Origin of the sequence: Mycobacterium sp. ST-F2, from assembly GCF_001905655.1 — a bacterium.
Lineage (GTDB): Bacteria > Actinomycetota > Actinomycetes > Mycobacteriales > Mycobacteriaceae > Mycobacterium.
In genome coordinates, this window is the sequence record NZ_JMHT01000016.1 from 1 (window position 1) to 57,474 (window position 57,474).

Consider the following 57,474-nt stretch of genomic DNA (forward strand, 5'->3'; position numbering starts at 1 on the left):
AAGGGTGGCGATGGCTTCGACACCATCACCGCGATCGGCATCGCGGGCAACGGCGGCGCCGGCGGTAACGGTGGCACCGGTGGCACTGATGGCAATGGCGGCAACGGCGGCGCCGGCGGTGCGGGCGGCAATGGCGCCGATGGCCTTGCGGCACTTGGTGAAAGCGGGCCCAACGGCGGCCATGGCGGCGCCGGTGGCACCGGTGGTGCCGGTGGCACCAACGCGGGCAACGGCGGTAACGGCGGTATCGGCGGCAATGCCGGTAACGGTGGTTCCGGCGGCTCGGGTGTCCTCGGCGGCGGAGCGCTCGGCGGCGGTGGAAACGGCGGCAACGGCGGTAATGGCGGCGCCGGAGGCAAGGGCGGCGCCGCTGCTCACGGCACCGTCGGCAACGGCGGCAAGGGCGGCAACGCCGGAAACGGCAGCAACGGCGGCAATGGCTCCGACGGCAGTTCGTCGTTGATCCCCAACGGCGGCAAGGGCGGTGACGGCGGCAACGCCGGCAGCGCCGGTACCGGAGGCTTCAACGGCAACGGCGCCAACCAAGCCGCCAGCGGCACGGGCGGTAACGGCGGCAACGGCGGTAAGGGTGGCGATGGCTTCGACACCATCACCGCGATCGGCATCGCGGGCAACGGCGGCGCCGGCGGTAACGGTGGCACCGGTGGCACTGATGGCAATGGCGGCAACGGCGGCGCCGGCGGTGCGGGCGGCAATGGCGCCGATGGCCTTGCGGCACTTGGCGAAAACGGTCCCAACGGCGGCCACGGCGGCGCCGGCGGCATCGGTGGTGCCGGTGGCACCAACGCCGGTAACGGCGGCTCCGGTGGTACCGGTGGCGCAGGCGGTAACGGCGGCAGCGGCGGCTCGGGCATCCTCGGCGGCAACACCGGTGGTTCCGGTGGCGCGGGCGGTAACGGCGGAGTCGGCGGCAAGGGCGGCAGCGCGGCCCACGGCACCGTCGGCAACGGCGGCAAGGGCGGCAAGGGCGGTAAGGCCGGCAACGGCGGCACCGGTGGTGCCGGTTCGGACGGCATCTCGTCGATCCAGCGCGACGGCGGCAAGGGCGGCACCGGCGGCAGCGCCGGTAACGCCGGCGCGGGCGGCTTCAACGGCAACGGCGCCAACCAAGCCGCCAGCGGCGCGGGCGGCTTCGGAGGGGACGGCGGTAAGGGCGGCAACGGCTTCGACGCCCTCACCATCCTCGGCACCGCGGGCCGCGGTGGCGACGGTGGCGCCGGCGGTTCGGGCGGCCTGACCGGCGACGGCGGTGCCGGTGGTGCCGGTGGAACGGGCGGCAACGGCGCCAACGGGACCATCGGGGCCTCGCTGGGGGCGACCGGCTTGTCCGGCAGCGCCGCGGGCGCCGGTGGTAATGGTGGCGTCGGCGGCGCCGGCGGCACCGTCTCGGGCGTCGGCGGCGCAGGCGGTGCCGGCGGCAAGGGTGGCACCGGCGGGAACGGCGGCGTCGGCGGGCTCCCTGCCTTCGGCTCCAACAACGCGGCCGGGATCAGCGGCGGTGGCGGCTTCGGTGGCACCGGCGGCGCAGGCGGCGCAGGCGGTAACGGTGGAGCGGGCGGGACATCCGTGAACGGCATCGACGGTGCCGGCGGCAAGGGTGGCACCGGCGGCAATGGTGGCGTCGGCGGCGACGGCCAGACCGGCGCGAACGGCACCCCGTTCATCAACGGCAACGCCGGGTCCACAGGCGGCGTCGGTGGCACCGGCGGCGCCGCGGGAGCCGGCGGTAAGGGCGGCAGCACCGGCGACAACGTCGGTGGCGTGGGCGGTGACGGTGGCGTCGGCGGCGCCGGTGGTACCGGCGGCGACGGCGGTAAGGGCTACAACGACAACGTCACCCAATGGGGCAACGGCGGCAACGGCGGTGCCGGCGGCACGGGTGGCGCCAGTGGCAACGGCGGTAGCGGCGGAACCGGTTCGATAACCGGCGCCGGTGGCAACGGTCCCGCCGGCGGCGCGGGAGGCGCCGGCGGTTCGGGCGGCGCCAACGGCGGCCACGGCACCCACGACGGCACCGACGGTGCCACGGGCAGCAGCGGCGCCAGTGGTTCCGGAGGCACCGGCAACCCGGCCGGTGGCAGCGGAATCCTGGTCTGACGGGTGCGGTGTGGCGCCGGCGGTCGGCGCCACACCGCATCACCCCCGCAGGTCCAACAGTTCCTCCTGAAAGCCGCCGAATCTCCGGCCGGGCTCGACGAGATGCACCTCCAGAATCCAATGGCATTGCCGCCCTTGCGAATCCACGCGCCGCATCGGCAGGTCCGAACCAGGCGCCACGTAGGAGTCGATCTCGTGGCCGGCGATCTTCTCGTGCGGAAACTCTCCCACCAGGTGTCCGGCGATGGTGCCACCGAATTCCCACCCGGCAGCCCGACTCAGCCCGACGACGTGGTCGAACAGCTGCGCGCCGGTGATATCCGGAGTCGACTCGAAGTGCGTCCGAGCCGCTTCCCATACCTTCGGTAAATCGTTGCGCAAGGCCAACTTTCGCGGATCGTCGCCGAGTACGAAGGTACGGCCGAAGTCGGCTTCTCACTCCTCGAAGAGCGGCCCCAGGTCGACGAACACGATGTCGTCGTCGGCAATCACCCTGTCGGGCGGGTTCTCCCGCGCGGTCGACAGCGTGTTCTCGCCGCCGCGGACGATCCGCTTGTGCCAGTGCCGGGTGACGCCGAGGATTTCGGCGGCCAGATCACGGATCTCGTCGGTCACCTGACGCTCGCCGGCACCCGGCCGGATCAGTCCACGTTCTTCGATGGCGACGAACAGTTCCGCCGCCTTGCGCTGGGCATCGAGAAGGTGTGCGACACGGGCCTGTTCATCGATCTTCTCCATGCCACCGATGCTAGGCGGGTCGCACGAACTCCCAGCCCGCCGCCTTCATCTCGGCGATCGCCGCCGCATATCCCGCGGCGGTACCCGAACCCGGGTGGTTCATGTGGGAGATGACGACGGAACCAGGTTGCGCACCAACCACATTCGCGCGCACCCGGGCGGCCGGCAGCGTCGCACCACAGTCGCCGTTGACACTGAACCCGAGTGGCTGCAGCCCGAGATCGCGCACGATCTGCACCGCCACGTCGTCGTAGTGGGCGGTGCCGGGGCGGAACCAGGTGGGTGCCTTCCCGGTCAGCGCGGTGAGCTTCATCTGATTGCCCCACACCTCGTCGACGACCTCGGCAGCCGACCGCGTGCCGCCGATGCCGTAAGCCACCCGGCCGGTCACCGACAGCGGCACGTGTCGGGTGCCGTGGTTGCCGATCTCGAACAGCGGGTTGGCGGCCAGCTGTGCGGCACGATCCGGGTGTTGATCGACCCACCGGGAGTTGAAGAAGAGCACCGCAGGCACGTTGTTGCGCTGCAGCGTGTCGAGCAGTGCATCGTCGACACCGCCACGGCACGCATCGAACGTCAGGGCGATCTGGCGTCCGCCGGCGGGGACCGAGGTGACGATCCCGGGCAATGCCATCCCCCACTGGGTTGGCACCCCGCGCGCGTACTGGCTCGCGACGGCGGCCGGATCCTGCGCCGCAGACGCCCGGGACGCCAATGCCAGCGAACCGGCAGCAGCAGCCCCAGCAGCAAGGAAGGCGCGTCTGGTTATCACGGCACGGACGCTAGGCCGCGACTCTGAACAGCGCGTGTCCAGAGCCTGTGAGTTCACCGCGAACCGGGTGAATGGTGGGCCACCCTATGAATTTCGTCGTCGAGTAGGACTGGCCCGACTCGTCCCAGGACACGCCGAGGAAAGTGCACCGCCCGAACCCGTTGCCCTAGACTGCCCTTCGACCAAGGAGGAGTCTTCGGGTGCGGGCTTATGCAGCGCCCAGCACCCAGGCTTTGCGGGGCTGGCAACGTCGGGCTTTGGTGCGGTATCTCACCGCCAAGCCGCGTGATTTTCTTGCTGTCGCGACCCCGGGTGCAGGCAAGACGACCTTCGCCCTGCGGATCGCCGGTGAGTTGCTGACAGAGCGCACCGTCGACCAGGTCGTGGTCGTCGTCCCGACCGAGCACCTCAAGACCCAGTGGGCGGAAGCCGCGGCGCGCGTCGGCATGGCGCTGGACCCCAAGTTCAGCAACTCGACGGGGCAGACGTCGTCGGACTACCACGGCATCGTCGTCACCTATGCCCAGGTCGCCAGCCACCCGACCCGACACCGGGTGCGCACCGAGAACCACAAGACGCTGGTGATCTTCGACGAGGTCCACCACGGCGGCGACGCGAAGAGCTGGGGCGAGGCCATCCGCGAGGCCTACGACGATGCGACGCGGCGCCTCTGCCTGACCGGGACCCCGTTCCGGTCCGACGACAGCCCCATCCCGTTCGTGCAGTACGAGCCCGACGGCAGCGGCCATCAGCAGTCGGTGGCCGACCACACCTACGGCTACTCCGACGCGCTCGCCGACGGCGTGGTGCGGCCGGTGGTCTTCATGGCGTACTCGGGCGAGGCCCGCTGGCGCGACAGTGCCGGCGAGGAGCACGCGGCCCGCCTCGGCGAACCACTCACCGCCGAGCAGACCGCCCGGGCCTGGCGTACCGCGCTGAACCCCGAAGGCGAATGGATGCCCGCGGTGATCGCGGCGGCCAACAAGCGGCTGGGGCAGTTGCGGCAGAGCATCCCGGACGCCGGCGGCATGATCATCGCCACCGACCAGACCACCGCCCGCGCCTACGCCAAGCTGCTGCACACCATCACGGGCGAGGAAGCGACGGTCATCCTGTCGGATGACCCGACGGCGTCGGCTCGCATCTCGCAGTTCTCCGAGGGCACCAGCCGCTGGCTCGTCGCGGTCCGCATGGTGTCCGAGGGTGTCGACGTGCCGCGGCTCGCGGTCGGCGTGTACGCGACGAGCGCGTCGACCCCCTTGTTCTTCGCGCAGGCCATCGGCCGGTTCGTGCGGCTGCGCCGCAAGGGCGAGACGGCCAGCATCTTCCTGCCGTCGGTGCCGAACCTGCTGGAGCTGGCCAGCGAGCTGGAGCGCGAGCGCAACCACGTGCTCGGCAAGCCCCACCGCGTGTCCGACGGCCTTGACGACGAACTGCTCGAGCAGGCGCAGAAGAAGGAAGACGAGAAGTCGGAGCTGGAGAACGGCTTCGAGATGCTCGGCTCGGACGCCGAGCTGGACCAGGTGATCTTCGACGGCTCGTCGTTCGGTACCGCGACCGAGGCCGGCAGCGACGAGGAAGCCGACTATCTCGGCATTCCCGGTCTGCTGGATCACACCCAGATGCGCGACCTGCTGAGCAGGCGCCAGGACGAGCAGTTGCAGAAGCGCAGCGCCAAGGCCGCTGCCACTGGCGCACCGCCCCCGCCCATGACCACCCACGGCCAGCTGCGCGAGCTGCGCAAGGAACTGAACCTGCTGGTGGCGGCGTTCCACCACCGCACCGGCAAGCCGCACGGCTGGATCCACAACGAGTTGCGCCGCCGGCACCCGGGTCCCCCGGTGGCGGCCGCGACCCGCGAGCAGCTGCAGGACCGCATCGCCGCGATCCGCAACATGCAGCGGGAGCTGACGGCCTGAGGCCCTCAGAGGCCCAGCAGCTCCGGCAGGTCGGCGACGGAGTCCAGCACGTAGTTCGGCTGCATCGCGAATTCGTCTGCGGCCCAACGGTCCAGCGTGTCCTGGCGGAATTTTCCGGTCCGCACGAGCACGCCCGTCATCCCGACGACCTGGGCCGCGAGGACGTCGTTGTTGAGGTCGTCGCCGACCATGTACATCTCTTCGGGTTCGACGCCGAGCCGCGCGGCCGCGGTGAAGAACCCGGCGGGTGCGGGCTTGCCGACGGCGGTGCCCTGATGACCGGTGGTCTGTTCCAGCCCCGCCAGATACAGCCCGGTGTCCACCCGTAGCCCGTCGGCGGTGTTCCACGCGTTGCTGCGGTGCATGGCGACGACGGGGACGCCGCGGGTCATCCAGTCATAGATCCAGCTGAGGGTCAGATGCGTGTATTCGGGCCCCGCGCCACCGAGCAGCACCACGTCTGGCGTGTCGGGCTGCTGCGGGCCAGCGAAGTCGGAGGCGTACACCAGATCGACGCCGGGCATGTCCGCACCGATCTGGCCGCTGTTCACCAGGAAACATCGGGCACCGGGGTAGCGGTCACGCACGTAGTCGGCGGTCAGCACCGCTGCGGTGACGACCTCGTCGGCGGCGACCTCGATGCCTGCCGCACAAAGCAATTCGGCGATCTGCTGACGGGTCTTGGTGGTGGTGTTGGTCAGGAACGACCGGGCGATCTGACGCTCCTCGAGCGCCCGCAAGGTCTCGGCCGCACCGTCGATCGGACGCCACGAGGTCACCAGGACACCATCGATGTCGAAGAGCACCCCGCCGATTGCCATGGTGCCGACAGTAAACGCCCGCCGCTCCCGCGCAACTCAGGCGGTTCGCTCGGTAGTGTCTTCGCGCATGAGCACACAAGCGAGTAGCGGAGCGAATCGCGCATGAGCCCCCAGTGGACGGCCAATGATGTGCCGGACCAGACCGGGCGGGTGGCGATCGTCACCGGCTCCAACACCGGGCTGGGATACGAGACGGCGCGGGTGTTGGCGGGCAAGGGCGCTCGCGTGGTGATGGCGGTGCGCGACACCGCCAAAGGCGACGACGCCGCCGCCCGGCTGCGGGCGAGCACCCCGAACGCCGACGTCGTCGTGCAGAAGCTGGACCTGGGTTCGCTGACCTCGGTCCGCGCGGCGGCCGACGACCTGCGGGCGGCCTATCCGCGGATCGACCTGCTGATCAACAACGCCGGCGTGATGTACCCGCCCAAGCAGATCACCGCCGACGGCTTCGAATTGCAGTTCGGCACCAATCACCTCGGCGCGTTCGCGCTCACCGGACTGCTCATCGAGAACCTGCTGTCCGTCCCGGGTTCGCGCGTGGTGACCCTCGGCAGCATCGCGCACCGCATCCTCGGGAAGATCGACTTCGCCGACCTGCAGTGGGAGAAGCGCCGCTACAACCGGGTCGCGGCGTACGGGCAGTCGAAGCTGGCGAACCTGATGTTCGCCTACGAGCTGCAACGCCGGCTCGTGGCCACGAACGCCGAAACCATCTCGGTCGCGGCCCATCCCGGCATCTCGAACACCGAGTTGATGCGCCACATCCCCGGCTCCGGCCTGCCCGGCTTCAACCAGATCAGCGGGCTGGTCGCCAACAGCCCCGAGGTCGGCGCGCTGGCCACCTTGCGGGCCGCCGTCGACCCTGATGCGCGCGGCGGCGAGTACTACGGGCCTTCCGGTCTCCTCCAGCTGGTCGGCCACCCGGTGCTGGTGCAGTCGACCGCCCAGTCGCACGACGCCGGCATCCAGCGGCGGTTGTGGGCGGTGTCCGAAGAGCTCACCGGCGTCACCTTCGCGATCTAGCCTCATGCGGACCGTCGAGGAACATCAGCACGTTGTCGCCGGACTGATCAGCGCCCGGCCCGCCGTCGCGGTGCCGCTGGCCGACGCGCTGGGGCTGGCCCTTGCCGAGGACGTGGTGGCGCCGCTGTCGCTGCCCGGTTTCGACAACTCGGCGATGGACGGTTACGCCGTCCTGGCCGCCGACGTGGCCACCGCCACCGCCGACAATCCAGTGAAACTGCCTGTCGCCGAGGACATTCCGGCCGGACGCACCGACCTGCTGACTCTGGCGCCCGGCACCGCGCACCGGATCATGACCGGCGCCATGCTGCCGGCGGGCGCCACCGCGGTGGTCCAGGTCGAGGCCACGGACGGGGCGACCGACGTCGTGTCGATCTACTCGGCGGTCCCCGAAGGCCGGAGCATTCGGCGGGCCGGCGAGGACGTCACCGCCGGGATGACGGTGCTGTCCGCCGGCGAGGTGCTCTCCCCCGCGGCCCTGGGTCTGGCTGCCGCCCTGGGCCTGGCCGAGCTGAAAGTTATTCCGCGGCAACGGGTCCTGGTGCTGTCCACCGGAACGGAGCTGGTCGCGCCGGGCACGCCGCTGCAACCGGGACAGATCTACGAGTCCAACGCCGTGATGCTGGCCGCCGCGCTACGTGAGGCCGGCGCCGACGTCACGACCGCACCGGCGACATCCGACGACGTGGCGCTGTTCCGGGAGACCCTGGCCGGCCATGCCCAGAACGTCGACCTGATCGTCACCACGGGCGGCGTCAGCGCCGGCGCGTACGAGGTGGTGAAAGACGCCCTTTCAGGCGATGTCGAGTTCGTGAAGGTCGCGATGCAGCCCGGCATGCCGCAGGGCGCCGGGACCGTCGGCGGCACGCCCATCGTCACGTTGCCGGGCAACCCCGTCTCGGCGCTGGTGTCGTTCGAGGTCTTCATCCGGCCACCGCTGCGCGCGGCGATGGGCCTGCCGTCGCAGCGACCGCGCCGCCCGGCGACGCTCACCGAGAAGCTGACCTCCCCCGCCGGGAAACGCCAGTTCCGCCGCGGCGTGCTCGGCACCGATGAGCAGGTGAGCAGCTACGGCCCGCCGGCGTCGCACCACCTCCGGTGGCTGGCGACGGCAAACTGCCTGCTGGACATCGGCGAGGACGTGGTCGAATTAGCGGCTGGATCGCCCGTGCCCGTCTGGGATCTCAGTTAGAGCCCCGCAAACCGTAGAATCGAGTCCCCATGGCCAGACCTGCGCGCCCCCCAGCTGACACTCCAGAGTCCGAACTGTCACGTTTCGTCGACCTGGTCCGTTCCACCGTTCCCCCGATGCACCCGGCCGGGCTGCCGTTCGTCGGCGGCGCCCTCGGTGTCGCCGCGATCGGCCACCGCAAGCGCTGGGTCCGGGCGGCCGGACTGGCCGCGGCCGCCGCGTGCGCCGGGTTCTTCCGGCATCCGCCGCGGACGCCACCGAGCCGGCCCGGCGTCGTCGTCGCGCCGGCCGACGGCCTGGTGACGCTCATCGACGAGGCCGTCCCGCCCGCCGAGCTGAACCTGTCCGACGAGCCGCTGCCGCGCGTCAGCATCTTCCTGTCGCTGTTCGACGCGCATGTGCAGCGCGCGCCGGTGGCCGGCGAGGTGATCACCGTCAAGCACAAGCCGGGCCAGTTCCTGTCCGCCGACAAGGCCGAGGCCAGCGAGGACAACGAGCGCAACAGCCTCTGGCTGCGCACCGCCGACGGCCACGACGTCGTCGCGGTGCAGCTCGCCGGTCTGCTGGCCCGCCGCATCGTGTGCAGCACCCACCCGGGTGCGCACCTGGCGCTGGGCGAGACGTACGGCCTCATCCGGTTCGGCTCCCGCCTGGACACCTACCTGCCCAAGGGCTCCGTGATCGGCGTCGAGATCGGGCAGCGCGCCATCGGCGGCGAGACGGTGCTGGCAGACCTGCCGAGCGGGTCGCCGGCATGAAACCCCGGATCAAGACTCCGCAGGTGAGCCTGCGGAAGCTGGTCCCCAGCGCCCTGACGGTCGCTGCGATCTGCCTGGGTCTGTCGGCGGTCAAGTACGCCCTCGACCACCGGCCCACCGAGGCCATGGCGCTGCTGGCGGGTGCCGCGATCCTCGACGCGCTCGACGGCCGCGCGGCCCGCATGCTGAACGCGACGTCCAAGATGGGCGCGGAGATCGACTCGCTGGCCGACGCCGTGAACTTCGGCGTGGCGCCGGCGTTCATCGTGTACGCCACGCTGCTGGAGCACAACAGCTCGCCGCTCGCCTGGATCGTGGTGCTGCTGTACGCGGTGTGCATCGTGCTGCGGCTGGCGCGCTTCAACGCCATGCTCGACGTGGAGGGCCCGGCGTTCGAGAAGGAGTTCTTCACCGGCATGCCGGCCCCGGCCGGCGCGATCGGCGCCATCGGCCCGCTGGCGGCCAAGATGCAGTTCCCCGGCCCCTGGTGGGATTCGCACTGGGGTCAGATCTTCATCTGCATCTGGCTGATCGGCGTCTCGCTGCTGGTGGTCAGCACCGTCCCGATGCGCAAGGTGCACACCTTCGCCATCCCGCCGAACATGGCCCTGCCGCTGCTGGCGCTGCTGGCCATCCTGGTGGCCGCCTCGGTGATGTACGGCTACATCGTCATCCTGGTGATCATCGTCGCCTACGTGATCCACATCCCGTTCGCGGTCCGGACCAAGGCCTGGCTGCGTGCACACCCCGAGGTCTGGGACGACAAACCCAAGGAACAGCGACAGGCCCGCCGCGCCATCCGCCGTGCGCAGCCGCGTCGCACCGACCGCGGGCAGCGCCGGTCCACGGCCCGGCTGCGGTTGCGTAGGCCGGGTCCTCGTCGATGACGCCCCCGCAGGCACAGGCCCTGCAGGGCGCATCCGACCCGTCCGGCGCGCAGCTCCAGCTCACCGCCCGGCTCAACACCTCAGCACTCGACGCCCGCCGCGGCGTGGTGCTGCTGCACCCGGAAGCGATAGCTGCCCTGGGTATCCGCGAGTGGGACGCGGTGTCGCTGACCGGCACGCGCACCACCTGCGCGGTGGTCGGGGTGGCCGCCACCGGGACTCCCCCGGGCACCGCGCTGCTCGACGATGTGACCCTGTCGAATGCCGGCATCCGGGCCGACGCGCCGGTGCTGGTGTCACCGGCGACGGTGTACGGCGCCCGCTCGGTGACCGTCAGCGGTTCGCGACTGGCCAGCAGCTCGATCTCCCCGGCGACGTTGCGAATGGCATTGCTGGGCAAGGTGATGACGGTCGGCGACACGGTGTCACTGCTGCCGCGCGATCTGGGTCCGGGCACCTCGACGTCCGCGGCCACCGCGGCGCTGGCCACGCAGGTCGGCATCACCTGGACCTCAGAGCTGCTCACCGTGACAGCCGTCGACCCGGCCGGACCGGTCAGCGTGCAACCGAATTCAGTGGTCAGCTGGGGTGATGCCACCGTCGTCACGGCAGCCGCGCAACCGGTGATCTCCCCCGCGAAAACGACTGACGCCCAAACCGTTTCGGTCGATGACCTCAAGGGCGTACACGCCCAGGTGACGCGACTGACCGAGTGGCTCAAGCTGGCCCTCGACGAACCCGAACTCCTCGAAACCCTGGGTGCCACCGCCAATCTGGGCGTCCTGGTGTCCGGGCCCGCGGGCGTCGGCAAGGCCGCCATGGTGCGCGCGGTGTGCACGTCACGCCGCCTCGTCGAGCTCGACGGGCCGGAGGTCGGGGCGCTGCGCGCCGAGGACCGACTGGCCGGGGTCGCCGCTGCCGTGAGCTCGGTGCGCGACGGCGGTGGTGTCCTGCTCATCACCGACATCGACGCGCTGTTGCCCGCGGTCGCCGAGCCCGTGGCCACGTTGATCCTGACCGAGCTCCGCAAGGCCGTCGCCAGCCGCGGTGTGGCGTTCATCGCGACGTCGGCCGTGCCCGACGGCGTGGACGCCCGCCTTCGCGCGCCTGATCTGTGCGACCGCGAACTGGGACTGACCCTGCCCGACGCCGCCACCCGCAAGGCCCTGCTGGAGGTGCTGCTGCGGTCGGTGCCCGCCAAGGACCTGGACCTGGACGAGATCGCCGGGCGCACACCGGGATTCGTCGTCGCCGATCTCGCCGCCCTGGTGCGCGAGGCCGCGCTGCGGGCGGCCGCCCGCGCCAGCGCCGACGGTGCCGAACCGGCTCTGACGCAGGATGATCTGGCCGGCGCACTGTCGGTGATCCGGCCGCTGTCGCGGTCGGCGACCGAGGAGGTCGCGGTCGGGTCGGTGACGCTCGACGACGTCGGCGACATGGTGGCGACGAAGCAGGCGCTGACCGAAGCGGTGCTGTGGCCACTGCAGCGCCCGGACACCTTCGAGCGTCTCGGCGTGGAACCGCCCCGGGGCGTGCTGTTGTACGGGCCGCCCGGCTGCGGCAAGACGTTCCTGGTGCGGGCCTTGGCCAGTTCCGGCCGGTTGTCGGTGCATGCTGTCAAGGGCGCCGAGTTGATGGACAAATGGGTCGGCTCGTCGGAGCGCGCCGTCCGCGAATTGTTCCAGCGCGCACGCGATTCCGCGCCATCGCTGGTGTTCCTCGACGAGATGGACGCGCTGGCGCCGCGCCGCGGGCAGAGCTTCGATTCCGGTGTCACCGACCGTGTGGTGGCCGCGCTGCTCACCGAACTCGACGGCATCAACCCGTTGCGCGACGTCGTGGTGGTCGGTGCGACCAACCGGCCGGATCTCATCGACCCCGCGCTGCTGCGGCCGGGCCGGCTGGAGAAGCTGGTGTTCGTCGAGCCGCCCGACGCCGAGGCCCGTCGCGAAATCCTGCGTACCGCAGGCAAATCCATTCCCCTGGCGCCCGACGTCGACCTCGGCGAGTTGGCCGGTGAACTCGACGGCTACAGCGCCGCGGACTGCGTCGCCCTGTTGCGCGAAGCGGCGCTGACCGCGATGCGCCGGTCCATCGACGCCGCCGATGTCACCGCGGCCGACGTCGCCAAGGCCCGCGAGACGGTGCGGCCGTCACTGGATCCCGTTCAGGTGCAATCACTTCGGGAGTTCGCCGAAGGGCGCTGAGTTTCGCAATCGAAACAAGCTACGCGAGCCTCAGTCAAAGTGCCGAGGCACATCCATCCGCTGATGGAGGATGCGCACGACGTCGATGATTTCCCCGGAGATGAGCCGGTAATACAGCACGTGCGATCCCACCGCATGTTTCCGGTAACCCGGGCGAACGTCGTCGCACGCTCGCCCGATCATCGGCGACTCCGCGATGCGTTCGATGGCATGTTGAATCTCCCGAACGTACGCCTGCGCCTGATCAGCGTTCCAGCGCTCACATGTGTAGTCCCAGACATCTTCCAAGTCGGCGCGCGCCGCGGGCGAAAGTACATAACGGCTCACTGACGATGGGAACCCTCGGCCCGTTTGCGCGATACGAACTCATCAAAGTCGAATTCTGTTGATTCACCGCTACGTTCACCATCCACAAGGGCCTGGCGCAACGCCCTCAGTCGAGTCTCCCGATCCTCGAGCAGTCGCAATGCGGATCGCACTACGTCACTGGCCGATCGATAACGACCGGACGCGACTTCAGTCTCGATGAACGCGCTGTAGTGCTCATCGAGACTGAATGAGGTGTTCCTGCCCACATCCCGAACAATACCAGTTTTTGGTAACCCTGGGCCGTCGCAGCGATGGCACGAGGGGCGCTAACCAGCCAAACCCACGACGGCCTGCACCGCGGACCGGACGCGCCGTTCCAGCTCACCGGAGTCGGTGCTGTCGAACTTGCCGTCCAGGAACAGGAACGCCAGTCCATGCACGAGCGCCCAGACGGCGTCGCTCAACGCATCGGCATCGGCATCCGGGAACACCCGCGCGATGTTCGCCTTGAGATAGGCCGAGATCGCCGCGACCGCGTCGACCCGCTCGGGACTCCCGGCATCGCACTGCTCACTGAACATGGCGCGGAACAGCGCGGGACGCCGCAGCGCGAACTGAACGTAGGCGATGGCGACGTCGGCGATCTCGTCGGCCGTCGACGGGGACGGGCTGACGGCCACCAGGTCCGCGGCCAGTTCGCGATAGCCGACGGCCGCGACGGCTGACATCAGCGCGTCCCGGTCCTGGTAGTGCCGGTAGGGCGCGGCGGCGGTGACCCCGGCGTGGCGGGCGACGGCGCGCATCGAGAGCGCCGCGGCGCCCTCCTCTTCCAGCAGCGCCAGCGCCGACTGCACCAGGGCGGTCCGCAGATCGCCGTGGTGGTACCCCGGCTTCGACACCGCTTTCGACGTCATCCCGAGTCCTGCCTCACAAATGTTGACACTGTTCACATTGCCCACTAGAAATGTGAGCAGCGTTTACATCATACCGACCCGAAGGCAGCCGATGTCTCCCACACTCTTCACCCCCTTCACCCTCGCATCCGGTCAGACGCTCCGAAACCGCATCGCCAAAGCCGCGATGGAGGAAGGTCTCGCCGGCCCCGGCCAGGCGCCCGACGATCGGCTCATCGCGCTGTACCACCGCTGGGGCGTCGGCGGCGCGGGCGTCCTGATCACCGGCAACGTCATGGTCCACGCCGAGGCTCTCACCGGACCGGGCGGCGTCGTCCTCGATGCGAACTCGCCGCTCGAGCCGTTCGTGAAGTGGGCCAAGGCCGGCAAAGCAGGCGGCACGAAGATGTGGATGCAGATCAGCCACCCCGGCCGCCAGGTCAACGCCAACATGCCGGGCGTGGTGTGGGGCCCGTCGGACGTCGCGGTGGATGTCGGCAAGCACAGCAAGCGGTTCGGCCGGCCGAGCGCCATGACGCCGCAGCAGATCGGCGCCACCATCCAGCGGTTCGTCACCACCGCGGCGCGCGCCGAGGAAGCCGGCTTCGACGGCGTCGAGGTACACGCCGCGCACGGCTACCTGCTGTCGCAGTTTCTGTCGCCGTTGGTCAACACCCGCACCGACGAGTGGGGTGGGTCGCTGGAGAACCGGGCCCGCCTGCTGCTGGAGATCGTCCGCCAGATCCGGCTGGCCGTCAGCCCGGAGTTCGCGGTCGCCGTCAAGCTGAACTCGGCGGACTTCCAGCGCGGCGGCTTCGACGCCGACGATGCCCTGCGCGTCATCGAGATGCTCGCGCCGCTCGGCGTCGACGTCGTCGAACTGTCCGGTGGCAGCTACGAGAGCCCGGCCATGACCGGGCGCGCTGCGGACAGTCGCACCGCGGCCCGCGAGGCGTACTTCCTGGAGCTGGCCGCAGAACTCGCCAAGACCAGCCCCATCCCGCTGATGCTCACCGGCGGCATCACCCGGCAGGACACCGCGAACACGGTGCTGGCCAACGGTATCGACATCGTCGGCATGGGTACCGCCATCGCCGTCACCCCGGATCTGCCCAACCGCTGGAGCCGCGGTGAGGAAGCCACCCGGCGCCTCAAGCCGGTGACGTGGTCGGACAAGACGCTGGCGTCGGCGGCGAGCATGGCATTGGTGCGCTACCAGATGCGGCAGATCACGCAAGGCCTCGAGCCGACGGCCCGCGCACATCCGCTGTACGCCCTCATCGTCGATCAACGGGTTCAGCGCAAAGCCCTTGCGCGCTAACGCAAATGGCTGCCCACGCAGCCGTCCGACCTGAAGTCTCCCATCGCACTCGAGGACCACCGATGAACCAGCCCGTCCCCCACAACCACGTCGCGATCGTGGTCACCGGCCCGGGTGCCCTTGCGGCGGCGGTTCGGCTGCACCAGGCCGGGATTGACGACGTCGTGCTGATCGATCACGACACCGACGATGTGACGGCGCTGCACTGGCAGGCGGACCGGCAGCGCTGGCTCGTCACGACCGCGAATGACGAACGGACGGCAACCCACATCGTCGTCGACACCGACGCGCTGGCCGACCGGCTGTTCGGCACCGAGGGCATGTCCATGGCCGAAAGCTGGGACGGCGAGCCCGTCGCCTATCTGGGGACGTCGGTCCACGGCTTCCCCAACTGCTATCTGGTGCACGGCCCGAACATCGGGCTGCGACACAACTCGGTCGAACAGATGCGGGAGTCCCAGGCGGACTACGTCGCGACCGCAGTGGCCTACGCCCGCGACTTCGGTTTCGCCGTGGTCGAACCGACACCGGCGGCCCAACAGAACTACGCCAGTTTCCGGCCGCGCGGCACTGCCGATTTCCGCCGTCGCACCAACAGTTTCACCCCGATGGATCATCTGGTCCAGCGGCCGGTGCGCACGTCGGCCGCCGTCAGCGCGGCGGGTCTCCCCGCCACCGGAAGCTGTTGACGTACTTGCCCATATCCGCGGCCAGCTCCAGGCTGGCCCCGGTCGGCGGGCCGGAACCGGGCCCGAATTCCTGAAACGGCCCCGCCGCCGCGGCGACGAGCGCCAGATCGTCCTGCACCGCCACCATGATCAGGATGCGGGTCCGCGAGGCGACGACGTTCTGTCCGTCCGGCCAGTCATCGGCAGCGACGCCGTAGCCCGGGTGATATCCAACCAGTGCGTTGGGGATCTCGTAGGCCACACGCGAATCCGGAAACGCGTCCAGCAGCAATGCGGTCGTGATGTCCTTGGCGTCCCGGCCCTGCGCCGGCTCCCCCCACAGCCGCATCACCCCGCCGGTGCCACCGGTGTACTGGGCCGTCACGCCGGTGTCGTTCATCGTCACCGAATATGCGGTACCCGGCGCCGGATAGGAGACGCTGAAAGCGCCGTCGGGCGCGGTGAACCTGGGGTTGATCACCACGGGCTTGCCCATCAGCGGGTGCCCGCAATTGGGCGGGCACTGATACCGCGCCGTCGGTTGGGTTGTGGCAGCGGAGATTCCGACCAACCCGAGGGCCAGCACCACGATCACCGCGGTCCACGTCGCGACCAGTCGCGGTGCGGACAGCACGCGTACGTCGCGTTCCGCGTCGTCGGCATCTTCGTTCCGCAGCGTCAATTGCAGGACCAGGCGGAGTAACAGCACCCCCAGCACAGCGAATCCGACGTGCCATGCCGTCTTCGCCCACTGCGAGATGCCGGCCGAATCCTCGTCGCCGAGCCACACGTGCGCCAGCACCGGCACGACGGCGATCAGCAGTACGCGCCACCAGATCCGCCGGCCGCGGGGCCGGAACCACAGTGCGGCACCGAGCATCCCGGCAGCGGCGGCCGCGGTGATGGGCATGGTGATGCCACGGATCACGGCTTCGATGAGGAAATCCGACAACGGCTGATCGTGGTCGACCAGCCCCGAATCGAGCTGGGCGAACATCCGGACGATCGTGGTCGCGGCCGTTGCACCCAGCGCGCCGGTCGCCCCGATCACGTAGCCGTACAACGCCTTTCGGTCTCCCGGGCTGAACACTCGGAGGAGCAGCGCGGGCGCTATCACCAACAGCGCCTCCACCGCAGAGAGGCCGGCCTCGACGGTCCGCAGATGCACTGCGGCAACACCACTTTCGAGCGGGACGCCATAGGCGCGCGCGACCACCGCACCGGACCCGAAGGCGAAGGCCACGCCGAACGCGATGCCTAGGCCCGTGCTCACGAGCAGCCGGACCTTCGCCGGGCCCCGGTAATCCAGCTGTCGGGCGTACAGCACGAACAGCAGCGGAATCCCCACGGCCACCGTCGCGATGAAGAGGCCCGGCAACCGCAGCACCGCCGCAACGGCCAGCCAGGCGACGAATGCAGCCATGGCGATCTGGAAGGACCGCCGACCGTGGGCCGGAAGCTCTGGGAACAGCGTGCTCACCAATCCGATGCCGCTCATCCGGTTGTCCCCTGCGCCACCAGCAGGCTGCGTGCCAGCTTGTCGATATCGGGTGTGCCCAGGCCGGTGACGGAGTCGAAGCCGGGGCCGGCCATCGCTATCGCGTTACCGCCGACGGTGACGTCGTGGAACGCCGGGAGCCGTCCCGCCCGCTGCACGCGGTACAGCAGCGGGTTCAGGTCGCCGAGCAGTCGCCCGCCGTGATCGAGCAGGTACTGGTCGATCACCGCCGCCATCCCGGCCCAGATCGGCGCGGACATGGAAGTGCCTCCGGCCAGCACGGTTTCGCCGTGGAAGACCATGCGGGCCCCGGTGAAGAAATCCGCGACGGCCGAGACGTCGGGGACGAGCCGCTTGTTGCGGCCGCGGTCCGACGGCACACCCCGTTGCCAGGCCGGGCGGTCGAACAGCGCCGATACCCCGCCGCCACTGCCGTGGGTGAGGGGCACGTCGAACCAGGCCTGCTCGCCGAGCCATTGGCCGTGCTCGTCGGTGGACAGCGTGGTGCCGCCGACGGCCGTCATCTCGGGTACCGATGCCACCGAGTCGAGTCCGATGTCGTCGATGCTCGGCGGTGCCGACCAGTCCTGCCCGCCTTTGCATTCCAGCCCCGCGAGATCGCCACTGGCATCGAAGGCGGTGGTGCCGCTGCGGTGCGCCCGCGCCAGTGCCGACCGCACGGGTGCCAGATCGGCGGCGGTGAGCATCTTGTCGCAGCCCCACCCTATGGACAGGCTCCACTCGGCGCCCGGGAAGCGCCGGTCGGCGTCGGCCATCATCTCGCCGATCTTGCGATAGGCGCCGTCGCCGGACACGGTCGGCCGGGCATTGACGTAGACGGTCTGGGCGTCGGGAGCGATGGCGTGCGCCATCTGGAGATCCATCGTGGTCTCGCCGGTGCGCTCGGATGGCATGTCCCCCACCACGATGGGAGTGAAGCGCGGCAACTGGTTCAGTTCGGCGAACATGTCGAGATCGGATTGATCGAAGCCGTCGAAACCGAAGATGACGATGGTGCGGCCCTTGCCGGTGTATCCCTGATCGGACAGCGGAAAGACGTTGTAGGCCCGGCGCAGGTCCTGGGCCGAGAGACCGCCGGCGGGGACGTCGCGCGGCGCGATCAGCGGCCGCGACTCCCGGAACGGCGTGTACCCGAGGAGCCTGCCGAATCCGCTCAACTCGGGAACCAACACCGGCGGCAGCTCGGGTTGGCTGGTCGCCGCATAGAAGGTCTGCCCGCGGCGCCCGCGGTAGTCGCGGACATCGACACGCAACGCCCGCGCCATGGCACGGGCGTCGCCTTCGACGGTGGCCCAGTCGTCGCCGGGCCGCCACTGCACCGAAAGCCCGGCGGCTCGCGCCCATTGGATCAACCCATCGGGCCGGGCGGCACGTGTCAGCGCAGCGGTCAGTTCGACGTGAGCTGCCGCGGACGGGCCGAGATCAGCCGAAGCCGACAGCAGATGGGCCAGTGGGCCGGTCAGGGCCAGACGGCCACCCCGCTCAGCGGGCGGGCCGGCGGACGCCAGCGCCGTCAGCCCGGCCGCTACCAGTACCGCGCCGATGCGCCGTACGGCGCATCGGCGACCTACTGGGATGGGGCTCCCGTTCCTAGTGCGGAGCGGTGACGACGTTGCCCGGCAGCGCCGTCTGCGGTCCCGGAGCCTTCACCGACGGGGAGAACGAGTTGCCACCCTTGGTGGGCCCGCCCTTCTCGCTCGGCGTCACCGGCGACGACGAGGCGGGTGCCGACGTCGTGGTCGTGGTGCTCGTGGTGGTGGTCGGCTCTTCCTTGGCCTTCTCGCCACAGGAAGAGAGCAGGCCCATCGCGAGTCCGGCGGTCACGGCGAGGCCGGCCACCATCTTCTTGCGGGTCGAGTGCCGAACGGTGGTCATACCGATTCTCCTTTTGTCCATTCCGTTCGCCCCGACGGCTGTAGCCACGAAGAAACGGGCATCGCGATCGTAATCTGATTCGCTTCTCACAGCATACCGACAAGCGATTTCCACCACTGGGATATCTAGCCCGATAGTGGGACATCGCACGCTGCTGGCAAACAACAGCTCAGAGCCCTGAAACCCACGCGACTGCGACCGCTGGGACAAATGAGACGGCAGTGAACCAAAAGCACCCGGCAATTCCCGCAAAGTAGTACGTGCCGTACCAGTGACCAATACGGTCGAAAGTGTTCGGACTTCAATGGCGAAGTCGTTTCACCTGTCGAATTCATAGAGGAAGTCTCACGTGAAAACCGAATTGCTCGTCCGCCGTACCGCCGCCGCCATCGGCGTCGCCGCACTCACCGGAGCTGCCGTCGTGGCCTGCTCCCAAACCAAGGACATCGGTTCCACCGCGTCGTCGGCTGCCAGCTCCGGAGCCAGCGCGGCATCGTCCGTCGCCAGCTCGGGAGCCAGCGCCGCATCGTCCGCCGCCAGTTCCGCGTCGAGCGCCGCCTCGTCGGCCATGGCCGGGTCGCCGACCACCATGAGCGTGCCGGGCGTGGGCGACGTCACCTTGGACGGTCCCGTCGCCGACGCCTACCAGAAAGCCGGTGGCGAAGCTGCTCTCGGCCAGCCGACCGCCCAGCCGCAGAAGGTCGGCGACGGCACGGTGCAGGCCTTCGCGAAGGGCACCATCTTCAGCTCGCCGGCGACGGGCGCCCACCTCGTGCAGGGTGAGATCCTCCGCGAGTACACGGAAAAGGGCGGCGCCGGAGGCGAATTGGGTTTCCCGACCACGGACGAAGCCCAGACCGCAGGCGGACCGGACGCGCCAAAGGGCGGCTGGATCAGCGAGTTCCAGAAGGGCACCATCACCTGGCTGAACCAGGGTGACGGCACCTTCAAGGCCACCATCACCCCCAAGCAGTAGTCACTGCTCCTCGGCGAGTGCGGCAAGCCGGGACAACGACGCCTGCAGCCACTCGGCCGAGGTCCGCCGGGCCCGGTTCAGCCGCTTCTCGTCGGTCAGCGCGGTCCAGTCGTAGGTGTGGGTGACGCGGGTGTGCCCGTCGTCGATGGGCTCGAGTTCCCAGCGCCACAGATGGCCCGGCTGCGGCAGCCCGGGTTCGGACGGCTTCCACGCGATGCGCCGTCCCTCGACGAATTCCACGACGTGGTTCTCGCGGTTGGTCCCCAACGTCAGGCCCATGACGAACACGTCACCCACGGCGTGCACGCGTTGGTCGACGGGCGCCTCCGCCAGGTTGTCGTTGCCGTCCCAGCGCGGCTGCTGTGCGGGGTCGGCGATGAGCTCGAAGATCTCCGCCGCCGGTGCGGCGATGTCACGACTGGCGCTGACGACCCGAATTTCGTTGTCCACGAGTCGTATTCAACCCTATGTCGGCAGCCGCCGGTTGATCACCAGCGCGGAGATCACCGCACAGGTCAGCGCGAACACGCCGAGGCGCAGCCACGCGGTACCGCCGGGTCCGCGGATGATCTCGTAGCCGATCTGCTGCTGGATGGCGTCGTAGCTCTTGTTGAGGTCCTCGATCTTGGCCGCCGTGTACATCTGCCCACCGGAGAGCTCGGCGACCCGCTTCATGGTGGTGTCGTTGACCGGGACGTTGACGCTCTGGTTGTCGACCTTGATCTTGCCGCCCTTGGTCCCGAACGCGATGGTCGAGATCGGGGTGTCCGACTCCTTGGAGGTCCGCGCCGCGGTGTAGGCGCCGTGCGGGCTGTCCGGGTTGCCGGGCCGGTTCTCCGCGCCGTCGGACAGCAACACGATGCGTTTCGGCGGCTTTTCGGTGTTGCCACTGCCACCGAGCACGTCGGCCAGGGTCGAGATCGCGCGCAGGGCCGCGAAGATGCCGTCGCCGGTCGCGGTGCCGTCGTCGACGGTGAGGTGGTCCAGCGCGGTGATGGTGGCGTTGTGGTCCGGCGTCGGCGACACCAGCAGGTTGGTGTTCCCGGAGAACGTGACCAGGCCGAGGTTCACGCCGGGGGTCAGCTTCTTCGCGAACTGCTTGGCGGCGTCTTTCGCCGCGGCCAGCCGGCTCGGGGAGACGTCGTCGGCCTCCATGGACCGGGAGACGTCCATCACGAGCATGATCACCGCGCGGTTGCGCGGGGTCTTGATCTCGTGGGTGGGGGCGGCGAGCGCGACGGTCAGGGACAGCAGCGCGGCCACCGAGAACACCATCGGGAGGTGCCGCCAGCGCGTCGGCTGCATCGGTACGACGTCGGTGCGCGGCTGGTCGCCGGCATAGCTGCGCAGCCGGCTGGCGCGGTTGCGTTGCGCCGCGAGATAGGCGGCCACCAACGCGATGGGCAGCAGTGCGGTCAGGAGCAGCCAGGGGTGCGCGAAGCCCGACAACGACACCGATCCGATTCCCGGAAGACTCATCGGCGCCCCGTCGCGTTCGTCACCATAAGTGAAAAGTGTAGGAGTCGGTGCATCGGGCACCCGGTAGCGGGGCTGTGGCCTGCGAGAACCGCGGGACCACGGCAGTAACAGCCGCCCCGTAAGCTGGCCGGACCGCCCCCCGACGCCTGCCGGAGGCCCATGCTCACCGTTCTGTACGTACACGCGATCGCCACTGTTCTCGCTCCACTGTTGGTACGACGCTGGGGACGGCGGGCGTTCTATCCGCTCGCGCTGGCGCCCGCGGGCTCGCTGATCTGGCTGGCGTCGAACTGGCCCGGGACCGGCGAGCAGACGCTGCACATCGACTGGGTGCCGCAGCTGTCCATGGACATCACGCTGCGGCTGGATTCGCTGGCGGCGATCATGTCGGTGCTGGTGCTGGGCGTCGGCACCCTCGTGCTGCTCTACTGCGCCGAGTACTTCCACCACGCCGACGGGCACACCGAGAACCGGCTGCCCAGCTTCGCCGCCGAGCTCGTCGCGTTCTCGGGCGCCATGTTCGGACTGGTCTGCAGCGACAACACGCTACTGCTGTACCTGTTCTGGGAACTGACGACCGTGCTGTCGTTCCTGCTCGTCGGCCACTATGCCGAGCGCGTCGCCAGCCGGCGCGCCGCCACCCAGGCGCTGCTGGTCACCACGTTCGGTGGTCTGGCGATGCTGACCGGCATCATCATGCTGGGCACGCTCGCCGGCACCTACCGGCTGTCCGACCTCGTCGCCACCGCGCCGACCGGCACCACCTCATCGGTCGCCGTCGTGCTGGTCCTCATCGGTGCACTGTCCAAGTCGGCCATCGTGCCGATGCACTTCTGGCTGCCGGGCGCCATGGCGGCGCCGACGCCCGTCAGCGCCTACCTGCACGCCGCGGCCATGGTGAAGGCCGGCGTGTACCTGATCGCGCGCATGACACCCGGTTTCGCCGATCACCAGCCGTGGCGGCCGACGGTCGTGACGCTGGGCCTGGTGACGCTGCTGCTCGCCGGCTGGCGTGCCGTGCGCGAGTACGACCTCAAACTGATCCTGGCCTTCGGCACCGTCAGCCAGCTCGGGCTGATCACGGTGATGGTCGGCGCCGGCGGTGGCGATCTGATGCTCGCCGGGCTCGCCATGCTGTGTGCGCACGCCATGTTCAAGGCCGCGCTGTTCATGGTCGTCGGGATCATCGACCACGCCACGGGCACCCGCGACATCCGGAAACTGGCGTGGCTCGGCCGGCGCAGCCCCGTGCTGCTGAGCATCGCCGTCGCCGCGGCCGCCAGCATGGCCGGGCTGCCGCCGTTCCTCGGCTTCGTCGCGAAAGAGGCCGACTTCGAAACCCTTTGGCACAGCCCGACATTGGGCGCGTCGGCACCGTTCGTGCTGGCGACCGTGGCGTTCGGGTCGGTGTTCACCACGATCTACAGCCTGCGGTTCCTCTACGGCGCGTTCGCCCGAAAAGGCAGGGAAGAGCCGACGATTCGCGTCACTGAGATGCACCGTCCCAGCCTCGGTTTCCTCATCCCGCCGGGCATCCTGGCCGTCGCCGGCCTCGGCTTCGGGCTGCTGCCGAACGCGTTGGACCACGCCATCGCCGACTACACCGCGACCATGCCGGGCAGCACTGGATACCACCTGGCGCTGTGGCACGGCGTCAACATGCCGCTGCTGTTGTCGGCCGTGATCCTCGGAGCCGGCGCGGCGGCGTTCGTGCTGCGGCACCGCCTCGAACGCTTCCGGGTGCCATATCTGCCGCTGGGCAATGCCGACCGGATGTACGACGCGGCCATCCGCGGCGCGGATCGCTTCGCCGTGCGGCTGACGGCGTTCACCCAGCGCGGCTCGATCCCGACGACGCAGGCGATGATCCTGTCGACCCTCGCCGTGCTGCCCGTCGCGGTGCTGCTGCTGGGTCCGCGGGACCAGCCCGACCTGAAGTTGTGGAACTCGCCGCTGCAGGTCGTCGTCGGCCTCATCGTGCTGGCGGCGGCGATCAGCGCGACGGTGATGCGCAACCGCCTGGCGGCCGTGCTGGTCGTCGGTGTCACCGGTTACGGCTGCGGCACGCTCTACATCTTCTACGGCGCACCGGACCTGGCGTTGACCCAATTCCTGGTCGAGACACTGACTTTGGTGGTCTTCCTGCTGGTGCTGCGCACCCTGCCCGCCGAATCCGACGCCGCCCACATGAAGCGGCACCGGCTGCCGCGTGCCCTGCTGGCCACCGCGGTCGGCGCGTCGGTGACGGCGCTGGCCGTCTACGCCATGGCCGCCCGCAAGACCCGGCCGCTGGCCGAGCTGCTGCCCGACGCGGCGTACTACCGCGGGCACGGCGCCAACACCGTCAACGTGCTGCTGGTGGACATCCGGGCCTGGGACACTCTCGGCGAGATCTCGGTGCTGCTCGTCGCCGCGACCGGTGTGGCGTCGATGGTGTTCCGGCACAGGCGTTTCGGCTCGGCGCCCCGGGTACCGAAAGATCACCGGCCGACACCCGACATCACCTGGCTGCGGGGCAGCGACCTGCGCGATCCGCGGCACCGCTCCCTGGTGCTCGAGGTGGCGACCCGCATGATCTTCCCGCTCATCATGGTGCTGTCGGTGTACTTCTTCTTCGCCGGACACAACACTCCCGGCGGCGGTTTCGCCGGTGGCCTGACGGCGGGTCTGGCGCTGGTGCTGCGGTACCTGGCCGGCGGCCGTTACGAATTGGGCGAGACGCTGCCGCTGGACGCCGGCAAGATTCTGGGTGCCGGCCTGGCGCTGTCGGCCGGGACGGCGACGGCCTCGCTGCTGCTGGGCGCCCCGGTGCTGTCCAGCGCGGTGGTGAAATTCACGCTGCCCCTGCTGGGTTCGGTGAAGGTGGTGACGGCGCTGTTCTTCGACCTCGGCGTGTACCTCATCGTCGTGGGCCTGGTGCTGGACATCCTGCGCAGCCTGGGCGCCAGGGTCGACGAAGAGTTGTACGCACCACGTGAGGCGGCCACCCGATGACGACCTATCTCGTCCCTCTTGTACTCATCGGCGGTCTCACCGGCACCGGCGTGTACCTGCTGCTGGAGCGCAACCTGACCCGAATGTTGTTGGGCCTGTTGCTGATCGGCAACGCGGTGAACCTGCTGATCCTGGTGATGGGGGGTGACTCCGGTAATCCGCCGGTGCGCGGCCGCACCAGCCACGGCCAGACGGGCACCGCCGACCCGCTGGCACAGGGCATGGTCCTCACCTCGATCGTCATCACCATGGGTGTCGCCGCGTTCGTGCTGGCGCTGATCTACCGGGCCTACCGCCTCACCACGGTCGAAGAGGTGGGCAACGACCCCGAGGACAGCCGCGTCGCGCAGCTGTCGACCACCGACACCCCGGCGGTCGAGGAAGACCGCGGCGAACCGTCCGTCGTCACCGACGCCGACGCACCCGCGGAACTCGACGCGCTACCCGCCGACCCGGTGGAGCAGGCGTGACGACGGGTGCGGTGCTGGCACCGCTGCCCGTTCTGATCCCGATCCTCGGTGCCGCCGCGACGATGTTCGCGGGCCGCCGGCCCCGGCTGCAGCAGGTCGTCGCGCTGGTGGCGCTCGCCGCGATGACGGCGGTCTGCGCGGCGCTGGTCTACGTCGTCGACCACAGCGGCACCGTCGCGGTCCACGTCGGCGGCTGGGGCCAGACCGAACCCGGCATGGGACCGCTCGGCATCGTGCTTGTCGTCGACCGGCTTTCGGCCCTGATGCTGGTGGTGTCCGCGATCGTGCTGCTGGCGGTGGTCTGGTACGCCATCGGACAGGGCATTCGCGACGGCGGCGACGAGCAGCCGGTGTCGATCTTCCTGCCGACCTACCTGGTGCTGTCGGCCGGCGTCTGCATCGCGTTCCTCGCGGGCGATCTGTTCAACCTGTTCGTCGGCTTCGAGGTGCTGCTGGCCGCGAGCTTCGTGTTGCTGACCGTCGGCGCCAGTGAGGAGCGGGTCCGCGCCGGCATCGGCTACGTCATGGTGTCCATGGTTTCGTCGGTGATCTTCCTGATCGGCATCGCGCTCACCTACGCGGCCACCGGCACCCTGAACCTCGCCGAGCTGGCGAACCGGCTCGACGGCATCACCCCGGGTACCCGGGCGGCACTGTTCGCGGTGCTGCTGGTGGCGTTCGGCATCAAGGCGGCGGTGTTCCCGCTGTCGGCATGGCTGCCCGACTCCTACCCCACCGCCCCGGCACCGGTCACCGCGGTGTTCGCCGGCCTGCTCACCAAAGTCGGTGTGTACGCGATCATCCGGGCCCATACGCTGCTGTTCCCGGGTGGCTCACTCGACGGCGTGCTCATGATCGCGGCGCTGCTCACCATGTTGATCGGCATCTTCGGCGCCATGGCCCAGAGCGACATCAAGCGACTGCTGTCCTTCACCCTGGTCAGCCACATCGGCTACCTGGTGTTCGGCATCGCGGTGTCCAACCGGATCGGCATGGCCGGCGCCATCTACTACGTGGCCCACCACATCGTCGTGCAGACCACGCTCTTCCTGGTGGTGGGGCTGATCGAGCGGCAGGCCGGGGCCTCGACACTGCAGCGCCTCGGTGGACTCGCGGCGGCCAGCCCGCTGCTGGCGTTCGTGTTCATCATCCCGGCGCTGAACCTCGGCGGCATTCCGCCGTTCTCGGGTTTCATCGGCAAGGTGGCGCTGCTGCAGGCCGGCACCGAGAGCGCGTCGGTGCTCGCATGGGCACTCGTCGCCGGCTCCGTCATCACCAGCTTGCTGACGCTGTACGTCATGGCGCGGGTGTGGACGCTCGCGTTCTGGCGCGCCCGCGACGACGCGCCGGAGGGCATGCTGTCCACGGCAGCCCCGGCCGGACTGCTCGAGCCGGTGGCGAACGTGGCCGTCGACGACCGGCCGGACGTCGGCCGGATGCCCGTCAGCATGCTGGCGCCGACCGCGGTGCTCATCGCGGTGGGGCTCGCCCTGACGGTGTTCGCGGGGCCCATCTTCGGGTTCGCGGAGCGGGCCGCCGACCAGGTCGCCGACCGCGCCCAGTACATCTCGGTGGTGTTGACGCCATGAGGCAGTGGTTACCGCGCGTGGGCATCCTGGTCTGGCTGATGGCCGTGTGGATTCTGTTGTGGGGCAATATCTCCGCCGCCAACATCGTCGGCGGCCTCGCCGTCGCCGTGCTGATCACGGTGCTGCTGCCGTTGCCGCAGGTGCCGGTGGCGGGCCGGCTCCATCCACTGTCACTGGCGTGGCTCGTGCTCAAGGTCGCCTACTACCTGGTGCAGTCCTCGATACAACTCGCGTGGCTCGCAGTGAGACCCGGACCCCCACCGCTGACCGCGGTGCTCCGGGCGCGGCTCGCCCTCAAATCGGATCTGGTGCTGGCAGTGGCCGTCAACGTCATCATTCTCATTCCCGGCTCGATCGTGTTGGAGATCGACCAGGCGCGGCGGATGATCTACGTCCACGTGATCGATGTGGGCTCTGAGCGGTCGGTGCGACAGTTCTACCGCCAGGTGGCCGAGATCGAACGGTTGATGATCGCGTCGTTCGAACGCGAATCCCATTGGCAGCCTTTGGAGGCGGACCCCGCGTGAACACCCTGTGGATCATTGCTGCCGGAATGCTGATCACAGCTGCGGCCATCACGATGTTCCGGCTGCTGGCCGGTCCCGGCACCCTGGATCGCCTGGTGGCGCTCGACACGTTCGTGGCCGTCACCATGTGCGGCATCGGCACGTGGGCGGCCTACAGTCTCGACACCACAGCGACCTACAGCTTGACGGCGCTGGCCCTGATCACCTTCGTCGGTTCGGTCAGCGTGGCCAGGTTCCGCGTCCGCGACACCGATCAGGAGCCGCCGCGATGAACGTATTCGACATTGTCGCCGTGGCTTTGATCCTCGGCGGCTCGGTGCTGGCGCTGACAGCAGCCGTCGGCGTCGTGCGTTTCCCGGACACCTTGTCGCGACTGCAGGCCGCCAGTAAGCCGCAGGTGCTCGGACTGCTGCTGGTGCTGACCGGCGCCGGGCTGCGCCTGCGCGGGCACGCCGACGTCGGCATGCTGATCCTGGCCGGTCTGTTCACCCTGATCACCGCTCCGGTGGTGGCCAACCGGGTCGGCCAGCTCGCCTATCGTGAACAGAGTTTCCGCGACGACCTGCTGATCCGCGACGAATTGGACGACTATGGCGCGAACTGACGACGATTCCTGGGGCATCACCGAAAGCGTGGGTGCCACCGCGTTGGGGGTGGCGATGGCCCGGGCCGCCGAATCCGCTTCGGAGAACCCGCTGTTCGACGACCCCTACGCGCAGCTGTTCATCGACGCCGCCACCGCGGCCGGCTGGTCTTCATCGTTCTCCGGCGGCGCGGCCGGTTCGGCACAGGCGCAACGCATCCGCATGGTGTGGGCATACGCGGCAGCACGCACCAAGTGGTTCGACGAGTTCTTCGCATCGGCCGGCGCCGACGGCATCCGCCAGGTCGTCATCTTGGCCGCGGGCCTGGACGCGCGGGCCTGGCGACTCCCCTGGCCCGACGGCACCGTGGTTTCGAGATCGACCAGCCGAAAGTGTTGGCGTTCAAGGAGGAAACCCTGGCCGCCCATGGCATTCAGCCGGCCGCCCGGCACGTCGGCGTACCCATCGACCTCCGCCAGGACTGGCCGGAAGCCTTGCGGCGAAGCGGTTTCGACCCCGCCCAGCCGACGGCCTGGCTCGCCGAGGGGCTGCTGCCCTACCTGCCCGCCGAGGCCCAGGATCTGCTGTTCGACCGTCTCCACGAACTCAGCGCGCCCGGTAGCCGTGTCGCTGTCGAGGGCTTCGGCGCCAACTATTTCAGCGAGGAGAACCAGCGCATCCGCAAAGCCCGGATGGATGCGATCCGCGAGGAAGCCGCCAAGGCCGGTCAGCAGGTGACCGACGTCTCCGAGCTCTTCTACCCAGAGCCGCGCGAGGACGTCGCCGAGTGGCTGGCCCGCCACGGCTGGCAGACCCGCGTCGAGACCTCCGTGGAGGTCACCGGCCGCTACAAGCCCGACGTCGCCGGCGAGGTGCCGGACATCGGCAGCGAGTTCGTGGACGCCAAGCTCAGTTGAACTTGATCTTCACCTGCTCGCCACTGACGTCGGCGGTGGTGCCGGTGACATATGAGGTCAACGTGCCGCGCTTGGTCCCGCCGTTGCGGCCCTGGCCGCTCACGTCGTAGTGGACCTCGCCGGAAATACGTACCTCCATGCGGTATTCGTCCAGATCACCGACCTTGACGGCGCTCATGTCGGGCGGGCTCCATGTCACGGTGCCGTCGACCAGATCGCGGTCGCTGATCTTCACCGGGCAGGGTGCCGGCGGCACCAGTGAGCGCGACGACGAGCAGCTGCCGTACGCCGCCTCCAGCAGCTTGGTGATGGTCTTGGTGCCGGAGTCGTTGAGCGCAAATTTCGGCTGCAGGTAGGCGCTCGCCGAATACCCTTCGATGGCGTCGAGCAGCAGCGGCTTGCTGTTGGTGACCGTGACGTACGGGCTGGTGCTGCCGAGGTCCAGGAAGCCGGGGAACACGTAGATCGCCGATTCCTCGCCGATCTCCTTGCCGAACACCGTCATCGTCTTGTCCGCGGCGTTGTTGGAACTACTCAGCGACGACAGATCGACCTTGACGGCCGCGTGGGCCAGCTGCCACTTGCCGCCTTCCTTCTTGACGTGAATCGTGGCGTCGGAATTCTTGTCACCGAACTTGGCCGCCACGTGGACGTCGGCGCGGCCGATCGACTCCATGGTCTTGTCTTCGTTGAGGATGCGGATGTCACTGATCGGCCATTCGGCGGTCTGCTTCTTCAGCACGTCGCTGGAGAGGAACTCCTTCGAGGCCGGCTGGTCGTTGCTGAAGGACAGTGCCATGTCGGCATTGCCGTTCGACAGCGCCTCCAGGTAGCCCTTGACGACCTCGCTGGCGGAGCTCGAGCCGCTGCTGTCGCCCGAACCGAACGAGTCGTAGACGTAGTAGATGCCACCACCCAGCACGACGAGCACCACCACGATGGCCGCGATGATCAGCGGCACCTTGTTCTTCTTCGGCGGGGTGACGAACGGCTGGGCGCCGTAGCCACCTCCGGGTGCACCCGGGGCACCTGGCCAGCCCATGGGGGCGGTACCGGGAGCGCTCGGCGGCTGGCCCCAGCCGCCGGTCTGCGGCGCGACCGGCTGGCCCCACGCCGGTGTCTGCGGCGGGCCTGCCGGCTGCTGACCGGCCGGCGGCTGGCTCAACGGCGGCGGCGTCTGCGGCGGCCATCCGGGGGCGGCCGGTGGCGTGGTCTGGTGAATCGCCGTCTCTTCTTCGTCGGACGACCTGCCCGCGCCGCCACCTGGGTTGGGACCGTTGTAACCGCTCCCCTGCCAACCCGTCATCGTGAACCCTCCCCGTAACACAACAAGCTGTGTCAAGGATAAGCGGTGCCGCACCCCCCTGCCTGCACGGAACGGCCGCCGCTACTCCTCGGACAGCTGGAATTCCACCATCGCGGTGAGACTCTCGACCGCTTCTTCGAGCGCGTCCAGCCGGGCCGTGGCATTCGGCGCGGCCAGCACGGAGTACTTGTCGGCCTGGCCGATCGGCAGTAGTGCGGCCAGCGCGTAGAGGCGTTGTCCCACATCGGGTTTGACGGTCCTGGCCAGGATCGAGGCCCGGTCCCGCAGGCGTGCGCCCTGCGCCGACGCGATGCGTTCGAACAGCGCGATGATCCGGTCCTCGACCGCCACGATGGACGCCTCCGGGACCACCGGCCCGGGCTCGTCGGGCCACCTCTCGATTTCGGCCCGCGGATACGGATCGTCGTTGTGCCACTGCACTATTCGGATGCGGTCGGTCACGCTGCAGCTAAGCATGTACCGGCCGATGCCCTGCGGCTGGCACCGGTCGATCTGGGCGAGCGCCCCGACCGAGCACCGGGCGTCGCCGCCGCCGACCTCACGGCCGGCCGAAATCAGCACCACGCCGAACACCTGCTCCGGGGCGGCCATACAGTCCCGCACCAGTTCGCCGTACCGCGGCTCGAAGATCCGCAGCGGCAGTTCGTCGCCGGGCAGCAGCGCGGACTCCAGCGGGAACATCGGCGTGATGGGCACGGCTACAACACCAGCTCCGACACCAACGCGTCCACGACTTCCAGCAGATCCCCGTCGGTTTCCTCGGCGACCCGGCGCTGGCGTTGATAGGAGCCGCCCAGGGTGTAGATGTCGACCACCCGGGCCAACTCGTCGGCGCAATTCAGTGATGCCGCAACCGGTTCCAACCGGTTCAGCAGCTCGTCCAGATCTTCGGTGACCAACCGCTCGTTGCTGTCGGCATCCAGGATGATCTCGGCGTCCAGTCCGTACCGCGCCGCGCGCCACTTGTTTTCCTGCACATGCCAGGGCGGCATGGTCGGCAGCTGCTCGCCGGCGTCGAGCCGGCGGTCCAGATCGACGATCAGGCAGTGCGTCAGCGCGACCAGCGCACCGAGTTCGGCGATGTTGGACACGCCGTCGAAAATCCGGACCTCGATCGTGCCGAGATGCGGCGACGGCCGGATGTCCCAACGGATTTCGTTCATGTGGTCGATGATGCCGGTCTTGCGCTGGTCGTAGACGAAGCGCTCGAAGTGAGACCACTTCTGGAAGTGGAATGGCAGGCCCGCGGTCGGCAGCTGCTGGAACATCATGGCCCGGTTGCTGGCGTAGCCGGTGTCCTCACCGTCCCAGTACGGCGACGACGCCGACAGCGCCAGCAGATGCGGGTACTGGTTGAGCAGCGACGTGATGATCGGCATCACCTTGTGCGCCGAGGAAATCCCGACGTGTACGTGCACGCCCCAGATCAGCATCTGCCGGCCCCACCACTGGGTCCGTTTGATCAGTTCGGCGTAGCGCTGCCCTTCGGTGAGCTGCTGGCTCTCCCACTCGGCGAACGGGTGAGTGCCCGCGCAGAACAGCTCCATGCCGCGGTCGCGCACGATCCGGCGTACCGGGCCGAGCGTCGACCGCAGATCGTCCATGGCCTCGCCGGCGGTGTCGCAGACGCCGGTGACCACCTCAACGGTGTTGCGCAGCAATTCCTTGTGCACATGCGGCGTCTCGCCGATCTCGGCGATGACCGCGGCGGCCTCGTTGCTCAGGTCGCGGGTGCGGGCATCGACGAGGGCGAACTCCCATTCGACGCCGAGGGTCGGCCGTGGCGACCCGGCGAAATCGATTCGCGGTGGGGTGTGGCTGTCCGCGCTACCCGGCAGCGATGACACCGCACGCCACGCGCTTACCGGAGTCACCGGTGTTCATCGAAGCCTCGTCCGCCCCCGGTGCGGCGCCCTGGATCTGCTGGTACCGGTCAGCCGGGATGTTGCCGAAGTTGTCGGCCTTCTCGTGGATGATCAGCGCGGTCTTGTTGCCGGCGAGCAGCTGCTCGGCGGTGAAGGCGTCCGTGGTGGTCACCAGCGAGCCGGTGCCGTCACCCTTGACCTGCAGCGAGGCGAGGTCACCGCTCATCGGGTAGCCGGTGTGGCCCGGAGCCTGGAAGTGTCCGCCGGCGGACAGGAAGTCGCCGGGGGCGCCACCGGTCGGCGCCACCGAGTTCGGCTCGCACTTGCCGGCCGAGTGGATGTGCAGGCCGTGGAATCCGGGCGTCAGCACGCCGCCGGAGGTGGTCTTGACCGTCAGCGTGGCGAACCCACCGTTGAACAGGAACTCGGCGGTCGCGACCGTCGTGCCCTCGGGGGTCTTCAGCTCGGTGACCAGCTTCTCGCCGATCGGGGCGGCCTGCGGGGCAGCCTTTTCGCCGGCCTTTTCACCGTGGCCCTGCGGGGCGTGCTCGACGCCGGTCCAGATCGCCGGCGTGGTGCCAGGAGTGGTTGCGGGGACCTGTCCGGGAGGCGCACACGCAGCGACGACGGGTGCAATGACCGCAGCGGCGGCGAGGAAGCGAATCGGGGCTGAGATCGGCATGCCCGAGAGCCTAACCGGTCACCAGAACGATGACGCCCGGTCCCTTGTCATTGAGCGCCGGGATGCGCGGTTCGACGGGCGCGTCGAGGATTTTGCCGACCGCTTCGGCGGCTTCCTTCTCTCCCGCGGCCTCACCGAAATACACGGTCGTGGCGGCCGGCGGGGCGTCGACGCTGAGGTTGTCGGTCTCGGTCACGTTCCACTGCTGCTCGTGCAGCTTGTTGGCGACGGTCTGCGCGGCGCCGGCGACCTCAGAGATGTTGAACACCTTGACGTCGGCCTTGGCGGGCGCCGGCGTCGTCGACGTCGTGGTGGCAGTGGCGGACGTCGCACTGGCGGAGCTGCTCGACGAGCTCGAGTCGGAGCTGCTGTCTGAACTCAGCGACTGGAACGCCACCAGCAGGAACACGACACCGAGGAACAACAGCACCATGACCATGGCGCGCAGGGGCAGTCCGGAAGACTCTCGCTGATTCATTGCTCCCCACCTTATCGAGGCGGACCCTCAGGGCAGAAAAGCTAGGTGATTTCGAAACCGAGACGACGCGCGGCCTTGGCCTTCTGTCGGCTGGCGCGCTGCCGGCGCAGTCGCTTGACCAGCATCGGGTCCGCGGCCAGCGCCTCAGGCCGGTCGACCAGGGCGTTGAGCACCTGGTAGTACCGGGTCGCCGACATCGAGAAGAGTTCCTTGATGGCGTCCTCTTTGGAACCCGCGAATTTCCACCACTGACGTTCGAAACCAAGAATGTCGTGTTCGCGACGGGTCAACCCGTCAGCGAGCTCAGAGTCGTCCCCGGATCGCTCAGTACGCGCCATAGCGCCGTCCATTTCGCCCCTGGACCCTTTCTCTGATCTCGGTATATGCCAGCCTGTTTCGTGCGTCACAACGGATCTGGGACGCTGCAAGTGGTTCGGCGAACATTCAACCACGGCCGACGGTATTGAGCCGTGATCGTTACCCGCGAGTCGGATCATTAAGATTGCTCGTCATGGCTGTCCGTCCAATCTGCATCGTCGGTGACCCTGTTCTGCACACCGCGACCACTCCGGTGGCCGTCGGCGCCGACGGCTCCCTCCCTTCCGATCTCGCCGCGCTGATCGATGACATGTACGAAACGATGGACAAGGCCAACGGCGTGGGCCTGGCCGCCAATCAGATCGGTGTCGGGCTTCGGCTGTTCGTCTACGACTGCGCCGACGACCGCGGCCAGACCGCGCGGCGCCGCGGCGTCGTGATCAACCCGGTGCTGGAGACCTCGGAGATCCCCGAGACCATGCCCGACCCGGACTACGACGACGAGGGCTGCCTGTCGGTTCCCGGCGAATCGTTCCCGACCGGCCGCGCCTCGTGGGCCAAGGTCACCGGTCTGGACGCCGACGGCAAGCCCGTCGAGCTGGAGGGCACCGGTCTGTTCGCCCGGATGCTGCAGCACGAGACCGGTCACCTCGATGGCTTCCTGTACCTCGACTGCCTGATCGGCCGCAACGCGCGGGCCGCCAAGCGGATGGTCAAGTCGAACAAGTGGGGCGTGCCGGGGCTGAGCTGGATGCCGGGCGAGGTCGACGACCCGTTCGGGCACTGATGCCTTCGGTCGGTAGCCGCGTCTCGTTACGCTACCGGTTGCCCGAGGCCGGCCCCGAATCCCAGGCCTTCACCGACGTCGTCGGGCACCTCGAGGCGCTCACCCCGGTCGTGGTGGTGCGCACCAAATCGGGTGAGCGCGTCGAGATCGGCCCGGCCGCGGTGATGTCGGTGCGCGAGCTGTCGCACGCCCCGGTGCGCAATTCAGAGATACGTGCGGTCGAGCACGCGGCCGCCCTGGCCTGGCCGGGTACCGAACGGCACTGGGCCGGCGGCTGGTTGCTGCGCGCCGGCGGGACGGACAAGCGCACCAACTCGGCTGTGCCGCTGCTCTTTTCGTCGGACTTGACGACCCTGCCGACAATTGCCGACTGGTACGCCGAACACGGACTGCAACCGTGGGTGGCGCTGCCGGAGCGGCTGCTGCCGGTCCGTTCCGAAGGCGTCGAGCCGAATCGCGTGCTCACCATGGAACTGTCGGGCACCACCCATGCCGAATTGCCCTCGCATCCGGATGCCCGATGGTTGGAGATTCACGCACAGGACGTGCCCGTCGAGCTGCTCAGCACCGTCGTCGACGGAGACGTGGCATTCGCCACGGTGGCCGACGCGGCGGTCGGGCGGGTCGCCGTGACCACGGCGCCCGGCGGCAGGGTGTGGGCCGGGCTGTCGGACGTCGCGGTGCTCGAGCCGCAACGCCGGCGTGGACTCGGCCGGGCCGTCTGTGCCGAGCTGGTGGCCGGGGCCGCCGGCCGCGGCGCGACGCACGCCTACGTCCGGGTTCCCGACGACAACGCGCCGGCGATCGCGCTGGCCGAGTCGATGGGTTTCCGGCTGCATCACCGGTCGCGGTACGTGCTCCTGTAACGCCGCGGCCACGGTTTCCCGCGCGACATCGTCGGCGCCCGGGAAACCGTGGCCTCGGCAGGTACCAGCTAGTGCGCGTCGGCTCCACTGTGGGCCGAACCACCCTGAGCTGCAGTGGATTTCGCCGGTGCCGACTTCTTCACAGGCTTCGGCTTCTCGGCCTTCTCCGACTTCTGCTTGCCCGGCTTCTTCGACTCGGACTTCTTGGTCTCCGACTTGGTGGTCTCGGACTTCGTTGTGTCGGACTTGGTCTCGGACGTCTTCGTCTCCGACTTGGTGGTATCCGGGTTGGTGTCATCCGACTTCTGATTGTCGGCCTTCGTCGGCGTCGCCGGGGTCGCCGGGGTCGCCGGAGTGGCCGGGGTAGCCGGAGTGGCCGGGGTCTCGGACGTGGCGGGGGTAGCCGGAGTTGCCGGGGTCGCCGGAGTTGCGGGCGTCGCCGGGGTCGCCGGGGTCGCCGGGGTCTCCGCCTTGGCCGGAGCAGCAGGCTTCGCGGGCGCCTCCGGAGCCTCCGCTGCGGTGGCCTTCACCTGCGTCACCGCCAACGTGGACTGCGGGATCGAGGTGATCGAGTTGTCCGTCGCCGCCTTGGTCACCGACACCTGCGTGGCAGCAGCCGGATCGGCGGTGGTCTTGGGCGCCAGCGGATTACCCGTGCCGCTCCAGCCGATGGCCTTGGCGAGGATGCGGCCGAGCGACACCATGGCGCCGATGGGCCCGATGCCCAGACCGTCGATCTGCAGGTCCGTCCCGATGATGTCGGCATAGACGGTCTGTCCGAGTGAGTTCAGGATCGAGCCACCGAGGCCCATCTGGTCCCAGCCCGTCGATCCGGCGGTGAACAGTCCGCCGAACTGGATGTTGAGCGCCTTGACGACGGCATTGTCGCTGAGGGGAATGGTCTTGTTGATCAGCTTGGCCACGAGGTCCAAGTTGAGGTTGGCGCCGTTGAGGACGCCGTCCACCATGGCAGCCGGGATGTTGATGACGGTCTGCAGCGCTTTCGCCGCGTCGCCTTGCGACAGGGACGCACCGATGCTGGTGAGACTGTTCGCCAGCGCCACCGCCGGGCTGATCGCCGGTCCTGCCAGGCCGATCAGGACCCCGCTCAGAGGCGATGCCAGGAAGTTGAACACTTCCTGCACGACCCGGTTGGCCATGGCGTTCGAGGCCGTCGGAAGCAGCTTCGGAATCACCTGAAGCAGGATGAAGTGGAAGCCATCGTTCGAGTCGACGGACTGCGAGTTGTTGCCGGGGTCGGTGCCCAGCAACGTCGCGGCGGTGATCGCCGACTGCACGTTGTGCCCGATCTCGCCCAAAACCGTGCCGATGTTGCCGGGATTCTGCAGGATGGCCCCGACATGGTCGATCTGGTTCGCCAGGAACTGCTGCAGCAGCACCGCCGGCGCCTCGGAGAAGGCCTCGCCGATGCGCCCGGCATTCGCCGCGGCGGTCTTGAACGCGTCCTGCCACGGCTGCAGCGGGTTGTACGCCGCAGTCAGTTGCACGGCGGCGGTACTGACCGACGGCAGCGCCGGAAGCTTGACGGAGGCGGGTGCCGACGTGAGCAGTGGGCCGGCCACGATGGCCGCCGTGGTCGCTGCGCAGATACCCGCCTTGGTATGGCGACGGACGGCTGAATCCATGAATACGACTCCCTCTTTGCGAATTGATTGGCTTGATTTGGGCAGGACAAAAGAGCTCGGTTGATCGGACGGAGGGTCCGACGGGAATCAGTGGGCCTCCCCCGAGCAGGGAGGCCCACCGACTGCGACTACGTGCTGCTGACTACTTGCTCGAGGCGGCCGAAGCGTGCGAGCCGGCACCTCCGTCAGCGCCGTTCGCCGAACCACCTTGGCCAGCAGCAGATTTCGCCGGCGCCGGCTTCTTCGCAGGCTTCGGCTTCTCCGACTTCTGCTTGCCCGGCTTCTTCGACTCGGGCTTCTTGGTCTCGGACTTGGTGGTGTCCGACCTCGCGTCCGACTTCGTGTCCGACTTGGTCGAGTCCGCCTTCTGGTCATCCGACTTCTGGTTGTCGGACTTCGTCGGCGTCGCCGGAGTGGCCGGGGTCGCGGGCGTAGCCGGCGTAGCCGGGGTCGCGGGCGTCTCCGAAGTTGCCGGGGTAGCGGGGGTCGCCGGGGTCGCGGGCGTAGCCGGAGTTGCCGGGGTCGCCGGCGTCTCCGTCTTGGCCGGCGCGGCAGGCTTCTCGGCCGGGGCCTGTGCCGCCGTGGCCTTCACCGGAGTCACGGCCAACGCAGGCTGCGGGATCGAGGTGATCGAGTTGTCCGTGCTCGCCTTCGTCACCGACACCTGGGTGGCGGCAGCCGGTTCGGCAGCAGCCTTGGGGGCCAACGGATTACCGGTACCACTCCAACCGATGGCCTTGGCCAGCAGATGGCTGAGGTTCACGAGCGCACCGATCGGCCCGATGCCCTGGCCGGTGATCTCCAACGGGAATCCCGGGGCGAGCACCGTTTCGGCCGTGAGGCCCAGGGAGTTCAGGATCGAGCCACCGATGCCGGTCATGTCCATGCCCGTCACACCGGCGGTGAACAACCCACCGAACTGGATGTTCAGCTTCTGCAGCTCGTTGCCGGCCGGCATGGTCTTGGTGATCAGCGGCGCCAGCACATCCAGGTTCAGGTTGGCTCCGTTGAGGAAGCCGTTCACCATGGCCGCGGGGATGTTGATGGCGGCTTGGGCCGCGGTCATCGCGTCACCCGCGGCGAGCGAGGTCGCGATCTTGGTGATGCTGTTGACGAGCGCCACCACGGGGCTGATGCCGGGACCCACCAAACCCATCAGCACACCGCTGAGCGGCGATGCCAACACGTTGACCACCTGCGTGACGATCGCGGACGCCTGCGGGTTGCCCGCCGTCGGGAGCATGTTGGGGAGCATCTGCGCGACCAGGCCGTGCCACACGTCGTTCGAGCCGGCGATGGTCCAGTCCTCTGGCTTGGTCCCCAGCAGCGTGGCGGCGGTGATCGCCGACTTCACGTTCTGCCCGACGTCCTGGATCACCGCGCCGATGTTGCCGGGATTCTGCAGGATGGCCCCGACATGGCTGATCTGGTTCGCCAGGAACTGCTGCAACAACACGGCCGGCGCCTCGGAGAAGGCCTCGCCGATGCGCCCCGCGTTGGCCGATGCGGTGTTGAACGCGTCGAGCCACGGCTGCAGCGGGTTGTACGCCGCAGTCAGCTGCACCGCGGCGGTGCTGACCGACGGCAGCGACGGCAGATGCGCGGCGGCGGGCACTGACGGCAACAGCGGGCTGACCACGATGGCCGCCGTGGTCGCTGCGCAGATACCCGCCTTGGTATGGCGACGAACCGCAACGTTCATGACGTGACTCCTCGGGGGTCGGCTTGCTTACTGGCGGGTAATTTACCGACGAGTAACCGAGTTAATCCAGAGTTTTTGACGAAGTCGTAACGAATCGATAGCGACGGCATGCGGTTCACAGGCCACACCAAGCTGGTTTGCGTATTAGCCGGTAAAGCGCCGTTCATAGCCCCGCTAACCTTCCGGGCAAATGGCCAGTCGGCAAACCCATTTACGCCGCCGAGCGAGCCTGCTGCGCCACCCCGGAACGCTAGGCGGACCAGCCAGATATATTCCGATTAGTCATGCTCAAGCGTGATTTTCGTGTCGTGACCGAGACCACATCGCATGACGATCGTGATCGGCATCTCACAACGGCGAAGTCGGGCCTGTGAACTCGGCCGGGACGCCCCGTAGCCCGCCCGGGGCAAATCGGGCACGAGCCCCGGCGGCGCGCCAACGCGATTGCTGCGGCCGCCCCGACAGCAGCCGGCCGCGACATCGACTGGTGTCCACATGGTGAGACAACATCTGGGACCGGCCGTCCCGGGCAATGCCGGCAACCGTCCCTGCGGGCGCAGCGGAGCACGACCGCCGACGCCGGCCGACGCTTCGCCAAGTATCTTGGACCGGCGGTGGAACGCACCGAAGTGTCAGGCTGGTCAGGGGTTGCGGGTGCAAGAGAATGCGGCGCTGTCGGCCGCCGAGTTGCTCGAACTCAACCGTGACGTTCAGGGCTCGCGCGCGGTCCGGCTGCTGGCCACCAACAATCTCGGCGTCTACGCCACATTGATGGAGCGGCACCTCAGTGACGGCATGATCGCCGAGACCGATCTGGTGGTCCGGCTGGAACGCGACCTGGCGACGCTCGGCGAGACCGACGACCAGCTCGGACAGTCGGGCCTGGCCCTGATCAAGTCGTGGGCCAGCCAGGGCTGGGTGCACCGGGTGACCGAGACGCGCGCCGGCGCGGAACGCAACGTCTGTTATCTGACGCAGGACGCCCGTCGCGCCCTCGACTTCGTGCGCGGCATGCGCCGCGGCGACAGCATCGCCACCGGCGGCTCGATTGCCGGCATCGCGTCCCGCATGCGCCAGATCGCCACCCGTGCCGGCAATGACCCCGACCGCATCCGGGCCGGCATCGAAGCCGAGATCGCCGCGCTGCACCGCGAGCTCGACGAGCTGGAGGCCGGCCTGCGCCCCGAGCCCGACGTCACCGACATGTACGACGAAGCCCGCGCCATCGCGCTGCAGATGGAACGGCTGATCACCGACATCGGCCTCTACGGCACCATGATCGAGCAGGCCACGCAGGCGCTGGACGATCCGATCGACACCAACATCGAGTACCGCGACCGGCAGCGCCAGATGTACGCCGACTACCAGGCGGCATGGGATTCGGCGGGCCGCGATTCGCATCGGGCGTTCCTGCGGATGATCAACGACCCCGACCAGCGCGCCGAATTCGAGACCGACATCGCCACCGTGGCGTCGGCGCTCCCCGAGCTGGACCCGGCGCTGCGCAAGGTGATGGCCGGGTTCTTCGAGTTGATCGGCCACCAGATCGACGAGGTCGAACGCATCCAGCAGCGCTGCGCGCAGCGGGTCAAGCGGTTCACCGCGTTCGGCACCATGGAGTCCAGCCGTGGTGTGGCCCGTCAGCTCAACGAGGCCATCGGCGCCGCCCGGACACTGCTGAAGTCGTCCCTCACCGATTCCCGGCTGGACATCGAGGTCCCCCTGGCCCGGCACGCGATCAGCTCGATCGGCGCGCTGAGTTTCAAGATCGGCGACCTGTCGGCACCCAAGCCCGCGGAAGCGGCGCAGGGCGACGTCGACCTGTCCACCTTCGCGGCCCTGACCACCCAGGTCGACGCACCGGCGATGTCCGAGATGCTCAACGCCGCGGTCGCGCGACGGCCGGTGTCACTCGCCGAGGCCGTCTCCTTGCTCGATTCGGCGTACCTGGGCCACGTCATCGTGTTGTGGTCTTGGGCCCTCAAACAACCCGCAGGACCGGGTGTCGCGGGCGACGACACCATGTCGGTGCGCTTCCGGTCGCTCGACGGCCGGGACCGCGAGATCGAGGTGCCCTATCTGATGTTCACCGAGCCTGTTGCCGTGGCGGGAGCCCTTCATGACTGACTCACCCATCGATTTCGCCTCGCTGCCCGAGGTCGACAGCACCAGCCGCGCGGTGCAGCAGCGTCGTCCACGCTTCGACGGCGACGTCAGCGCCATGCCGGACCGGGCCTGCTGGGCATTGCAGCACCTGCTGACCCGCCGCTACATCAGCAGCGAGTCCGATCGCGACATCTACAGCTGGATCCTGGAGTACCGCAACGAATTGTCGGTGCGGTTGTCCGAACTCGATCTGCAGTTGCGCATCTCCGAGGGCGTCGACATCGCGTTCATCGAGCAGGCCCGTTACGAGTCGGCCAAGGGCATCAAGCTGTTGCGCCGCGAGCCCCTGGGCACCTATGACTCGATCCTGGCACTGCACCTGGCGCAGCTGATGCGCGCCGGCGGCGACCAGAGCTTCCTCATCACCCGCGACGAGATGCACGGCATGTTCAGCGGTGTGCTGAACGAAACCGACCGTGACGCAGTCACGTTCACGGCCCGGATCGACGCGGCCATCGCGCGCCTCACCGGTCTCGACATCCTGCGCCGTAGCCGTGACGACGAGGACAGCTACACCGTGAGCCCCGTCATCACGGCGGTGATGACGGCCTCGGTGATCACCGAGCTGCAGCAGCAGTTCGAACAACTCACCGGCGGAGGTACTGAAGCCGATGTCTGAGCAGTTCCATCTGTCCCGGCTCCAGATCATCAACTGGGGCGTGTTCGACGGTTATCACAGCATCCCGTTCAGCGCCGGCGGCTCACTGGTCGCGGGCGGCTCCGGCAGCGGTAAATCGTCACTGCTGGACGCGATTTCGCTCGGCTTCCTGCCGTTCAACCGGCGCAACTTCAACGCGTCCGGCGACAACACCGCGGCCGGCTCGAGCGCGGGCCGACGCACCGTCGACAAGTACGTCCGCGGCGCCTGGGGCCAGCGCAGCGAAGCCGGCACCAGCCAGGTGATGTACCTGCGCGGCGAAGGCACCACCTGGTCCGCGGTCGCGGTGACCTACACCAGCAACACCGGCCGCACCATAACGGGCCTGGTGCTCAAATGGCTGACCGGAGAATCGCGTTCGGATTCGTCGAGCCGGTTCGTCATCGGCGACGGCGACCTGGACATCGAGGACGTCTGCAACCGGTGGGCTGCGGGGCGGTTCGATGCCGGCGTGTTCAAGGGTGACGGCTGGCGGTTCACGACCAAGGTCGAGTCGCAGTACCTGGCGCAGCTGTATGCCTCGATCGGTATCCGCGCGTCGGATGCTGCACAGCAGCTGCTCGGCAAGGCCAAGTCGCTGAAAAGCGTTGGTGGGCTTGAGCAGTTCGTCCGCGAGTTCATGCTGGATGAACCGGACAGCCTGGCCCGGCTGCCCGAGGCGCTCAAGCAGATCGATCCGCTCGTCGAGGCCCGGGAACTGCTCGCGGTGGCTCAGCGCAAGCGCAAGATCCTCGGTGACATCGAGGCCATCCAGGTGCGTTACGCCTCCGAGTCGACCGACCTCGGCATCATCGACCTGGTCGACCTGCCGATGGTGCGGGCCTATACCGATCATGTGCGGCTGCGGCACTGCCCCGCGGAGATCGAGACGCTCGATGCGACCATCGACCAGCTGGAGAACGAGAACGCCGATCTGACGCGGCAGCTGAATCTGGCCAAGGCCGAAGGTGATTCGCTCAACGCCCAGATCAACGGCGCATCGGCGAACGTCGGCCCGCTGCAGGCCCAGGTCAACGCCGCCGAAGCGCAGGCCGACGACGTGGCCCGGCGGCGCGCGGCCTACGAGGAGATGGTCGCGGCTCTCGGCGTCGAGGTGCCCGATACGGCCGACGAATTCTGGAACCTGCGCGAGGAGCTCACCCGGCAGGCCACCGAGATGCTGGGCAAGCTCGAGTGGGGGCGCGATGCGTCCACCGACGCGGAGTACGCACAGAAGTCGGCGCGGATCCTGCGCGACAACGCGGCCAAGGAACTCAAGCGCGTCGAGCACGTCGGCTCTGCGCTGCCCGAGTCCGCTGTGACTATGCGGGACCACATCTGCGCGGGTGTCGGTATCGACCCCGCCGAACTGCCCTATGTCGCCGAACTTTTCGACTTGCAGCCCGAGCACTCCCGCTGGCGGCTCGCGGTGGAGAAGGTGCTGCGCGGGGTGGGCCTGCGGCTGCTGGTGCCGGATCAGCACTACGCCAAGGTGCTGCGGTTCGTCAACGAGACCAACATGCGCGGACGGCTGGCGCTGCACCACGTGCGGGCCGGCGCCTCGGGACGCGAGGCCGAGCCGAACACGTTGGCGGGCAAGCTGTTCCTGGTCAAGCCGAAGCATCCCTGCGCCGCCGAGGCCGCCGATGTGATCGCCGCGGCCGGTGACCACATCTGCGTGGACACGCCCGACGTGTTCGTGCGCTTCCGCCGCGCCGTCACGGACACGGGCCTGTACAAGGACTCCGACCGGCTGGCCATCAAGGACGACCGGCGTCCGATCAAGCCTTCCGAGTACATCTATCAGGGTGACATCGGCGCCAAGCTGGAAGCGCTGCACGCCGAACTCACCGAGGCCGAGGAGGCCTTCAGCTCCGCCCGCCGGGCGGCGGATGAGATTGCCGCACAACGGCAGCGCTGGCGGGACCGGGCGGCGGCATGTAAGGCCGTCTACGAGCAGTTCCCGCAGTGGAGCCAGATCGACACCGACACCGCCGAGGGCCATGCCGATCGGCTGCGCGAGCAGTACGAGCTGCTGTTGGCCGACCACCCCGACATCGAGGCACTGTCGGCGCGCGCCGAGGAGTGCTGGGTCGACATCCAGACCCTGATGACCCGGCGCGGTGCGATCCAGACCCGGCGCGACGATCTCGACGCCCGCCGGACCAAGCTGATGGATCTGCAGGACCGGCTCTCCCCCGCCGCGGTGTCGGAGCAGGCCACAGATCTGTTGCGCCGCTATGCCGCTGAGGTCCCGGTGCCGCTGGAACTGCTGAACCCCGAGCCGCACCGCGAGGCACTGTTCGCGGCCATCCGCCGCGAACGCGACCAGCTCACCGAGAGCCGCCGGCGCTCCTACGAGGAGCTGTCGCGCATCGTCGCGACGTTCGACGCCTCGTTCCCGGATGCGATTCCGAACGACTCGGACGACTTCGACGAGCGCATCTACGACTACGTGGCGGTCTGCCGTCACATCGACGAGCGCGAGCTGCCCGACGCCTACGACCGCATGATGCGCCTGATCACCGAGCAGGCGCCCGATGCGATCCTGACACTGCACCGCGTCGCCGAACAGGAGACCCGGCGGATCAGCGAGCAGATCGAGCGCGTCAACACCGGTTTGGGCGCGGTGGAGTTCAACCGCGGCACCCGGCTGACGTTGCGCGCCAACCCGCGCAGCATGGCCGCCGTCTCCGAGCTGACCGACATCGTCAAGGCCATCTCCCGGCGCATTGCCGAGGTCGGCCTGGGCGACAAGAAGGCGATCCTCGAGCAGTACGCCGACATCCTGCGGTTGCGAAACCGGTTGGCGGGCAACAATCCCGAGGACCGTGCCTGGACCCGCGATGCGCTCGACGTGCGGAACCGGTTCACGTTCGACTGCGCCGAGTGGGACGTCGCCAGCGGCGAACTGATCCGCACGCACAGCAACGCCGGTGACAACTCCGGTGGCGAGCAGGAGAAGCTGATGGCCTTCTGCCTGGCCGGGGCGCTCAGCTTCAACCTGGCCAATCCCGAAAGCGGCGACAACAAACCGGTTTTCGCGCAGCTGATGCTCGATGAGGCGTTCTCGAAGTCCGACCCGCAGTTCGCCTCGCAGGCATTGCAGGCGTTCCGTAAGTTCGGCTTCCAGCTGGTGATCGTCGCGACGGTGCAGAACGCCACCACCATTCAGCCGTACATCGACGGCGTGGTGATGGTGTCCAAGTCCGAGGCCACCGGCCGCAACGCCCGACCGGTCGCGAACGTCGCCACCAAGACCATCACCGACTTCACCGCCCTACGTCGGGAACTGAAAGTCCCCGAGCCTGTCTGATCGGAGCGTCATGCGTATCGCCACCTGGAACGTCAACTCCATCCGCACCCGGGTCGACCGGGTGACGGACTGGCTGTCCCGCGCGGACGTGGACGTGCTCGCCATGCAGGAGACCAAGTGCAAGGACGAGCAGTTCCCGACGATGCCGTTCGCGGCACTCGGTTACGAGGTGGCGCACGTCGGGCACAGCCAGTGGAACGGCGTGGCGATCGCGTCCCGCGTCGGAATCGAGGACGTGCAGATCGGTTTCGACGGCCAGCCGCAGTGGCAGGACGCCGACGAGGCGCGCGCCATCGGCGCCACCTGCGGCGGGGTTCGGCTGTGGAGCCTGTACGTGCCCAACGGCCGGACGCTGGAAGACCCGCACCTGCCCTACAAGCTGAAATGGCTTTCCGCCCTGCGGGATACCGCGACGGGCTGGCTGGCCGACGATCCGTCGTTGCCGTTGGCCCTGATGGGCGACTGGAACATCGCGCCGACCGATGAGGACGTCTGGGACATGGCGGTGTTCGCGAACTCGACGCACGTCTCCGAGCCGGAGCGCGCGGCGTTCCGCGCCATCAACGACGCCGGCTTCGCGGACGTGGTCCGCCCGTTCACCCCGGGTCCGGGCGTCTACACCTACTGGGACTACACGCAGCTGCGGTTCCCCAAGAAGCAGGGCATGCGCATCGACTTCGTGCTGGGCTCACCGAAATTCGCGGCGCGCGTCACGCACGGCGAGATCGTCCGCGAGGAACGAAAAGGCAAGCAGCCCAGTGATCACGCGCCGGTGCTGGTGGAGTTGGCACAGTGAGCGCGGTCATTCACGCCACCGAGCCGGCCAGCCTGCGCGCGCGCATCATTCACTTCTTCGCGTCATTGCTGTTGGCCCGCATCCTGATTCGCGCGCTGACCACGGCGGAGTACGAGGCGACGTCACAGCGGATCGTGCGGGTGGGACGCAATGTCAACAAGTTGGCCAGCCTGCAGCGTCGTCGGCCACCGCGCGGCTTCCGGCTGGTCGCCGAAAACTGGAGCGGCCTGCCGGTCGAATGGGTGTCGCCGTCAGACCTCGACGCGCCCATCACCGACGGGGTCATCCTGTATTTCCACGGCGGCGGGTTCGTCCTCGGCGATCTGAACACCCACCTGCGCGCCGTCGCGGCGCTCTCGCGCGTCACGCGATTGCCGTTGGTACACATCGAATATCGGCAGTACCCCGAGGTCGACCTGGAGACGACCATCCAGGACTGCCTGAGCGCTTACCGCCACCTGCTGAGTCTGGGCGTCGATCCGGCCAAGGTGGTCCTCGCCGGCGACTCGGCCGGCGGATTCCTGGCGTTCGCGACCGCGCAGCAGGCGCCGAAGCACGGGCTCCCGAGTCCCGCAGGCGTGGTCGGCATTTCGCCTCTGCTGGAATTGGACAACGCCGCACGCACTGCGCATTCGACCGCGGCGACGGATGTCTTCGGGATCGCCGCCGGCTTCCCGGTCATCACCGAACGCATCTGTCCCGCCGGCAATCTCGACGAATTGGAGCCGGTTTCCGGTCCGATGGATTCGATGCCACCGTCGCTGATCGTCGCCTCCGAGACGGAGTCACTGTTGTGCGACGCCGAGCGGATGCAGGACAAACTGCACGAGGCCGGACGCAAGTGCGAGGTCGCGGCCTGGCCCAGTCAGGTCCACGCGTTCCCGGCCATATTCCCCGGACTGCCCGAGAGCCGCCGGGCCTACGCGCGCATGGCCGGTTTCATCGCCGACTGCCTGGCGGGCACGGCCCCGGCAAAGTCCGCCTAATTCAGGTGCTGCTCCACCGACTCGACAAGCGCCGCCTCGACACGGCGTAGCGGCACGTCCGACTTGGTTGCCTGCGCCATGACGATGGCACCCTCCACCGCGGCGACCGTCAGCGTCGCCTGGCGAGCGGCGTCATCGGCTGACAACCCCGCGGTTTCGAGCCCGGCGGCGATTCGACGCTCCCAGTCCAGGAAGACCTCACCGGCGGCGTCGGCGGCCGCCGGCGCCTCGCTGCGGCCGAGTGCCGCAGCCACGATCGGGCAGCCCACCTCGAAGTCACCGCTGGCCAGGTTCGCAATCCACATCTCGATGAAGGCCCGGACCGCCCCGACCGGGCCTCGTTCCCCGATCAGTTGGTCGATGCCCTCGGCCAGCGTGTTGCCGGCCGTCACGGTCGCATCGGCGACGAGTTCCGCCTTGCCGCCCGGGAAATTCAGGTAGAGCGAACGGCGCGCGGCACCACTGCGTTCGAGTAACTGGCTGAGCCCCGTCGCTGCGACGCCCTGGCGCCGAATCAGATCGATGGCTGTGACTACGAGCCGATCGCGGGCACTCATGTGACGTAACTCCCTGTCTTTCAGCATTGTTTGTACACCAGTCGGTCTACTAGCGTCTGCCTCCAATAGTAGACCGAACGGTGTAGTTCTGGTCTCGAATCGGAGGGGATCCGGGTGGGACACAACAGCAGGTTTTTCGCCGCCACCAGCCGTTTCTGTGCCAAATGGGCATGGCTCGTCATCGGCTTCTGGGTAGCGCTCGCCGGAATCCTCAACATCGCCATCCCCCAGCTCGAGCAGACCGTCGCCGAGCATTCCGCGCCGTTCATGCCGGCGAACATCAAGGCCGCGCAGACGCTGCGCGAGATGTCCGACGCCTTCGGCGTCCCGCGGTCCTCGGCCGTCGGCAGCGTCGTGCTGGTCGACGAGAAGGGCATCAATGCGGCCGACGAAGCCCTCTACCGCGACATCGTGGCCACCTTGCAGCGCGACACCACCAACGTCGCCTACGTGCTCGACACCTACGACAATCCGCAGCTGCGCGACATCGCGCTGAGCCCCGACCACAAGGCGATCAACCTCGTCCTGGCCGGCACCGGCGCCGTCGGGTCCACCAAGGCACACAAGAACACCATCGCGATCCGCGACCAGCTGCACGCCCTACCCAAGCCGCCCGGAGTCGGGGTTTATCTCACCGGGCCGTCACCAACATTGGCTGATCTTTTCAGCGCCATGGACTTTTCGCTGCTGATCATCACCGCGGTGTCTGTCCTGCTGATCACGCTGGTGCTGCTGATGGTCTATCGGTCGCTGGCCACGGCCATGGTGCCGTTGCTGACCATCGGCATCGCACTCGGCGTGGCCCGCCCGATCGTGTCCCTGCTGGGTATGGCTGGGGTACTTACCGTTTCGAACTTCACCATCTCGCTGATGACCGCGATGCTGCTCGGCGCCGCCACCGACTACGCGATCTTCATCCTGGCCGGCTATCACGAAGCCCGGCGTAGCCAGGTGCCCGTCATCGACGCGATAGCGCAAGCCGGACAGCGGGTTTCGGGCATCCCGATCGCCTCGATGCTGACCATCGCGGCGGCCGCCACAGCCATGGGATTCACCGAACTCGGCATGTTCAAGGCCGCCGGCCCACCGATCGCCATCGCGATCGTCGTCGGACTAGCCGTCTCGATGTCCCTGCCCTACGCCCTGCTGTCGCTCCTCGGCAAGCGCGGACTGGCCGAACCGCGCCCCCTCAACGACCGCCGCTGGCGCCGCATCGGATCCACCATGATCCGCCGGTCGGGTGTACTGGTTGCCGCGTCGCTGGTGCTGTTGCTCAGTGCCGCAATGGTTCTGACCACGTTCCGGGTGAACTTCGACGAGAACGCCATGCAGCTCGACGACACCGAGAGCTCCCTCGGTTACGAGAAGACCTACGCCCACTGGGGTGTCAACGAGGCGGCACCGGAATACCTGATCGTCTCGGCCGACCATGACATGCGGAACACCGACGATCTGGCCGCGCTCGACCGTGTCGCGGGCCGCCTCGCCGGGATGGCCGAGATCGCCTACGTCCGATCGATGACCCGGCCGGCCGGAAAGCAGTTGCCGCAGACCACCATCGGCTACCAGGCCGGGATTGTGGCCGACCGGCTCGGCGATGCCAAGAACCAGGTCAACAAGGCGGTTCCCGACATTCACCGGCTGGACTCCGGTGCGGCCCAGCTGCGCGACGGCGCCGCCTCCGCGGTGACCCAGATTCCCCAATTGGTTTCGGGTATCAGGCAGGTGACCGGGCTGGCCCATCAGGTGCTCGACGGGTACCAGGCCGCCGGCGCCGGGCTGTCCACGCTCACCGACGGCACGGTGGACGTCCGTTCGGCGTTGGCCGATCTGAGTTCCTCCACCGGCTTGCTCGACGCAGCATTGCAGGCCATCGACGGCAACGCGCAGGTCGCCGATGCCGGCCGGCTGGTGAGTTCGGCGCTCGGCTCCGCGCTGGATCCGCAACCCGGCCCCGACTGCCTCATGAACCCGGTGTGCAGCCGAGCCCGCGCGGACATCGCCGACCTCGACGCCATCTCCAACGGCGCGGTCAGCCGCGCGCTGCTGCAGGCCCAGCGACTCTCCGCGGTCCCGCAGGTGACCGTCGAGAAGGTGCGGGCCGCCGAGCCGGCCATCCGAAATGCGTTGGCCACGTTGCAGAAGATGGTGTCGAACCTGCCCGGTGGTTCGCCGGCCCAGGCCCGCACCCAGTTGGCCGAACTCGTGCGCGGCGCGGACCAGCTCAGCGCCGGGATGAACCGGCTCGCTGTCGGGCTCGACCAGGTCAAGGGCGGCGTGGACCAGGTGGTCACCATGTCAGGGCGCCTCACCGACGGGCTCGGCCAGGCGACGGATTACCTGACGACCTTGAGCACGCACACCGGCGACGGCCCGGCATCGGGCTTCTACCTTCCGCCGCAAGGCTTTTCCGACCCGGCCTTCCGGGCCGCGCAGGATCTGCTGTTCGCGCCCGACGGCAAGACCGCGCGGATGCTCGTCATCTGGAAGATCAACCCGTACAGTGCCCAGGCCCTCGACGCCTCCCGCGCGCTGGCGCCGGCGGCGACCGAGGCCGCAGCCGGAACCTCTTTGCAGACAGCACGTTTCGCCAGCACCGGCCTGGCGTCGCTGTCGGCAGACATGCGCGACCAGGTGTGGCATGACTTCGCCGTCTACGGCATCGTCGCGATCCTCGGTGTGCTGCTGGTGTTGATCGCGCTGTTGCGCAGCATCGCCGCGCCGGTGTTCATGGTCGCGGTCGTGACGTTGTCGTTCGCCGCCGCTTCCGGATTCAGCGTCTTGGTGTGGCAGCACATCATCGGGGTCGACATCGACTGGTCGGTGTTCCCGGTGTCCTTCATGGCGCTCATCGCCGTCGGCGCGGACTACAGCATGCTGTTCGCCGCCCGCATCCGCGAAGAGTCGGGTGACGGCATGATCCGCGGCATCATGCGCAGCTTCGGCAGCACCGGCAGCGTCATCACCACTGCCGGCATCGTCTTCGCGCTCACCATGTTCGCGCTGATGACCGGGCGGGTGATCAACCTGCTGCAGATCGGGTTCACCATCGGCATCGGCCTGCTGATCGACATCACGCTGGTCCGCACCGTGCTGGTGCCCGCCGCGATGGCCATGATCGGCAACCGCATCTGGTGGCCGAGCAAGCCGGCCGCGCACCCGTAGGGAATCGTCGACGATTAGATGGGCTCGGCGGTTCCGGCCGTGCCCATCCCGACTCGGGCTGCCGGGGTCTCTGTCGGCGCTGCGATCCTCGACGGTTAGTTGGACTTGGTAGCGCTTGCCGATCGGCACCTGACACCCGCAGTCCGCGCGGCGATCGTCAACGGTTAGGTCGCCTAACCACTGTCGGTCGCCTGACTAGCGCGGGTCCGGGATGGTCGGCGGCGCGTCCCGTCGGCGCCGTCTGCGTGTGTCGGGTGGCTAGTCGATCTAACCGTCGACGATCCCCTTCCCGTCGTTCCCACGGCGCCCGGCCGGATCCAATCTGGCTGCGGCCCTTCTATTTAGCTGCCCTAACCGTCGCCGATGGGTCGCGTCCGCGGCCCCCGATTCGTGTCGGTGGGCAGGTATACATTCGAACGTATGAGCGAATCAAATGGTGATCCCCACGCCGCGGCCGCGGCGGTCGACGCGATCACCCTGGCCACCCGGCAAGAGAACGCCGCCGGCGCCCGCCGCCTGGGGGCGATCGGTGACCTGTGGGCGCTGCGGGCCCCCGACGACGACATCGAGAAACGGTATTGGGCGATCGACGGCTATGCCGGGCTGGTCGTCGAGGTCGCCGCCGCATTGGGGATATCCCGTAAGCGGGCCCAAGCCCAGGTGGACCGGGCGGTGACGCTCCGCACCCGCCTGCCGAAGGTGGCGGCCATCTACGCCAACGGCCTGATCGATGCGGTGATGGTCGCCATGATCGTCGCCCGCACCGACCTGATCATCGACGACGACGTCGCCGGGCAGGTCGATGCCGACCTGGCCGCCAAGATCGTGGCCTGGGGCCGGTTGTCGAAACCGAAAATGGAACAACGCATCGACGCCATCATCGCCGCGTCCGACCAGGCCGGGGTCCACCAACCCAAACCCCCGTCGCAGGCCCGCTACCTCGACATCCGCGCCTGCGGCCCCGGCGCAGCCAGCATCTGCGGCACGATAGACGCGGCGACCGCCGCCGTGCTCGACGCCGCCATCGACGACCTCGCCAAGAGTGTGTGCCGCAACGATCCGCGCTCCCATGATCAGCGCCGCGCCGCCGCCATCGACGCCCTCGCCCGCGGGCAGCGGCTGGCCTGCCAATGCGACAACCCGGACTGCCCCGCCGCCGCGGCCGCCATGGGGGAACCGCCGGCCGCGACCGTCGGCACCCGCGCCGTCATCTACGTGATCGCCGGCCCCAAAACCCTCGCCGGCCAAGCCCCGGGGTTCCTGCCCGGATACGGGCAGATCCCCGCCGAGCAGGTCGCCCGGCTCGCCGAGGGGGCGACCATCCGCGAGGTCGAGATTCCGCCGGATGCGGCCGAGCCCCGCTACCGTCCGTCGGCCAAGCTGGCGGAGTTCGTGCGCTGCCGAGACCTGACCTGCCGATTCCCCGGCTGCGACCGGCCCGCGCAAGCCTGCGACCTCGACCACACCGTCCCGTACCCGGCCGGGCCGACGCACCCGTCAGACCTCAAATGCCTGTGCCGGTTCCACCACCTACTCAAAACGTTCCACGGCTGGACCGACCACCAATACCCCGACGGCACCGTCGTCTGGGTCGCCCCCACCGGACACACCTACATCACCAAACCCGAAGGCGCCCACTGGTACCCACAACTGGCCACACCCACCGGAACACCCACAATCACCGAACAACCACCACGCACCCCCGGGCGCGGGCACTGCATGCCCAAACGCAAACGCACCCGCGCCCAAGAACGCCAACAACTCATCAACGAAGCCCGCATGATCAACGAAGAACGCATCGCCAGCGAAGAATGGCACCGATACCGCGAACTCGAAATGGCCCACGCCGCAGAGGAATGGGATGAACCCGCACCATTCTGAGCACCGAAAGGCAGCCGCTCACAATGGGTTTCACTGTCGTCTACTACGCCGAGTGCTACGGGCACCCCAGGAACTGGCATGTCGCGTTGGTGTTCTCGCCCGCGACGGTGCGGTAGTGGGGGTGGCCGCCGTACCAGCCGTCTTCGGCGGTCATACCGACGACCTGGGGCGGCATTCCACGGTGTACCAAGTTGTACTTATGGCAGGTCGTCCAGTCCCAGTCGACCTCGGTGAAGCCTCCGGGGACCGGCTGGCCCGGACACCAGGTGCCCGAGGAGGGCTCTGCCTGGGCAGTGCCGGCGCTCAATCCGAAAGCGGCCAGACTCATCCCGCCGGACAACAGTGCCGCCGCGGCCAGTCGTGCGATTCGTCGCGTCATGTGAACTCACCTGTCTCTGCTGCTGATTGGTGAAGGAAGCATGCAGCCCGACGCTTGGCAGATTCTTGGCTTGCACCCGCGAGCAGCCGAACACGACCCGGCACCGGTCCAGTCCCGGGTCGGTTCGGCTCCTGTGCCTAAACCAGTTCCGGCACCCGCAGGTGAGCGAAGGCCACATCGAATTCGGCCTCGTCCAGTTCGGCCGCGCCGGTTTCCTTCATGCGCATCTGCTTCATCGTGCGCGCGCCATCCCGGTTGCGCTCCATGGCTTCTCGGCTGTCGAACGTCGTGCAGGCCACGCCGCGTCCGGTGTTCCGATTGACAAGCAGGCTGGTGCTGCAGAAGCCCTCGAGCGCCTCACTGTCGGGGACGATGTTCATCTTGAAATGCTCGATGGCGGCGTCGGCATGAGCCGGATCGACATGCCCCCACGTGACGCGTGCACATGCGCCCTCGGGCATCTGGCGAGCGCGGTGCAATATCGCGATGTCCCACTCGTCGACGGTCGGGGCGCCGCCACTGAACATCTGGGTCGCCTTTTCGCGAATCGGCCGAACCTGCTCGGCGACAGCGTTCATCGCGTCCTGGGACTCCCACGCGGTCACCACGATGCACCGGCCGGACTCCCGGTCTGTGAGCAGCGACATGCCGACGAACCCGTCGAGACCTTGGAGTTGGGGCATCACTTCATCGCGGAGGTGAGCCACTCCCGAGTCGATAGCCGAGGGTTGTGCGTTGATAGTGGTAGAGCGTGCGTACACGGCCCACCCCCTCTATATCGGGGCGGCGCCCCAGCGGCGCCGCCGGTCCACCGATATACGTTCCTCCGATGTTCGGCGGGTGGCAATAGCCGATCGACACGGGTCTCGATATTGACGAGTGAGGACGAATTCCGTTCTGCGAGAACAGGAATTGACGACTAGCTTCGTTTTACGCCGGGAAGCCGGTCGACGAGCCAACCCAGCCGGGCCACCGTGGTATCGAGCGGCTCCACGACTTCGGCGAGCCGCTTCAGGCTCGGCAGGGTCGCCGCGATGGAGTTGGCACCGTGGGCGATCTTCTCGGCAGACGTGTCGATGCCGGCCGCGGCCTCGGTCAACGTGGTGATCTGGCTGGCGATCAGTTCGGCGTGCCTGTCGATGCCCGCTGCGCTCTCGCTCAGGGCGGCGATGTTGTCGGCGATGAACTGCGCGGATTTCCGGAGTTCGGCGACATCGTCCATCAATGCGAACACCGCTTGGACGAGGGTCTTCGGCCCGCGCTTCCGTTTGCCGGAGGAAGCCTCAGCTCCGTCTGCCTGCGCCATGACTCACGCCTTCCGTTCGACAGGAGCCCCCTTGTCCTTGGCCTCCTGCTGGTACTGCCGCAGCTCGGCTCGCACCGCTTCATCTAACGCGCGGTCAAGGCTAGCGTGGGCAGAACGGCGGGATACACGGCGCATGGCATCGATCAGATCGGCGGCCCAGGCAAGTTCGACGTCGTTGCTGGGGTACCAGCCCGTCCCCCGCTGCCGGACCACCTCGGTGTGCCCGGCCCGCGTCATGGCCCGGGCCGCTTCGTCGAGCTTCTTGTCCACCGCCGTGGTGGTCTTGAGGATCGCCGCCAACGGCATCCCGCGGGAGATGAGCCTGGCGAAGTCGTCGATAACCCGCCGGTCAGGCACCAGATAGGCATCCTTGTCGTCCGTCGGCTCGATGATCCGGCCGGCGACGAGCCGTCGCAGCGTCGCGCCGTCGAGCCGGCCGAGCTGCATCTCGAGCTCCTGGCGCGTCATGGTCTGCGCCTCGGGGTTCGACCACGGCGAGATCACCAGCTCCTCGAGCTCGGCGAGGTCCAGCACCTCGACGAGCCCCTCACCGCGCTGCAGGCCGGTGAGGAACTTCAGGATGTGCTTGACGGTGAAGCCCTCGCTGAGCAGCCGGACGATCGCCTGCAACTGGCTCAGGTGCCGATCGGTGTAGATCGCGACCCGGCCCCGGCGCTGGGGCCGGGGCAGCAGGCCGTTCTCCTGGTAGACGCGGACGTTCCGGGTTGTCGTCCCCGCTTCGCGCGCGAGGTCGTCGATCCGGTACTCAGCCACCAGCGGATTCTATGCGGTCAGGACCGACGCACCGCTGGTCTGTTCAGCAGTGATCTTGAAGTCGTGCAGATTGACCGCCTTCAGCTGGTTGACGTACTGGGTGGCGAACCCGGGGAACATCGTCGCGTTGAAGCCGTCCTCGGTGAGGTACCAGCTCTGGCAGCCCGAGTTCCACGTGGTGGACTGCAGCCGCTGCTGGATGTCCTCGTTGTAGCGGGCCTGCACCTCGGGCCGCACGTCGAGCGACTTCCACCCGAACTGCAGCAGTTTGGAGATCGCCTCGACGATGTAGTCGATCTGCGCCTCCATGTAGACCAGCGCCGAGCTGTGGCCCGGGCCCGAGTTGGGTCCGAAGGTGAAATACAGGTTGGGGTAACCGGATACCGCGACACTGCGGTAGGCGTACGCGCCCCGGCTCCATTCCGCGGCGAGTTCGCGGCCATCGATACCGATGACGGGGAACGGGGTGCCGGCCTTGGACACCTCGAAACCGGTGGCGAACACGATGGCGTCGAACTGGTGCTCGATGCCTTCGACAGTCCGGATTCCCTTGGGCGACAACCGGGCAATGGGCCAGGTGACGAGCTTGCAGTTGTCGGCCTGCAGCGCCGGGTAGTAGTCGGCGGTCATCAGCAGCCGCTTGCACCCGGCGGAGAAGTCCGGGGTCAGCTGGCGGCGCAGCCACGGGTCCTTCACCTGCCGGCGCAGGTTCGCCAGGCTCAGGGCTTCGACGACCCGCGTGAACGGGCTGTCCCACACCACGCCGAGCGCCACCGACTCATGGCCCCAGAACCACGCTGAACGCATCAGCTTCTCGGCGAGCGGCACGTCCTTGTAGATCCGCTTCATCCAGCCGCTGGTGGCTCCGTTGATGCGGGGGATCACCCAGCCCGGCGTGCGCTGGAACACCTTGACCGACTTGGCGACCTTGATCAGTTCCGGGACGATCTGCACGCCGCTGGCGCCGGTACCGATGACGGCGACCTTCTTGCCGGTGAAGTCGTAGTCGTGATCCCAACGGGCGCTGTGGATCTTGTGGCCTTCGTAGGTCTCGATGCCCTCGATCTTGGGGAAGCTGGCGTTCGCCAGCGGCCCCGAGGCGACGATGACGGTACGTGCCTGCACCGGTTCACGACCCTCGAAGTTGACGGTCCACTCCCCCGCCACCTCGTCGTACTCCACACCGGTGACGTTGTGGCCGAACCGGATATGCGGGGCGATACCGAACGACTCGACCATGCTGTCGATGTACCCGAGGATCTCGTCGCTACCGGAGTAGGTGTGCGACCAGTCCGGGTTGGGCGCGAAGCTGTAGGAGTACAGGCGCGACGGAATGTCGCACGCCGCACCGGGATACGTGTTGTCACGCCAGGTGCCGCCGACGCGGGTGCCGCGTTCGAAGATCTCGAAATCGGTGATGCCCTGGTCTTTGAGCCGGATGGCGGCGCCGATGCCGGCGAAGCCGGCACCGATGATGGCTGTTGAGATGGTCATTCGTGAGTTCCTTTACGCGACCGGCTCATAGGTCAGCTCGTCCGACCACGTCGGCGTGTACTTCACCAGCGGCATCGGGATGGCGCCGGTGACCACCACCAGCGAATCGGCGAGCCAGTGGTACTTCGAGGTCCGGTCGATCACCTTTTTGGCATGCCACGAGATGAACCGGTACATGGGTACCCGGCGGGCGAAAGCGCTTCGCTCACCGACACTTTGGAACCGGCGCATCGCCTGGTACAGACGCTCCTCGTTGACACCCATGGCCACGATGTTGTCGCGCATCTTGTTGAGCAGGGGGAAGTAGCTCAGCGTGCCGACGATCAGCGCCGGGTTCATCCAGCTGCCGACGAAGTCGACGACCAGCTTGCGCATGTCGGCGTGGCCGAGGATGTCCATGACCTCGAAGTCGACCGCGAGGTGCCGCGACTCGTCGGAGTTGATGCGCTTGAAAACCTCCTGCGCCACCGGATCTTTGACCTCATCGGTGATGAATTTGATGAGTGCGCCGTCGAGAGCCACCTCCAGCATGGGGATGACGGTGCCGAGGATCGACAGCGACATGCCGTCGGAGAACTTGTCGAGCCAGGTGATCACCAGCTGCACATTGACGCTCGGCGGCGGGACCTCGTCGTTCTCGAGCATGCCCCAGCGCCGCATGAGGGCCAGCTCGGCATTGGCGTGCTTCTGCTCCTCGGCGTGGAAGTGCTCATAGATGCTCTTGAGCGTCGGGGTCGGGGCCTTCCGCGCCAGCGCGGCGAAGCCACGGGCGCCGACGTTCTCGATCCACATCAGATCGGTCATGAACGGCTTGAGCTTGGCCCACAGCTCGGGCTCGATCAGCTCGGCACCCGGTGCGTCCCAGTCGATGTCGGCCAGGGCCCACTGCTTGTCCTTGATGCGCTGCAGCATCTCGTCGAGATCCATTGCCATGATGGGTTCCTTTCAGTCCTTGGGAAGTACGCGTCCGAGTAGTCCGGCGCCGCGGACATACAGGGCGGGGAAGTGTCGTTTGAGGTGCCATATGACGGTGGCGTCGAGTTGCGGCACCACGTAGAGCCGGCCGCCGTCGTGCGCGTCCAGGGTGCGCGCGGCGACGTTGTCGGCGGACAAGCCGGTCCAGCGGGCCAGCTGCTGACTCAGGCTCATCGAGCTCGGGGTGATGCGGCCGTCGGTGAACACGTTGGTCTTCACGAAGGTCGGGCACAGCACGGTGACGGCGATGTCGGTGCCGTCGAGTTCGGCGGCGAGGGTTTCCGACAGTGACATCACGCCGGCCTTCGACACGTTGTAGGCCGCCATCGATGGCGCGGCGGCGAACCCGGCCGCCGAGGCCACGTTGATGATGCCGCCCCGGCCGGCTTCGCGCAGCAGCGGCGTGAAGACCTCACAGCCGTACACCACGCCCCACAGGTTGATGCCGAGCGCCCAGTCCCAGTCCTCGAAGCCGATGTCGCCCACCGGTTTTCCACCGATGCCGACGCCTGCGTTGTTGATCACCAGTGTCGGTGCGCCACCGAAGATGTCCTGCGCCTGCTTGGCCAGCAGCTCGATGGCGGTGCGATCGGCGACGTCGCACTGCACGGCGTGACCCTTGCCCGTCGGCAGCTGGTCGATCAGCGCCACGGTCTCCTTCGCCCGCTCCAGGCTGATGTCCGCGCAGATGATCTCGCCACCCCGCCGGGCGAGCTCGAGCGCGAACGACCGGCCGATGCCGCTGCCGGCGCCGGTGACCACCGCCTTCGCCTTGTCCGAGCGACGTTGCCCGCGAAAGACATTCAGGATCGTGT

The 57,474-nt window shown here is 68.2% G+C and carries 51 protein-coding genes and 3 pseudogenes (1 of these 54 only partly in view); 27 read left to right on the top strand and 27 right to left on the bottom strand.

The genetic code is table 11. The annotated features are described in order from the left end of the window. Window positions 1–2,118, top strand: a pseudogene (locus EB75_RS29210) (PE family protein); the annotation flags it as partial. 39 nt (window positions 2,119–2,157) lie between these two features. Here EB75_RS29210 and EB75_RS06895 read toward each other — a convergent pair. After that, window positions 2,158–2,856, bottom strand: a pseudogene (locus tag EB75_RS06895) (M24 family metallopeptidase). Between the two features lie 10 nt (window positions 2,857–2,866). Continuing rightward, window positions 2,867–3,628 carry a polysaccharide deacetylase family protein gene (locus tag EB75_RS06900; RefSeq protein WP_073694726.1) on the bottom strand — a complete coding sequence of 254 codons (762 nt, stop codon included), beginning with the start codon at window positions 3,626–3,628 and terminating at the stop codon, window positions 2,867–2,869. Window positions 3,629–3,828: 200 nt separating this feature from the next. Here EB75_RS06900 and EB75_RS06905 point away from each other — a divergent pair, with 200 nt between their 5' ends. Next, entirely contained in the window at window positions 3,829–5,547 is a 1,719-nt protein-coding gene (locus tag EB75_RS06905) for a DEAD/DEAH box helicase (protein ID WP_061010274.1), read from the top strand. A 5-nt stretch (window positions 5,548–5,552) separates the two neighbouring features. Here the strand turns inward: EB75_RS06905 and EB75_RS06910 are convergent, their stop codons facing one another. Next, window positions 5,553–6,368, bottom strand: a complete 816-nt coding sequence (locus EB75_RS06910) for an HAD-IIA family hydrolase (protein ID WP_061000278.1) — start codon at window positions 6,366–6,368, stop codon at window positions 5,553–5,555. A gap of 102 nt (window positions 6,369–6,470) precedes the next feature. On the opposite strand from EB75_RS06910, the gene EB75_RS06915 reads away from it, so the two are divergent. From EB75_RS06915 to EB75_RS06935, 5 genes are read left to right on the top strand one after another with little or no spacing between them, the layout of a single operon-like run. Next, window positions 6,471–7,391, top strand: a complete 921-nt coding sequence (locus EB75_RS06915; protein ID WP_073694727.1) for an SDR family NAD(P)-dependent oxidoreductase — start codon at window positions 6,471–6,473, stop codon at window positions 7,389–7,391. A 4-nt stretch (window positions 7,392–7,395) separates the two neighbouring features. Next, window positions 7,396–8,583 (top strand): molybdopterin molybdotransferase MoeA, encoded by a 1,188-nt coding sequence (gene moeA, locus EB75_RS06920; protein ID WP_073694728.1) that lies wholly within the window; start codon window positions 7,396–7,398, stop codon window positions 8,581–8,583. Window positions 8,584–8,612: 29 nt separating this feature from the next. Beyond that, window positions 8,613–9,341 (top strand): phosphatidylserine decarboxylase, encoded by a 729-nt coding sequence (locus tag EB75_RS06925; RefSeq protein WP_073694729.1) that lies wholly within the window; start codon window positions 8,613–8,615, stop codon window positions 9,339–9,341. Continuing rightward, window positions 9,338–10,228, top strand: a complete 891-nt coding sequence (gene pssA, locus EB75_RS06930; protein WP_073694730.1) for a CDP-diacylglycerol--serine O-phosphatidyltransferase — start codon at window positions 9,338–9,340, stop codon at window positions 10,226–10,228. Before EB75_RS06925 ends, pssA begins: the two co-directional genes overlap by 4 nt. Next, window positions 10,225–12,435: an AAA family ATPase gene (locus EB75_RS06935; RefSeq protein WP_073694731.1), complete on the top strand. Its 2,211-nt coding sequence runs from the start codon at window positions 10,225–10,227 to the stop codon at window positions 12,433–12,435. The genes pssA and EB75_RS06935 overlap by 4 nt, the downstream gene beginning before the upstream one ends. Before the next feature lie 30 nt (window positions 12,436–12,465). Here the strand turns inward: EB75_RS06935 and EB75_RS06940 are convergent, their stop codons facing one another. The 3 genes from EB75_RS06940 to EB75_RS06950 are packed head-to-tail and all read right to left on the bottom strand — an operon-like array spanning window position 12,466 to window position 13,658. Next, window positions 12,466–12,762, bottom strand: a complete 297-nt coding sequence (locus EB75_RS06940) for a type II toxin-antitoxin system RelE/ParE family toxin (RefSeq protein ID WP_073694732.1) — start codon at window positions 12,760–12,762, stop codon at window positions 12,466–12,468. Continuing rightward, the gene (locus EB75_RS06945) at window positions 12,759–13,010 is read right to left on the bottom strand and encodes a type II toxin-antitoxin system ParD family antitoxin (protein WP_073694733.1); all 252 of its coding nucleotides are present in this window, start codon (window positions 13,008–13,010) and stop codon (window positions 12,759–12,761) included. Before EB75_RS06945 ends, EB75_RS06940 begins: the two co-directional genes overlap by 4 nt. 60 nt (window positions 13,011–13,070) lie before the next feature. Next, window positions 13,071–13,658 carry a TetR/AcrR family transcriptional regulator gene (locus tag EB75_RS06950; protein ID WP_073694734.1) on the bottom strand — a complete coding sequence of 196 codons (588 nt, stop codon included), beginning with the start codon at window positions 13,656–13,658 and terminating at the stop codon, window positions 13,071–13,073. Window positions 13,659–13,749: 91 nt separating this feature from the next. Between EB75_RS06950 and EB75_RS06955 the strand changes: the two genes are divergently transcribed. Then, on the top strand, window positions 13,750–14,958 hold the full coding sequence (locus EB75_RS06955) for an NADH:flavin oxidoreductase/NADH oxidase family protein (protein WP_073694735.1): 1,209 nt from the start codon (window positions 13,750–13,752) through the stop codon (window positions 14,956–14,958). Between the two features lie 62 nt (window positions 14,959–15,020). Further along, window positions 15,021–15,647 (top strand): NAD(P)/FAD-dependent oxidoreductase, encoded by a 627-nt coding sequence (locus EB75_RS06960; protein ID WP_073694736.1) that lies wholly within the window; start codon window positions 15,021–15,023, stop codon window positions 15,645–15,647. On the opposite strand, the gene EB75_RS06965 is transcribed toward EB75_RS06960, so the two are convergent. Further along, complete coding sequence (locus EB75_RS06965) at window positions 15,610–17,124, bottom strand: hypothetical protein (RefSeq protein WP_083612044.1); 1,515 nt, start codon at window positions 17,122–17,124, stop codon at window positions 15,610–15,612. The two genes, EB75_RS06960 and EB75_RS06965, sit on opposite strands and share 38 nt — an antisense overlap. Continuing rightward, window positions 17,121–18,464, bottom strand: coding sequence for a S53 family peptidase (locus EB75_RS06970; RefSeq protein ID WP_371824488.1), 1,344 nt, complete (start codon window positions 18,462–18,464; stop codon window positions 17,121–17,123). The genes EB75_RS06965 and EB75_RS06970 overlap by 4 nt, the downstream gene beginning before the upstream one ends. Before the next feature lie 78 nt (window positions 18,465–18,542). Between EB75_RS06970 and EB75_RS29865 the strand changes: the two genes are divergently transcribed. After that, window positions 18,543–18,752, top strand: coding sequence for a hypothetical protein (locus EB75_RS29865; RefSeq protein WP_286150108.1), 210 nt, complete (start codon window positions 18,543–18,545; stop codon window positions 18,750–18,752). On the opposite strand, the gene EB75_RS06975 is transcribed toward EB75_RS29865, so the two are convergent. Next, on the bottom strand, window positions 18,736–19,020 hold the full coding sequence (locus EB75_RS06975; protein ID WP_073694737.1) for a hypothetical protein: 285 nt from the start codon (window positions 19,018–19,020) through the stop codon (window positions 18,736–18,738). The two genes, EB75_RS29865 and EB75_RS06975, sit on opposite strands and share 17 nt — an antisense overlap. A gap of 349 nt (window positions 19,021–19,369) precedes the next feature. Here EB75_RS06975 and EB75_RS06985 point away from each other — a divergent pair, with 349 nt between their 5' ends. After that, window positions 19,370–19,996 (top strand): LGFP repeat-containing protein, encoded by a 627-nt coding sequence (locus EB75_RS06985; RefSeq protein ID WP_234785335.1) that lies wholly within the window; start codon window positions 19,370–19,372, stop codon window positions 19,994–19,996. Here the strand turns inward: EB75_RS06985 and EB75_RS06990 are convergent, their stop codons facing one another. Next, window positions 19,997–20,446, bottom strand: a complete 450-nt coding sequence (locus tag EB75_RS06990; protein ID WP_064860095.1) for an SRPBCC family protein — start codon at window positions 20,444–20,446, stop codon at window positions 19,997–19,999. A gap of 15 nt (window positions 20,447–20,461) precedes the next feature. Continuing rightward, a complete protein-coding gene (locus EB75_RS06995) occupies window positions 20,462–21,475 on the bottom strand; it encodes a VWA domain-containing protein (RefSeq protein WP_064860094.1) in 1,014 nt (337 codons plus the stop codon). 159 nt (window positions 21,476–21,634) lie between these two features. Between EB75_RS06995 and EB75_RS07000 the strand changes: the two genes are divergently transcribed. The 7 genes and pseudogenes from EB75_RS07000 (at window position 21,635) to EB75_RS07030 (ending at window position 28,556) form a co-directional block, all read left to right on the top strand. Next, window positions 21,635–24,469, top strand: a complete 2,835-nt coding sequence (locus tag EB75_RS07000; protein ID WP_073694739.1) for a Na+/H+ antiporter subunit A — start codon at window positions 21,635–21,637, stop codon at window positions 24,467–24,469. Then, the gene (locus EB75_RS07005) at window positions 24,466–24,939 is read left to right on the top strand and encodes a Na(+)/H(+) antiporter subunit C (protein WP_073694740.1); all 474 of its coding nucleotides are present in this window, start codon (window positions 24,466–24,468) and stop codon (window positions 24,937–24,939) included. The genes EB75_RS07000 and EB75_RS07005 overlap by 4 nt, the downstream gene beginning before the upstream one ends. Further along, a complete protein-coding gene (locus EB75_RS07010) occupies window positions 24,936–26,528 on the top strand; it encodes a Na+/H+ antiporter subunit D (RefSeq protein WP_073694741.1) in 1,593 nt (530 codons plus the stop codon). Before EB75_RS07005 ends, EB75_RS07010 begins: the two co-directional genes overlap by 4 nt. Then, entirely contained in the window at window positions 26,525–27,055 is a 531-nt protein-coding gene (locus EB75_RS07015) for a Na+/H+ antiporter subunit E (RefSeq protein ID WP_073694742.1), read from the top strand. Before EB75_RS07010 ends, EB75_RS07015 begins: the two co-directional genes overlap by 4 nt. Next, on the top strand, window positions 27,052–27,327 hold the full coding sequence (locus EB75_RS07020) for a monovalent cation/H+ antiporter complex subunit F (protein ID WP_073694743.1): 276 nt from the start codon (window positions 27,052–27,054) through the stop codon (window positions 27,325–27,327). Before EB75_RS07015 ends, EB75_RS07020 begins: the two co-directional genes overlap by 4 nt. Beyond that, window positions 27,324–27,659 carry a monovalent cation/H(+) antiporter subunit G gene (mnhG, locus tag EB75_RS07025; RefSeq protein ID WP_073694744.1) on the top strand — a complete coding sequence of 112 codons (336 nt, stop codon included), beginning with the start codon at window positions 27,324–27,326 and terminating at the stop codon, window positions 27,657–27,659. The genes EB75_RS07020 and mnhG overlap by 4 nt, the downstream gene beginning before the upstream one ends. Then, a pseudogene (locus tag EB75_RS07030) lies at window positions 27,646–28,556 on the top strand (class I SAM-dependent methyltransferase). Before mnhG ends, EB75_RS07030 begins: the two are co-directional and overlap by 14 nt. Here the strand turns inward: EB75_RS07030 and EB75_RS07035 are convergent. The 6 genes from EB75_RS07035 to napA form a co-directional block, all read right to left on the bottom strand. Then, window positions 28,549–29,862 (bottom strand): DUF4878 domain-containing protein, encoded by a 1,314-nt coding sequence (locus EB75_RS07035; protein WP_073694745.1) that lies wholly within the window; start codon window positions 29,860–29,862, stop codon window positions 28,549–28,551. The pseudogene EB75_RS07030 and the gene EB75_RS07035 overlap by 8 nt on opposite strands. Window positions 29,863–29,943: 81 nt before the next feature. Continuing rightward, the gene (locus tag EB75_RS07040; RefSeq protein WP_073694746.1) at window positions 29,944–30,579 is read right to left on the bottom strand and encodes an LON peptidase substrate-binding domain-containing protein; all 636 of its coding nucleotides are present in this window, start codon (window positions 30,577–30,579) and stop codon (window positions 29,944–29,946) included. 2 nt (window positions 30,580–30,581) lie between these two features. Continuing rightward, entirely contained in the window at window positions 30,582–31,730 is a 1,149-nt protein-coding gene (locus tag EB75_RS07045; RefSeq protein ID WP_064860085.1) for a glutamate--cysteine ligase, read from the bottom strand. Beyond that, on the bottom strand, window positions 31,711–32,430 hold the full coding sequence (sodC, locus tag EB75_RS07050) for a superoxide dismutase[Cu-Zn] (RefSeq protein ID WP_064860084.1): 720 nt from the start codon (window positions 32,428–32,430) through the stop codon (window positions 31,711–31,713). Before sodC ends, EB75_RS07045 begins: the two co-directional genes overlap by 20 nt. Window positions 32,431–32,440: 10 nt before the next feature. Then, the gene (locus EB75_RS07055; RefSeq protein WP_064860083.1) at window positions 32,441–32,908 is read right to left on the bottom strand and encodes a LytR C-terminal domain-containing protein; all 468 of its coding nucleotides are present in this window, start codon (window positions 32,906–32,908) and stop codon (window positions 32,441–32,443) included. A gap of 41 nt (window positions 32,909–32,949) precedes the next feature. After that, on the bottom strand, window positions 32,950–33,258 hold the full coding sequence (gene napA / locus EB75_RS07060) for a nucleoid-associated protein NapA (protein WP_029105136.1): 309 nt from the start codon (window positions 33,256–33,258) through the stop codon (window positions 32,950–32,952). A gap of 161 nt (window positions 33,259–33,419) precedes the next feature. On the opposite strand from napA, the gene EB75_RS07065 reads away from it, so the two are divergent. Next, window positions 33,420–34,013 carry a peptide deformylase gene (locus EB75_RS07065; protein WP_061001370.1) on the top strand — a complete coding sequence of 198 codons (594 nt, stop codon included), beginning with the start codon at window positions 33,420–33,422 and terminating at the stop codon, window positions 34,011–34,013. Further along, window positions 34,013–34,879 carry an N-acetylglutamate synthase, CG3035 family gene (locus EB75_RS07070; RefSeq protein WP_061001371.1) on the top strand — a complete coding sequence of 289 codons (867 nt, stop codon included), beginning with the start codon at window positions 34,013–34,015 and terminating at the stop codon, window positions 34,877–34,879. Before EB75_RS07065 ends, EB75_RS07070 begins: the two co-directional genes overlap by 1 nt. A gap of 68 nt (window positions 34,880–34,947) precedes the next feature. Here EB75_RS07070 and gjpA (EB75_RS28400) read toward each other — a convergent pair whose 3' ends face one another. Together gjpA (EB75_RS28400) and gjpA (EB75_RS07080) are read right to left on the bottom strand one after the other, a co-directional pair. Beyond that, entirely contained in the window at window positions 34,948–36,525 is a 1,578-nt protein-coding gene (gjpA, locus tag EB75_RS28400; protein WP_168175997.1) for an outer membrane porin GjpA, read from the bottom strand. Between the two features lie 142 nt (window positions 36,526–36,667). Next, on the bottom strand, window positions 36,668–38,227 hold the full coding sequence (gjpA, locus tag EB75_RS07080) for an outer membrane porin GjpA (RefSeq protein WP_073694747.1): 1,560 nt from the start codon (window positions 38,225–38,227) through the stop codon (window positions 36,668–36,670). A 654-nt stretch (window positions 38,228–38,881) separates the two neighbouring features. Here gjpA (EB75_RS07080) and EB75_RS07085 point away from each other — a divergent pair. The 5 genes from EB75_RS07085 to EB75_RS07105 are packed head-to-tail and all read left to right on the top strand — an operon-like array spanning window position 38,882 to window position 46,128. Then, window positions 38,882–40,354 (top strand): DUF3375 domain-containing protein, encoded by a 1,473-nt coding sequence (locus tag EB75_RS07085; RefSeq protein WP_174557638.1) that lies wholly within the window; start codon window positions 38,882–38,884, stop codon window positions 40,352–40,354. After that, window positions 40,347–41,012, top strand: coding sequence for a DUF4194 domain-containing protein (locus tag EB75_RS07090; protein WP_061001375.1), 666 nt, complete (start codon window positions 40,347–40,349; stop codon window positions 41,010–41,012). Before EB75_RS07085 ends, EB75_RS07090 begins: the two co-directional genes overlap by 8 nt. Continuing rightward, on the top strand, window positions 41,005–44,346 hold the full coding sequence (locus tag EB75_RS07095) for an ATP-binding protein (RefSeq protein ID WP_073694749.1): 3,342 nt from the start codon (window positions 41,005–41,007) through the stop codon (window positions 44,344–44,346). The genes EB75_RS07090 and EB75_RS07095 overlap by 8 nt, the downstream gene beginning before the upstream one ends. Before the next feature lie 10 nt (window positions 44,347–44,356). After that, entirely contained in the window at window positions 44,357–45,142 is a 786-nt protein-coding gene (locus EB75_RS07100; protein WP_073694750.1) for an exodeoxyribonuclease III, read from the top strand. Further along, the gene (locus tag EB75_RS07105; RefSeq protein ID WP_073694751.1) at window positions 45,139–46,128 is read left to right on the top strand and encodes an alpha/beta hydrolase; all 990 of its coding nucleotides are present in this window, start codon (window positions 45,139–45,141) and stop codon (window positions 46,126–46,128) included. Before EB75_RS07100 ends, EB75_RS07105 begins: the two co-directional genes overlap by 4 nt. Here EB75_RS07105 and EB75_RS07110 read toward each other — a convergent pair. Beyond that, on the bottom strand, window positions 46,125–46,685 hold the full coding sequence (locus tag EB75_RS07110; RefSeq protein WP_073694752.1) for a TetR/AcrR family transcriptional regulator: 561 nt from the start codon (window positions 46,683–46,685) through the stop codon (window positions 46,125–46,127). The two genes, EB75_RS07105 and EB75_RS07110, sit on opposite strands and share 4 nt — an antisense overlap. Window positions 46,686–46,799: 114 nt before the next feature. On the opposite strand from EB75_RS07110, the gene EB75_RS07115 reads away from it, so the two are divergent. Together EB75_RS07115 and EB75_RS07120 are read left to right on the top strand one after the other, a co-directional pair. Continuing rightward, window positions 46,800–49,850: an MMPL family transporter gene (locus EB75_RS07115; RefSeq protein WP_073694753.1), complete on the top strand. Its 3,051-nt coding sequence runs from the start codon at window positions 46,800–46,802 to the stop codon at window positions 49,848–49,850. Between the two features lie 420 nt (window positions 49,851–50,270). After that, window positions 50,271–51,731, top strand: a complete 1,461-nt coding sequence (locus EB75_RS07120) for an HNH endonuclease signature motif containing protein (protein ID WP_073694754.1) — start codon at window positions 50,271–50,273, stop codon at window positions 51,729–51,731. A 55-nt stretch (window positions 51,732–51,786) separates the two neighbouring features. Here the strand turns inward: EB75_RS07120 and EB75_RS07125 are convergent, their stop codons facing one another. The 7 genes from EB75_RS07125 to EB75_RS07155 all read right to left on the bottom strand — a co-directional run. Further along, window positions 51,787–52,110, bottom strand: a complete 324-nt coding sequence (locus tag EB75_RS07125; RefSeq protein ID WP_073694755.1) for a hypothetical protein — start codon at window positions 52,108–52,110, stop codon at window positions 51,787–51,789. Window positions 52,111–52,247: 137 nt separating this feature from the next. Further along, window positions 52,248–52,871 carry a hypothetical protein gene (locus EB75_RS07130; protein WP_061004476.1) on the bottom strand — a complete coding sequence of 208 codons (624 nt, stop codon included), beginning with the start codon at window positions 52,869–52,871 and terminating at the stop codon, window positions 52,248–52,250. Window positions 52,872–53,029: 158 nt separating this feature from the next. Further along, window positions 53,030–53,416 (bottom strand): hypothetical protein, encoded by a 387-nt coding sequence (locus EB75_RS07135; protein ID WP_061004475.1) that lies wholly within the window; start codon window positions 53,414–53,416, stop codon window positions 53,030–53,032. 3 nt (window positions 53,417–53,419) lie between these two features. After that, window positions 53,420–54,190 carry a MerR family transcriptional regulator gene (locus tag EB75_RS07140; protein WP_073694756.1) on the bottom strand — a complete coding sequence of 257 codons (771 nt, stop codon included), beginning with the start codon at window positions 54,188–54,190 and terminating at the stop codon, window positions 53,420–53,422. Window positions 54,191–54,199: 9 nt separating this feature from the next. Beyond that, entirely contained in the window at window positions 54,200–55,684 is a 1,485-nt protein-coding gene (locus EB75_RS07145) for a flavin-containing monooxygenase (RefSeq protein ID WP_073694757.1), read from the bottom strand. 12 nt (window positions 55,685–55,696) lie between these two features. Then, window positions 55,697–56,617 (bottom strand): hypothetical protein, encoded by a 921-nt coding sequence (locus EB75_RS07150; protein WP_064860947.1) that lies wholly within the window; start codon window positions 56,615–56,617, stop codon window positions 55,697–55,699. 12 nt (window positions 56,618–56,629) lie between these two features. After that, window positions 56,630–57,474: the 3' portion of an SDR family NAD(P)-dependent oxidoreductase gene (locus EB75_RS07155; RefSeq protein ID WP_133427845.1), read on the bottom strand. 13 nt of this gene lie beyond the right edge of the window; 845 of the gene's 858 nt are visible here — the last part of the coding sequence; its start codon lies beyond the right edge, outside the window; the stop codon is at window positions 56,630–56,632.

Coding starts and splice junctions, on each gene's coding strand:
- gjpA (WP_073694747.1), bottom strand. CDS start 38,227: ATGAACGTTGCGGTTCGTCGCCATACCAAGGCGGGTATCTGCGCAGCG.
- EB75_RS07135 (WP_061004475.1), bottom strand. CDS start 53,416: ATGGCGCAGGCAGACGGAGCTGAGGCTTCCTCCGGCAAACGGAAGCGC.
- EB75_RS06955 (WP_073694735.1), top strand. CDS start 13,750: ATGTCTCCCACACTCTTCACCCCCTTCACCCTCGCATCCGGTCAGACG.
- EB75_RS07095 (WP_073694749.1), top strand. CDS start 41,005: ATGTCTGAGCAGTTCCATCTGTCCCGGCTCCAGATCATCAACTGGGGC.
- EB75_RS06965 (WP_083612044.1), bottom strand. CDS start 17,124: ATGAGCGGCATCGGATTGGTGAGCACGCTGTTCCCAGAGCTTCCGGCC.
- EB75_RS07035 (WP_073694745.1), bottom strand. CDS start 29,862: ATGACGGGTTGGCAGGGGAGCGGTTACAACGGTCCCAACCCAGGTGGC.
- EB75_RS06995 (WP_064860094.1), bottom strand. CDS start 21,475: ATGAGTCTTCCGGGAATCGGATCGGTGTCGTTGTCGGGCTTCGCGCAC.
- mnhG (WP_073694744.1), top strand. CDS start 27,324: ATGAACGTATTCGACATTGTCGCCGTGGCTTTGATCCTCGGCGGCTCG.
- EB75_RS07000 (WP_073694739.1), top strand. CDS start 21,635: ATGCTCACCGTTCTGTACGTACACGCGATCGCCACTGTTCTCGCTCCA.
- moeA (WP_073694728.1), top strand. CDS start 7,396: ATGCGGACCGTCGAGGAACATCAGCACGTTGTCGCCGGACTGATCAGC.
- EB75_RS06925 (WP_073694729.1), top strand. CDS start 8,613: ATGGCCAGACCTGCGCGCCCCCCAGCTGACACTCCAGAGTCCGAACTG.
- EB75_RS06915 (WP_073694727.1), top strand. CDS start 6,471: ATGAGCCCCCAGTGGACGGCCAATGATGTGCCGGACCAGACCGGGCGG.
- EB75_RS07070 (WP_061001371.1), top strand. CDS start 34,013: ATGCCTTCGGTCGGTAGCCGCGTCTCGTTACGCTACCGGTTGCCCGAG.
- EB75_RS07065 (WP_061001370.1), top strand. CDS start 33,420: ATGGCTGTCCGTCCAATCTGCATCGTCGGTGACCCTGTTCTGCACACC.
- gjpA (WP_168175997.1), bottom strand. CDS start 36,525: ATGGATTCAGCCGTCCGTCGCCATACCAAGGCGGGTATCTGCGCAGCG.
- EB75_RS07150 (WP_064860947.1), bottom strand. CDS start 56,617: ATGGCAATGGATCTCGACGAGATGCTGCAGCGCATCAAGGACAAGCAG.
- EB75_RS07005 (WP_073694740.1), top strand. CDS start 24,466: ATGACGACCTATCTCGTCCCTCTTGTACTCATCGGCGGTCTCACCGGC.
- EB75_RS07120 (WP_073694754.1), top strand. CDS start 50,271: ATGAGCGAATCAAATGGTGATCCCCACGCCGCGGCCGCGGCGGTCGAC.
- EB75_RS06975 (WP_073694737.1), bottom strand. CDS start 19,020: ATGACCACCGTTCGGCACTCGACCCGCAAGAAGATGGTGGCCGGCCTC.
- sodC (WP_064860084.1), bottom strand. CDS start 32,430: ATGCCGATCTCAGCCCCGATTCGCTTCCTCGCCGCCGCTGCGGTCATT.
- EB75_RS07090 (WP_061001375.1), top strand. CDS start 40,347: ATGACTGACTCACCCATCGATTTCGCCTCGCTGCCCGAGGTCGACAGC.
- EB75_RS07100 (WP_073694750.1), top strand. CDS start 44,357: ATGCGTATCGCCACCTGGAACGTCAACTCCATCCGCACCCGGGTCGAC.
- EB75_RS07125 (WP_073694755.1), bottom strand. CDS start 52,110: ATGACGCGACGAATCGCACGACTGGCCGCGGCGGCACTGTTGTCCGGC.
- EB75_RS06935 (WP_073694731.1), top strand. CDS start 10,225: ATGACGCCCCCGCAGGCACAGGCCCTGCAGGGCGCATCCGACCCGTCC.
- EB75_RS06950 (WP_073694734.1), bottom strand. CDS start 13,658: ATGACGTCGAAAGCGGTGTCGAAGCCGGGGTACCACCACGGCGATCTG.
- EB75_RS06910 (WP_061000278.1), bottom strand. CDS start 6,368: ATGGCAATCGGCGGGGTGCTCTTCGACATCGATGGTGTCCTGGTGACC.
- EB75_RS07110 (WP_073694752.1), bottom strand. CDS start 46,685: ATGAGTGCCCGCGATCGGCTCGTAGTCACAGCCATCGATCTGATTCGG.
- pssA (WP_073694730.1), top strand. CDS start 9,338: ATGAAACCCCGGATCAAGACTCCGCAGGTGAGCCTGCGGAAGCTGGTC.
- EB75_RS07055 (WP_064860083.1), bottom strand. CDS start 32,908: ATGAATCAGCGAGAGTCTTCCGGACTGCCCCTGCGCGCCATGGTCATG.
- napA (WP_029105136.1), bottom strand. CDS start 33,258: ATGGACGGCGCTATGGCGCGTACTGAGCGATCCGGGGACGACTCTGAG.
- EB75_RS06960 (WP_073694736.1), top strand. CDS start 15,021: ATGAACCAGCCCGTCCCCCACAACCACGTCGCGATCGTGGTCACCGGC.
- EB75_RS07145 (WP_073694757.1), bottom strand. CDS start 55,684: ATGACCATCTCAACAGCCATCATCGGTGCCGGCTTCGCCGGCATCGGC.
- EB75_RS07015 (WP_073694742.1), top strand. CDS start 26,525: ATGAGGCAGTGGTTACCGCGCGTGGGCATCCTGGTCTGGCTGATGGCC.